The following is a 46,632-nucleotide window of genomic DNA, read 5'->3' as shown; positions in this document are numbered from 1 at the left end:
CGCCGCGGCGGAGGCCGCCCGATGAGGCCGCTCGCCTACGTGCGCCCCGGCGACGTCCCGGCCGCCCTGCGCGCCATCACCGCCGAGCCGGGCGCGAGGTTCCTCGGCGGCGGCACCAACCTGGTCGACCTGATGCGGCAGGACGTCGAACGCCCCGCCACGGTCGTCGACATCACCGGCCTCCCCCTGGACCGGGTGGAGCAGGCCCCGGACGGCGGGGTGCGCGTCGGCGCGCTTGTGCGCAACAGCCACCTGGCCGCCCACCCGGTCATCCGCGGCCGGTACCCGGTGCTGGCGCAGGCCGTCCTCAGCGGCGCCTCGGCGCAGCTGCGCAACATGGCGACGGTCGGCGGCAACCTGCTCCAGCGCACCCGCTGCCCCTACTTCTACGACGGCGCCGCCGCCTGCAACAAGCGCGAGCCCGGCAGCGGGTGCGACGCGATCGGCGGGCTCAACCGCGACCACGCCGTGCTCGGCGCCAGCGAGGCGTGCGTCGCCACCCATCCCTCCGACATGTGCGTCGCCCTGGCCGCGCTGGACGCCGTGGTCGTCGTCGAAAGCCTGCGCGGCGAACGGCGCGTCCCGATGGAGGACTTCCACCGGCTGCCCGGCGGCACCCCGCACATCGAGAGCGCGATCGAGGCCGACGAGCTGGTCACGGCGGTGGAGCTGCCCCCCTGCCCGGTCGCGGCGACCTCCCGCTATCGCAAGGTCCGCGACCGGGCGTCCTACGCCTTCGCGCTGGTCTCGGTCGCCGCGGCGATGGAGGTCCGCGACGGCGCGGTGGCGGAGGTGCGCCTGGCCCTCGGCGGCGTCGCGGCCAAGCCGTGGCGGGCCCGGGAGGCAGAGCGGGTCCTGCTCGGCGCGCCGGCCGTCGAGGAGTCCTTCCGTCGGGCCGCCGAGGCCGAGCTCGCCGCCGCCACGGCTCTGTCCCACAACACCTTCAAGATCGAGCTGGCCCGGCGCACCGTCACCGCGACGCTGCTGCGGCTGCTCACCGACGGGAGCGCGGCATGACCCGCACCGATGCGCACGGCACGACCGCGGCGGAGGGCTCGCCGGTGACGTCGCCGGCCGGGGAGCGCGGCCCGGCGCGCGTGGAGGGCTCCGGGCGTCTGGTCGGCAGGCCGATCGACCGGGTGGACGGGGTGCCGAAGACCACCGGCGCGGCCCGGTACTCGGCCGAGCACCCCTACCCCCGACTCGCCCACGCCGTTCTGGTGCACGCGACCATCACGCGCGGCCATCTCACCGCCATCGACACCGCCGAGGCGTCGGCCGTGCCGGGCGTGCTCACCGTCATCACCCACCACAACGCGCCCGCGCTGAAGCCCCCGCCGCCGGTCAGCGTCATGAACCTCAGCACGATGGCCTCCGGCACGTCGGTCGCCTACCTCAACACCGACGAGGTCCACTGGAACGGCCAGCCGGTCGCGGTCGTCGTCGCCGAGACCCTGCACGCCGCCCAGCACGCCGCCCGGCTGGTGAGGGTCGCCTACCGCGAGTCGCCCGCGGCCGTCGACTTCGCCGCCGAGGAGCCGAACGCCACGCCGCAGAAGAACGACATGGTCTCCGAGGGCTCGGCGAAGAAGGGCGACGCCGAGGCCGCGCTCGCGGCGGCGCCGGTGTCGGTGGACCTGCGGTACACCACGCCGGCGCACGCCCACAACGCGATCGAGCCGCACGCCACCACGGCCGTCTGGGACGGCGACCGGCTGACCGTCCACGACGGCGCGCAGAACGTGGCCTGGATGCGCGACCATCTCGCCCTGCGCTTCGGCGTGCCCGCCGCCGGGGTACGCGTCGTCGCGCCGTACGTCGGCGGCGCGTTCGGCGGCAAGACCGTGGTGTGGGCCGGGACGATCCTCACCGTGATGGCGGCACGGGTGACCGGCCGGCCGGTGCGGATGACGCTCACCCGCGAGGGCGTCTACCGCACGGTCGGCGGGCGCACCCCCTCGGCGCAGCGCGTCGCGCTCGGCGCCCGGCCCGACGGGCGGCTCACCGCGCTGGTCCACACCGGCGTCACCCAGATCGGCCGGGTCGGGGGCGGGCCCGAGCAGGTCACCTCCCAGTCGCGGCACCTCTACGACGCCGGGAACATCCTGCTCCAGCAGAGCCAGGTCGCGCTGGACACGGTCTCCAACACCTACATGCGCGCGCCCGGGGAGTCGATCGGCACCTTCGCGCTGGAGGCGGCGATCGACGAGCTGGCCTGCGAGCTCGGCATGGACCCGATCGAGCTGCGCATGCGCAACGAGCCCGAGCGCAATCCCATCGACGGCAAGCGCTTCTCCCACCGGATGCTGCGCGAGGCGTACGCGATAGGCGCGCGGCGGTTCGGCTGGGCGGAGCGCACGCCGGAGCCCGGCTCGATGCGCGACGGCAGGTGGCTGGTCGGCATGGGCGTCGCCTCGGCCTACCACCCGGCGTGGCAGTTCGCCGCCAACCTCACGGTGCGCCTGTCGGCCGACGGCACGGTGCTGGTGCGCTGCGGGTTCCACGAGATGGGCATGGGCGGGGCGACCGCCCAGGCGCAGATCGCCGCCGACGCCCTCGGCGTGCCGTTCGAGGCCGTGCGGGTGGAGTACGGCGACTCCGACCTGCCCACCGGCCCCGGGGCGGGAGGTTCGGGCCAGACCGCCAGCGTGGCGGCGAGCCTCGGCACCGCCTGCGCGAGGCTGCGCGGCACGATGCTGGCGCTGGCCCGGCGGTCGAAGGACTCGCCGCTCCGGGGAAGCCGCCGGGCCGAGGTCCGCGCCCGCGACGGCGGGCTGTGGACCTCCACCGCCGGGACCGTCGCGGGCGAGACGTACACGGCGATCCTCGCCCGGGCGGGCCGCCCGCACGTCGAGGTGGCCGTCGGATCCGACACGCGCGTCGGGACGGCGGTCGGACAGGCCCGGTTCATGGCCAAGTTCCTGCTCGACCGGCGGCGCTGGACCAAGGCGGCGTGCGGAGCGCAGTTCTGCGAGGTGCGCGTCGACCCCGACACCGGCGAGGTGCGGGTGTCGCGGTGGGTGGGGGCGTTCGACGTCGGGACGGTCATCAACGCCAAGACCGCCGCCGCACAACTGCGGGGCGGCATCGTCATGGGCATCGGCATGGCCCTGTCGGAGGAGACGCTGGCCGACCCGCGCACCGGGCGCATCATGAACCCCGGCCTCGGCGGGTACCACGTCCCGGTGCACGCCGACATCCCGCCGATCGACGTCTGCTACCTGGACGAGCCCGACCCGACCATGCCCCTCGGCCTGATCGGCGTCGGCGAGGTCGGCATCACCGGCGTCGCCGCCGCCGTCGCCAACGCCGTCCACCACGCCACCGGCCGCCGCGTCCGCGACCTGCCCATCACCCCCGACAAACTCCTCTGACCACCCCTCCGGCTCCCCGGCCGGCGCCTCACCCGCGGCCGGCGCGGAGGCGGGAGGGGGGTTCGGTAAGTTGTGTCGGGTGTCTGTCGTGCCCGGTACGCCGTCCGTGTCCGCGGTGAGCCCCTCCTCCCGCCTGGCGTGGCTGGACGCCTTGCGGGGCATCGGCGCCGTCGCGGTGGTGGCCGAGCACCTGCTGCCCTGGGTGGTCCCCTGGCTGCGCCCGTACTGGTTCAACATCGGCATCTACGGCATCCTGGTGTTCTTCCTGGTCAGCGGCTACATCATCCCCGCCTCACTGGAACGGCACGGGGACGTGCGGGCGTTCTGGATCAGCCGCGCCTTCCGGCTGTACCCGCTGTACCTGCTGGTCATCGGGCTGGTGCTGGCGATGGCGTGGCGCCTGCCGGTGCGCGAGGCGGTGCCACGCGACCCCGCCGCGGCGGTCGCGCACGCCACCATGCTGCTGGACGTGGTCGGCGTCGGCGGCGTCGCCGACACCATGTGGACCCTGTCCTACGAGATGGTCTTCTACCTGCTGGTCACCGCGCTGTTCGTCACCGGCGCGCACCGGCGCAGCGCCGTGCCCGCGGTGGTGCTCGGCCTGGCGGCGGTCGCCGTGGCCGCGCTCGTCCCGGCCGCCGCGCTGCGCGGCGCCTGGGTCGTATGGGCGTCCGGCGCGGTCCTCGCCATCGGGCTCGCGTGCGTGGTGTCGGGCCGCCTGCGCAGGACCGGCGCCTGCCTGCTCGGCGTGATGGCGCTGGTCCTGCTGTTCCTGGGCAGCCGGGTGCCCTGGCTGGGCGTGCTCATCCTGGCGGTGATGTTCGCCGGAACCGCCGTGTACCGCTGGGAGAGCGGCACCGGCCCGTTCTGGCCGGTCGCGCTGACCATGGCCCTGGTGGCCCTCACCCCGCTGCCCGCTCTCCAGTCCGGCTGGTGGTGGTCGGCGCCGGATGTGTGGATCACCACCGTCGCGCTGGCCAGCGCGACCTTCGCGGGCGCCTTCGCCCTGCGCCGCCGCCGCGTCCCGCGGGTGCTCACCTGGCTCGGGCTGGTCAGCTACTCGCTCTACCTGCTGCACCATCCGCTGCTGCGGCTGTACGTCTCGGTGACCGGCGACCTGCGCTGGTCGGCCTGGCACGTCCAGGTGCTGATGGCCGCGCTGTTCCTGACGCTGGTCCTGCCCGCGTCCTGGGTGACCTACCGCCTGGTCGAGCGCCCCGCCCAGCGCCTGGGCCACCACCTCGCCCGCCGGGCCCCGCACGGCGACCGGCGCCGCAGCGCCTCCCCCGCCGCGTAGGCGCCCGGCTTCGGCCATTCGATCCCGCGAGCTGTCCCGGGAGCGGTTCGGGAGACATCGGGGGTGCCTCGTCGTGAAAGTCATTAGTTGACATCAACTAGTCGATGATTGATAGTCAGTATCAACTAACAAGGTGGGAACTCGTGGAGAAGCGACGCAAGGTGTCCAATCCGCTGGCTCTGGCCGTGCTCGTCTATCTGATGGCCGAGCCGATGCACGCCTACGAGCTCGGACGACGACTCCAGGAGCACGGCAAGGACCGCAGCATCAAGTACAACCGCGGGTCGCTGTACATGGTCGTCGAGCAGCTGCGCAAGGCGGGGTTCGTCGCCGAACGGGAGACCGTGCGCGACACCCAGCGTCCAGAACGCACGATCTACGGCATCACCGAGGCGGGACGGGCCGAGCTCTACGACTGGATGCGCGAACTGGTCGCCGTTCCCCGCGAGGAGTACCCCTCCTTCGGGGTCGCCCTGTCACTGCTGGCCGTGCTCGCCCCTGCGGAGGGGGCCGGCCTGCTCGGCCACCGCCTCGCGGCCCTGACCGAGCAGGCCGAGGAGGTACGGGGGGTGCTGCGGCAGGCCGGCGAGGACCAGGTGCACTGGGTGTTCCTGGCCGAGGAGCGCTACCGGCTCGCCCTGGTGGAGGCCGAGATCCGCTTCGCCGCCGATCTCGCCGAGTCACTGAAGGACCCCGCCTACGAGCGGGCCTGGCAACGGATGCGGGAGGACATGACATGAGCAAGGTGAGGACGGCACTGGTCATCGGCGGCGGCGTCGCGGGCCCGGTGGCGGGAATGGCCCTGCGCAGGGCCGGGGTGGAGGTCACCCTCTACGAGGCCTACCCGACCACGGCCGACGGCGCCGGCGGCTCGCTCGGCCTGGCGCCCAACGGCCTGGCGGCGCTGGAGATCGTCGGCGCCGCCGACGCGGTGCGGGCGCTCGCCCGTCCGATGCCCCGCTCGGTCATGGCCGTCGGGCGCAGACGGCTCGACACCCTGCCCACGCTGCCCGGCCTCGCGCCGTTGCAGCTCATCTGGCGCGCCGACCTGCACCGCGCGCTGTACGACCGCGCGGTCGCGCTCGGCGTCCGGGTCGAGCACGGCAAGCGCCTGGTGGGAGCCGAGGAGACCGGCTCGGGGGTCACGGCGCGGTTCGCCGACGGGACCACGGCCACGGCCGACATCCTGGTCGGCGCCGACGGCATCCGCTCCACGGTCCGCACGCTGATCGACCCGGACGCGCCGGGCCCGACCCCCACCGGGCTGCTCGGCTTCGAGGCCATCGCCGACTTCGACCTGCGGCAGCACGAGGGGACGATCACCTATGCGTTCGGCAGGCGCGGCTTCTACCTGTTCCGCCCGCATCCCGGCGGCGGGGCCGAGTGGGGCGCCAACCTGCCCCACCCGCCCATGACCCTGGCCGAGGCCCGGCGGATCCCGAACGAGGAGTGGCTGCGCAGGCTGCTGGAGCACCACGCCGAGGACCACCCCGGCGCCGAGCTGATCCGCCACACCGACCCCGGCCGGCTCCAGGTGCTGGGGTCGATGTACATGATGCCGCGCGTGCCGCGCTGGCACAGCGACCGCATGGTCCTGGTCGGCGACGCCGTGCACGCCCCGTCCAACAGCTCCGGCCAGGGCGCGTCACTGGCCGTCGAGAGCGCCGTCGAGCTCGCCCGTTGCCTGCGCGACCTGCCCGACGCGCCCTCCGCCTTCGCCGCCTACGAGCGCCTGCGCCGGCCGAGGGTGGAGCGGGTCGCCGCGCGCGCGGCCAGGATCAACGGCGGCAAGGCGGCCGGGCCGCTGGCCAGGGCCCTGATGCCGCTGCTGATGCCGATCATGCTGAAGACGGTCATGCACCCCGAGCGGGCCTTCGGCGTCGAACAGCGCCACGTCATCGCCTGGGACGAACCGGCCGCCACCCTCGGCTAGACGGTTCACTCGTGCGCGCGTACCGCGCCAGGGGGCGCTTCTTGAGGAAATGTCGGTGAGGTCTGGTAGAGGTTGGTCATGGGCGTGAGCATTGAGGAGTTCCTGCTGATGCTGACCCGTCTGCCCGAGGTGAAGCAGGCGGACGGCGGCGACTGGACGGCGCTGAAGGTGCGCGGGCGGGGCTTCGGCTACCTGTGGGAACGCACCCGCACCGTCGGGCTGAAGGCGACGATCGAGGAGCAGATCGCCCTGGTGGCCGAGCGGCCCGAGGTGTTCGAGGTCCAGTTCACCGCCGGCCGGTTCGGCTGGGTCGTGGTGCACCTCGACAAGATCGACGCCGACGAGCTGTTCGAGCTGGTCACCGAAGCCTGGTGCCTGACCGCCCCCCAGCCCCTCCTTTCGGCCCACGCCGCCACAGGAGCCCTGCCCTTCACCCCCTGACCCCCGCCCGCCGCGGCCCGCCCCGGCCCGCCCCGGCCGGCGACGGCCTCCACCGGCGTCGTGGCACTCCGGCGGCCCGCCGCCGCCCTAGGGTCCTCGACCTCAACCTCCTCGATACCTGGCACGCCGAACACCCCGACACCGCCAAGAACGCGGACACTGGTGCGTAGCCGTACGGTCCGCACGGAGGGACGGCGCCGTCGGCGGGGCCGGGCGTAATGCCCCATATGCCGATTAACGGGCGAAGTACTAATAGGGTATCGATCTGATCGAACACCGCAAATGCCGCCAAAATCCCGGGTTCATATATCGATCAGATAACCGACCTTGGCGATCCAGCCCATGACCTAACCCGCTCGCGGGGTGGAAATCTAGACTCTGAGCACAGTGCATCGCGTCCTGGGGGCGTATGTGATGAGGCGTCGCGTTTTCTGGGGTACGGGTGTCGTGCTCGTTGTGCTGATCTTGGCGGCGGGAACGGCTTATTTTCTGGTGAGGCCCACCGACTCCGTCCGGCTGAATATCGTGGCCGACAGTGGGGTGGTGCCGCTCACGTTGCCTGGGGAAGCGTCGGAGTCGTGCGGTGAGCGGGTGTGCCGGTCCGTGCTGCGGGTCGACAAGAGTGACCAGGTCAGGTCGGTCAGCGCGACCCCGGACGACGCGCTGCCGCAGGGCGTGCGGCTCGCCTACTGGGGTTGCGGGGAGGGTCCGGGGTCCGCCACCTGTACGGTGCGCCCGGACCGGGACACCACGATCTGCGTGACGACCACCGGCCCGGCCGATGTCGAGCGGAACGCCTGCGGCACCAGGCCCGGCACGCCGGTCGCCGAGGCGCCGGGCACGTTGTCCGTCATTTTCAACACGAAATGGAAGATCAAGCTCTTCGGGAACTTCGACGGGTCCTGCGCGAGCGACGGCACCCTCGGAAAGAGGTGCGAGATCAGCATCAAACCCGGCAAGATCTATTACCTGCGTGCCCAGTTCGAGAAGGCGGCCGACCCCTATCCACGGTCCGGCCGTTCGTGGGATTTCCACTATGTGACCTATGAGGGCTGCAACAGCGGCATGGGGCACGCCGACGCGATCACCTGCGTCGTCTTCGGCGGGGCCAAGCCCGCCATGGTCTGCGTGGCCTCCGGCGATCCGGCGGAGCAGAAGCCGGCCCGCGAGTGCCTCGCCTATCGCAGGGCGGGGACGTCGTGATCGGCCAGGTGGCCGTCGCCGTGGGATGCCTCCTCGCCGTCACCGCCTGCGGTGCGAAGGCGGGGAACGACGGCGCCGCCGCCCCCTCACCATCGAAAGCCTCGCCCACGGGCGTGCCGTTGGTGGTGCTCATGCCGACCGCGTGGAGTTCCGGGATCGGCTCCGACATCCCGGGCCAGAAGTTCTGCCCCGACATCCGCAAGCGCGGCGGGACGATGCCGCAGAACACGGTGTCCTGCAGGTTCGTGGCCCCCCGCGGCATGGTCGTACACCTCACCGCCAAGGTGCGCAAGCAGCATCCCGTTCTGGTGGGTGAGAACGAGTCCATCCGGCTCAGCCTCTGCCGCAACGGGTCGTGGTCCGAGGCGACCCGCACGGTGACCTGCACGGTCACGGCCTCCACCGGCACCGTACTGTGCCTGGACGAGAACCAGTTCGGCTCCATGATCGAATGCCCGTGGGTCGAGCAGGGGTACGCGCGCCTACCGGCCACCGTGCCGCCCGGCTTCACTCCGGGGCCGCATGTGGCGGCGCGCCAGGACGAGCCGCTGAGCTGACCCGGTGAGCGAGGAGACAGAGCCGGAGCCCGCGGAGCCGAACCGCGACGAACAGTGGAACGGCGATAACGAGCAGGCCGACGGCGATGGCAAGGCAGTCGGCGCGCCGAGCGGCCGGTCCCGGTCGGCCGACGACGCACCCACGGGCGACAGCGGGCTGGCGGAGCGGAAACGGCGCATGGGGGCCGGCATGCGCAGCAGGCTGCGGCGTTGGGCGCGGGCGACCGGGGCCGGGGTGCGCCGGGCGACGCCGGTCACGATCATGGGGGTGCTGGCGGTCGGCTCGTTCGCCACGCTGCTCGGTCCACAGGTGGGCTGGGAGGTGCTGGCCGCGGTCGGCGGCAACGTGCTGACCGACGTGGTGAAGGGGGCCGTCGAACGCATCCGGCCCGGCGCCTCCCGCGAGCAGACGCTCGATGCGGTGCAGCAGCGGATCGTGGCGACGCTGGCCGAGGGCGGTGAGCGGGCCGCCGCGTTGCGCGCCGACATTGCGCGACTGCTGAAAGAGGTGGGCGGTATCGACGAGCTGCTCCGCGAGGTGCTGGCGGAGCAGGAGGACCTGCGCTGGGAGTTGATCGAGGGCCTGACCTCGCTGAGCGAGGAGTTCGACGAGTTCCGGTTCCTGCTGTGGGAGATCCTGCGGGCCGTCCAGGACAGCGACGACCGGGACACCGCGCGGCACGAGCAGCTCCTGGACCGGTTGCACCGGCTGGAGCTCCAGGGGTACCAGGTGCAGCTGGCGGTCGAGGCGGGGCCGCGGCGAGCACCGAGCGAGCGGCCGCCGTCTCCGTACCCGCCGTGGCGGGGCGAACGCCCGTACCGGGGGCTGGCGGCGTTCCAGCAGGGCGATGCCGGGCTGTTCCACGGGCGGGCCCAGGCCACGGCGGAGCTGCTCGGCATCGTGGCCAGGGCCGTCGAGCCCGGCGCGCTGGGCATGGTGATGGTGACGGGCGCGTCGGGGGTCGGGAAGTCCTCGCTGCTGCGGGCCGGGCTGTTACCGGCGCTGGCGGCGGGAACGCCCGTGGCGGCGGCGCGCTGGCCGCGGATCGTGCTGACCCCCAAGCAGTACGGTTCGCCGCTGCGCGGGCTCGCGGTGGAGCTGGCGGCGCTGGCCGAGAAGTCCAATCAGCGTGCGTTGCTGGAGCAGCTCACCGCCGAACCGGGCGGCGCCGGCTTCCTCGTCGCGGAGGCGGTGCTGGCCGAGGCGCGGCGGAGCCCGGCGGGCCACCTGGTGGGCGAGGATCGGCGGCTCGTCCTGGTGGTGGACCAGTTCGAGCAGCTGTTCGGCACGGACGGGCCGGGCGAGGCGGAGGCGTTCGTCGCGGCGCTGCACGCCGCCGCCGTGCCGCTGCCAGATGGCGGGGTCCCGCCGGCGCTGGTGGTGCTCGGGATGCGCGGCGATCAGCTCGACCACTGCGCCCAGTACGCCGTGCTCCGGCGGGTCCAGCAGGAGAACCAGTTCGTGCTCGGCCCGATGGAGGAGGCGGATCTGCGGCGGGCGATCGTGGGCCAGGCGACGGCCGCCGGGCTGCGGGTCGAGGACGGGCTCGTGCCGATGGTGCTGGACGAGCTGCGTTCGCGAGAGCTGGCCGACTTCGGCGCGGGGACGCTGCCGCTGGTGGCCCAGGCCATGCTGCTCACCTGGGAGAAGCGGGAGGAGGGCTGGCTGACCTGCCGGGGATACGAGCTGTCGGGGGGCGTGCGGCGGGCGGTCGAGAACAGCGCCGAGGAGGTCTTCGGAGAGCTGGAGCCCGAAGAGCGGGACGTCGCCACGCAGGCGCTGCGCCAGATGATGTTCGTGGGCGGGGACGGGCAGCCGGTCAGCCGCAGGGTCGCCCTGGAGAGCCTGCCCGCGTCGGCGCTGCCGATCCTGCGGCGGTTCGAGGAGAAGCGGCTGCTCGTGATCGGTGACGGCGCGGTGGAGCCCGCTCACCACGTGCTGCTGAAGGCGTGGTCCCGGCTGCGGCGCTGGTTCGAGGCCGACAGCGAGGAGTGGAAGCTGTACGGGCGGGTGGTCGACGACGCGGCCCGGTGGGCGCGGAGCACGGCGTCATCCGGCTCGGGTTTCCTGTACACCGGGCGGCGGCTGGAGACGGTCAGGTCGGCGGAGCGGCGGTGGGCGGCCAACCCCGGGCGGTTTCCCGTGCTGGAAGCGCAGCAGCGGGAGTTCCTGGAGGCCTCGGCCGCCGCCGACCGCCGGCGGCGCGTCGTCCTGTCGTCGATCGCGGCGCTGGTGGTGATGGCGCTGGTCGCCATCGTCGGGGCGGCGGTGGTGAGCGGCAGGTCGAGGGCCGAGCTCACCGGTGAGCTGTCCCGCAGGCTGGCGGCGAGCAGTGCGCGGGAGGAGGATCCGGTCGTCGCCGCGCTGCTGGCGGCCGCGGCCTGGCGGGTCTCCCCTACCGACGAGGCCCGCTACGGTCTGCGCGCCGTCCTGGCGGGCCGCCACCGCGGCACGCTGACGGTGCCCCTCGGATCCGTCGAGGCGGTCGCCGTCAGCCGGGACGGCCGGATGCTGGCGACCGCGAGCAGAGACAGCCTGATCAGGCTGTGGGACCTGTCCACGCATCGCCCGATCGGCCGGCCGCTCGCCCTGCACGCCGGCCCCGTGACGGCGGTGGCGTTCGGCGCGGACGGCCGTACCGTGGTCAGCGCGGGTGAGGACCGCACCGTTCAGGTCTGGGACCTCGAGAGAGGGCGGCGGGCCGCCCCGATCACCGTTCCTGGCACCGGGCCGATCGTGCTCGGCCCGGATGGGGCGAGGTTCTTCACCGGGACGCAGTTGTGGGACCTTGGCCTGCGGCGGCCGCTCGGCCCTCCGCTGGAGGTCGAGGCGAGCGGCGCGGTCTTCGGCCCCGACGGGCGGATGATGGCCACCTCCGATTCGGAGGGAGGCGTCCGGATCTGGGATACCTACCTCAACCACCAGTTCGGCCCCGTTCTCACCGGTGCGGTACGGCCGCTGGCCTTCAGTCGCGACGGAAAGCTCCTGCTCACCACGACCGGTACGGAGCGGCTGCGGTTGTGGGACGTGGCCAGCGGCGAGGCGCTGGGCGACCGGCGGGGCTGCGCGGCGGGCGGTGCGGCGCGGGTCGCGGCGTTCCGGGCGGACTACGTGATCGCCGTCGGCTGTGCGGGCGGAGCGGTGAAGTTGTGGACCGTGAGCGGCCGCGCCCTGTTCGAGGTGGACGGTCATGACGGGCCGGTCGCCGCGGTCGCGTTCAGTCCGGACGGAACGACGCTGGTCGGCGCCGCGGGCGGTCACGTCCGGCTGTGGGATGTGCGTGAACCGCTGCTGACCTTCGTCGGCGACCGGAACACCCCGGTCGCCGTCGACCGGAGCGGGAGACGGCTGGCGACCGCAGCGGGCCGCGACGGGAACGAGGGCGTGCTGCTCTGGGATCTGGTCACCGGGCGGACCGTCGCCCTCGGCGGGCATGGCGCCTGGCCGGGTGAACTGGTCTTCAGCCCCGACGGCCGCAGTCTGGCCGCCGGAGGTGACGGCAGGGTGCAGCTCTGGGACGTGGCGAGCGGCGAGGCGCGCGGCGTCCTCGGCGACGCCGGGCCGGTGCACTCGCTCGCCTACTCCGCCGACGGGCGGTCGCTGGTGACCGCGTCGGGCGGGGCGGGGTTCACGGTGCGCTGGTGGGAGATGCCCGGCGGACGCGTGCTGCGGACGCTCACTCCGAAGGTCCCGCCCAGCGAGAACCTGCCGGCGTTCGGCCATCTGACGCTCAGCCCCGACCTGCGCGTGCTCGCATCGGTCCAGGACGGGCAGTCCTTACGGCTGTGGGACCTCGCCGACGGGCGTCCCTTGGGCGAGCCGATGGGCGGGCACGCCGGCACCATCCGCGCCATCGCGTTCAGCCGCGATGGCCGGCTGGTGGCCACGGCCGATTCGGACGGCGTCCTGCGGCTGTGGGACACCAGGACCCGCAGGCCCGTCGGCGAGCCATGGACCGGGCACACCGCCGAAGTGGTGGCCGTCGCCTTCAGCGAGGATGGCCGTACCCTCGCCTCCGGCGGGCGGGACAGGACCGTCCGGCTGTGGGACGTCGCCACCCGCCGGCAGCTCGGTGCGCCGCTCACCGGGCCGTTCGAATACGCGGCGGGGCTGACGTTCCTGCCCGGACGGGGGACGCTGGCCGCCGCCGAGGACACCGGGACGCTCGACCTGTGGCAGGTCGGGGAACCGCCCGACCCGCTCGCCGCCGTCTGCGCGACCGCGGGGCGGGCCATGACCCGGGAGGAGTGGAAACGGTACGCGCCAGGCGCCGACTTCCAGACGGTATGCGGCGACCAGGCCCCCGCCGTGTTCCCCTCGGCGAAGGACGTGCACCGGCCGCTCCCCGTCATCACCCCGAAGCCGACCGGCTCCGCGACCGTCCCGGCGACGGCCGCCCGGTTCGCCGGGCGCTACACCCTGGTACTCGACAACGACGAGACCAGGGCCGCCTTCCGCCGGGAAGCTCCGGCGCAGACCTACCCCCTCCAGCAGGACCTCGAGAACACGGCCGCCCGCCACCGCGGCGACCATCCGATCGCACTCGAAGCGACCTGCCCCGAGCGGTCCTGCGCCCTACGCCTCACCGGCTTCGCGTACACCCCTTCCCTCACCCTCTCCCCCACCCGAAACGGAACCTTCCGCGCCTCAGTCGGCCCCCGCACCTGGACCCTGCACGCCACCACCCTCACCGCCGACCGAGTGACCACCTTCACCCTCACCTACAAGATCACCGACCCCACCCACACCTACACCGGCGCCCTGGGCTTCCGCGGCGCCCGCCCCTGACCGGCGTCGCGGACCTTCCGACCGTAGAGATCATGCTGTGCACGGCGAACGTTCCATGCGACCCAGGGCCGCCCGACGGCGGCTAGGGCGGCGGCGGGCCGCCACTCGCTTGCTCGCGGGCGCTGAGGTAGGCGTCCAGGGCGGCGGCGCCCCTGAGCATGGCCCGGCCCCGGGCGGACAGGCGGGCACGCCAGTCGCGCAGCGCCGACTCCAGCGGGGCGACCCCTCCTGCCGCACGCACCTGGCCGATCAGCGGGGCGATCTGCTCCAGCAGGTGGCCGCCCCGCCTGAGCTGGTGGGCCAGCCGCGCGTCCCGCACGTCGGCCGCACTGTAGACGCGGTAGCCCGTGCGCGGGTCGCGGCGCGGCCGCACCAGCCCGGCTTGCTCCCATTTGCGCAGCGTGGCGGGCCGGACGCCGAGCCTGCGGGCCAAGGGGCCGATGAAGGTGTCGCCGCGCTCCTGCGGCACGGGCGCCAGGTCGCCGAGCGCGGCCTCGACGGCCTGCAGGGTGCGGCGGTCGTCCAGGAGCAGGCGGTGGCCCTCGTCGACCAGCCGCAGCGCCTCCTCGGTGGCGCCCCGGCCGACCGCATGCATGATCGCGGTGGCCGCCTGGTGGCCGTGCCCCGGCACCAGGGCGAGGAACGCGCGCAGGGCGTGGGCGTGCAGCGCCGTGTAGGCGCGGTGGCCGTGGACGGTGCGCCCGGCGGCGGGCAGGATGCCGGCCTGCTCGTAGTTCCTGACCGCCTGAGTGGACAGGCCGTGCTCGCGTGCCAGGTCCACCGGCCTCATAGGTGCATCACCGTTTGAAGGTCCGTCGCGACAGTACAGGGCTTTCGACGGGAAAGTTTACACCGAGGGTTCAACGATACCGTTGAAGGAATGGACATCATGGACACGGCCCGGCCGCTCGACGGCGCGGCCGTCTCGGCGTTCCTGCGGTCGCTCCCGGCCGAGCCGCTGCTGCTCGGCCTGGGCGAGGCGAGGCACTTCGTGGAAGAGCTCGGCCGGTCGCGCAACGAGATCTTCCGGCACCTGGTCGAGCACGAGGGCTACCGGTCGTTCGCCATCGAGAGCGACTGCCTCAAAGGCCTGGTGGTGGACGACCACCTCGCGACGGGCGCGGGCGCGCTCGACGAGGTCATGGAACGCGGCTTCAGCCACGACTTCGGCGCCTCCCCCGCCAACCGCGAACTCGTGCGCTGGATGCGGGCCTACAACGAGGAGCATGACGAGAAGCTGCGGTTCTTCGGGATCGACGGCCCCCTTGAGTACTGGGCGGCCAGCCCGCGCGAGGCCCTCACCGCCCTCCACGCCCTCCTGGAGGGCCCGCTCCCCTGCACCAGGGAGACCCTCGACGCGCTGCTCGGCCCGGACGAGCCGTGGACCGACGAGGCCACGGTCATGGACCCGTCCCGGTCGATCGGCCGGTCCGCCGACGCGCAGCGGCTGCGGCTGCTCGCCGACGACCTGGTGACCCTGCTGGACACGCAGGCGCCGCGGCTGAGCCCGAAGGACAGGGAACGGGCGGAGCTGTACGGGCGCACCGCCGTCGGCCTGCTCCGCTACCACCACTGGATGGCCGACACCTCCCCGGCGCGGATATCGCGGCTGTCGGCCCTGCGGGACGCGATGATGGCCGACAACCTGCGCGCCGTCGCCGAGCAGGGACCGGCGCTGGTCTTCGCCCACAACCTCCACCTGCAGCGCGACGGCAGCGTCATGACCTTCGGCGACCGGCCGCTGGAGTGGTGGGGCGCCGGGGCGATCACCGCGACGCGCCTGGGCGACCGGTACGCCTTCCTGGCCTCGGCCCTCGGCACGGTCGGCGACGACGCCCCGCCCCCCGACACCGTCGAGGGGATGCTGTCCGCGCTTCCCTGGGACCGGGGTCTCATCGACGCCCGCCGCCTGGCCGGGGCCGTCGCCGACCCCGTCCCCCGTGTCTCTCACGATTTCGCTTATTTCCCGCTGGACCCCGCCCGGCTCGGCCGGATCGACGGCGTCGTCTTCGTCAAGCGGGCCGTCACGCCGGATCGGCCGGCCTGACGATCGCCTCCCGCGCCCGCCGCCGGCGCCGCGCGCCCATGGCGGCGCCGTGGGCCAGGCAGCACAGCAGGGCGGCCACGGCGTACCAGGCCAGGTCGGGAGGGTTGAAGGTCGTGCCGAGCACCAGACGGGCGACGGCGCTGTGGGCGGCCAGCTCGGCGGGGACGCCTGTGAGCTGGGCGAACTCCACCAGCCAGCTCACCCCGAGCGCCACGGCGGCCACCGTGAGCGGGCGCGGCCGCGGGGCCGCCGCGAGCACGAGGGTGTAGAGCAGCACCGTGTACAGCATGTCTCCGGCGTACTTGGCCGCGTCGCCCGCGAACACGCCCCGCACCGCCAGCCCCGCCGCCACCGTCACCGCGGCGGCGGCGCAGGCGACGACCCTCCGGCGAACCATGCCGCACACCCTATCGGCGGCCTCACCGGCGGCTGGTGCGGAACGGGCCCGCCATGACCGTGCTCGGGCCCGCCATGACCCGGACTCGAAGATCACGGCTTAAAGTGTCCTGGACGTCCCCGCCGGGGCCGCGTCGCCTCCGGGCGGCGCGACCTGGCGGGAGGCGGCCGTCGCTCCGTTCGCCCGTGGTTCGGCCGAGCGCGGGCGGCAGGGGCTTTTGGTCGTCTCCCACAACTGGAGCGGCACAGCCTTCGTCGTCAGCGACATGGCGCCGCGGGCCGCCAGGGGGAAGGGTGAAGACTACAGGGGGGCCGCCGTCGTGACGGCGCGCACATCGTTGTCTACAGGAGGGCTCGGTCGGGTGTTCAGACGTGTCGCCATCGTCAACCGTGGTGAGGCCGCCATGCGCCTCATCCACGCCGTACGGGAGATCGCCGCGGAGACCGGTGCACCGATCGAGACCGTCGCCCTGCACACCGACGTCGACCGCGACGCCACGTTCGTGCGCGAGGCCGACGTCGCCTACGATCTGGGCCCCGCGTCCGCGCGCCCGTACCTCGACCTGAAGGCGCTGGAGCGCGCCCTGGTGAAGACCGGAGCCGACGCCGCGTGGGTCGGCTGGGGCTTCGTCGCGGAGGACCCGGCGTTCGCGGAGCTGTGCGAGCAGATCGGGGTCACCTTCGTCGGGCCGGGCCCGGAGGCGATGCGCAGGCTCGGCGACAAGATCGGCGCGAAGCTGATCGCCGAGGAGGTCGGCGTGCCGGTCGCCCCGTGGAGCCGCGGCGCGGTCGAGAGCCTGGACGCCGCCCTGGCGGCGGCGGCCGAGATCGGCTACCCGCTGATGCTGAAGGCCACGGCGGGCGGCGGCGGGCGGGGCATCCGCGTGATCGCGAACGAGGCCGAGCTCGCCGACGCCTACGAGCGCACCAGCCAGGAGGCCGCGCGGGCGTTCGGCAGCGGCGTGGTGTTCCTGGAGCGCCTGGTGACCGGCGCCCGGCACGTCGAGGTGCAGGTGATCGCCGACGGCGAGGGCACCGCGTGGGCGCTCGGCGTCCGCGACTGCTCGGTGCAGCGCCGCAACCAGAAGATCATCGAGGAGTCCGCGTCGCCGGTGCTCGCCCCCGAGCAGGCCGCCGAGCTCAAGGCGTCGGCCGAGCGGCTGGCCCTCGCGGTCGGCTACCGGGGCGCGGCGACCGTCGAGTTCCTCTACCACCCCGGCGACCGGCGCTTCGCCTTCCTGGAGGTGAACACCCGCCTGCAGGTCGAGCACCCGATCACCGAGTCCACCACCGGGTTCGACCTGGTCAAGGCACAGCTCCACGTGGCGGCCGGCGGCCGGCTCGAAGGCGCGCCGCCGGCGGAGCGCGGGCACGCCGTCGAGGCCCGGCTGAACGCCGAGGACCCCGACCGCGACTTCGCGCCCTCCCCCGGCCGCATCGCGCGGCTGGACCTGCCCGCCGGGCCGGGCATCCGCGTGGACACCGGGGTGAGCGAGGGCGACACCATCCCGGCCGACTTCGACTCGATGATCGCCAAGATCATCGCCTACGGCCGCGACCGCGACGAGGCGCTCGGCCGGTTGCGCCGGGCGATGGCGCAGACCACGGTGATCATCGAGGGGGGCGCGACGAACAAGAGCTTCGTGCTCGACCTGCTCGACCGGCCCGAGGTGATCGAGGCCACCGCGGACACCGGCTGGATCGACCGCGTCCGCGCCGAGGGCGGGCTGGTCTCGCACCGGCACTCCGCCGTCGCTCTGGCCGCCGCCGCCATCGAGGCCTACGAGGAGGAGGAGCGCGCCGAGCGGCAACGGCTGCTGTCGACGGCCTTCGGCGGACGCCCGCAGGTGCAGCACATGAGCGGACGGCCACTGGACCTCAAGCTGCGCGGCGCGGGCTACCGCGTGCGCGTCGCGCGGGTCGGCCCGCATCGCTTCCGCGTCGGCGTGGAGGCCGGTGAGGACGTGCGCACCGCCGACGTCGAGCTCGACCGCTTCGACCGGCACACCGCGCAGATCATCGTCAACGGCGCCCGCTACCGCCTGCTCACCGGCACGCACGGGCCGATCCACCTGGTCGAGGTGGACGGGGTGGCACACCGCGTCAGCCGGGACGAGGGCGGCGTCGTCCGCTCGCCCGCGCCCGCTCTGGTCGTGGCCACGCCGCTCGCGGTCGGCGCCGAGGTCGAGGCGGGCGCGCCGGTGCTGGTGCTGGAGAGCATGAAGATGGAGACGGTGCTGCGGGCGCCGTTCAGGGCACGGCTGAAGGAATGCGCCGTCTCGGTGGGCAGCCAGGTGGAGACCGGGGCGCCGCTGCTGCGGCTGGAGCCGCTCGCCGACGGCGGCGCCGTGGCCGAGGCCGGCTCGGCCGCCGGGTCCGTCGAGCTGGACCTGCCCGCCGCTTCCGGGGAGATCCCGGCGCGCTCACGCGCCGGGCGGGGCCTTGAGGACCTGCGCAGCCTGCTGCTCGGCTTCGACGTCGACCCGCACGACGAGGGCCGGGTGCTGGAGGAGTACCTCGCCGCACGCCGCGCGGCCATCGATGACGACCACCGGCCGCTGGCCGGGGAGTTCGAACTGCTCGGGGTGTTCGCCGACCTGGCCGAGCTGAGCCGCAACCGGCCGGCGGGCGAGGACGTCGGCCGCGAGGGCCACGTGCACAGCGCCCGCGAGTACTTCCACACCTACCTGCAGAGCCTGGACGTCGAGCGCGCCGGGCTGCCGGAGGCCTTCCAGGCCAAGCTCGCCAAGGCTCTCGGGCACTACGGCGTCAGCGGGCTCGACCGCTCCCCCGAACTCGAGTCCGCGGTGTTCCGCATCTTCCTCGCCCAGCAGCGCGCCTCCGCCGACGTCGCGGCGGTGACGGCGTTGCTGCGCGCCTGGTTGCGCGAGCCGCCGCCGGACGAGACGCTGCGCGAGCCCGCCGGTCTGGCGCTGGAGCGGCTGGTGGCCGCGACGCAGGTCCGCTTCCCCGTGGTCAGCGATCTGGCGCGCGGCGTGGTGTTCGCCTGGTTCGGCCAGCCGCTGCTGCGCCGCAACCGCGCCCGCGTCTACGCCGACGTCCGCAGGCACCTGCGTCACCTGGACGAGCACCCGGACGCGCCCGACCGCGCCGAGCGCGTCGCCGAGATGGTGCGCAGCACCGAGCCGCTGGTGCGGCTGCTCGGCCGGCGACTGGTCCGCGACGACCTGGACAACGCGGTCATGCTGGAGGTGCTGACCCGGCGGTACTACGGCAACAAGGGGCTGACCGCCGTCCGCACCAGCGAGGTCGCCGGGTGCACGTTCGTGGTCGCCGAGCGCGCGGGCTCGTGCCTGGTCTCCTCCGGGGTGCGGTTCCAGGCGCTGGGCGACGCGCTGCGCGGGCTCGCCGAGCTGGCGAGCGGCGAGGACGCCGTCGACGCCGACATCTACCTGGCCTGGGAGATGCAGCCGGAGGACTCCGAGGCGATGGCCGCCGCGCTGCACGAGGTGATCAGCGCGCACCCGCTGCCGGGGCAGGTCCGCAGGATCACCGCCACCGTCGCCGGCAGCGGCGGCGCGGTGATGCACCACCACTTCACCTTCCGCCCGTCGGCCGCGGGGATGACCGAGGAGCGGCTGATCCGCGGCCTGCACCCCTACATCGCCCAGCGGATGCAGCTCGAGCGGCTGAGCGGGTTCGACCTCACGCGGCTGCCGTCGTCGGACGAGGAGGTCTACCTGTTCCGCTGCGTGGCGCGGGAGAACCCCGCGGACGACCGGCTCGTGGCCTTCGCGCAGGTGCGCGACCTGACCGAGCTGCGCGAGCACGAGGGCAGGCTGCTCGCGCTGCCGACGGCCGAGGACACCATCGCCACCTGCCTGGACTCCATCCGCCGCGCGCAGGCGCGGCGCCCGTCCAAGAAGCGCTTCACCACCAACCGCATCGTGGTCTACGTCTGGCCGCCGAGCGACCTCACCCGCGCCGAGCTGGAGATGCTCGCCGGACGCGTGCTGCCGACGACCGCCGGCGCCGGGCTGGAGGAGATCCTGATCATCGGCCGGCAGCGCGACCGCGAGACCGGCGAGCTGACGAAGATCGCCGTGCGGATCTCCTTCGACGCCGTCGGCGGCGCCGAGCTGACCATCGGCGAGCCGTCGGACGAGCCGGTCGAGCCGATCGACGACTACCGGCAGAAGGTGCTGGTCGCCAGCAGCCGCAACACGGTGTACCCGTACGAGCTGACCGGCCTGCTCGGCGACTTCGTCGAGCACGACCTGGACGAGGACCACGCGCTGGTGCCGGTCGAGCGGCCGAAGGGGCGCAACACCGCGGCGATCGTCGCGGGCGTGGTGACCACGCCGACCCCTCGGCACCCGCAGGGCGTCACCAGGGTCGTGCTGCTCGGCGACCCGACCAAGTCGCTCGGCGCGCTGTCGGAGCCCGAGTGCCGCAGGGTGATCGCCGCGCTGGACCTCGCCGAGCGCATGCGGGTGCCGCTGGAGTGGTACGCGCTGTCGTCGGGGGCTCGCATCTCCATGACCTCGGGCACGGAGAACATGGACTGGGTGGCCGCGGCGCTCAAGCGCATCGTCGAGTTCACCCAGGACGGCGGCGAGATCAACATCGTGGTCACGGGCATCAACGTCGGCGCGCAGCCGTACTGGAACGCCGAGGCGACGATGCTGATGCACACCAAGGGCATCCTGGTGATGACGCCGGACTCGGCGATGGTGCTCACCGGCAAGCAGGCGCTGGACTTCTCCGGCGGGGTGTCGGCCGAGGACAACTTCGGCATCGGCGGTTACGACCGGGTGATGGGCCCGAACGGGCAGGCGCAGTACTGGGCGCCTGACCTCGCCGGGGCGCGCGGGGTGCTGATGTCGCACTACGACCACACCTACGTCGCGCCCGGCGAGCGGGGGCCGCGGCGGGCGACGACCACCGACCCCGTCGACCGTGACGTCTCCGACTTCCCGCACGCCGTGGCGGGCAGCGACTTCACCACCGTCGGCGAGATCTTCTCCGCCGAGGTCAACCCCGACCGCAAGAAGCCGTTCGACATCCGGACGGTGATGCGGGCCCTGTCCGACCAGGACCACCCGGTGCTGGAGCGCTGGGCGGGCATGGCCGACGCGGAGACCGCGGTGGTGCAGGACGTGCATCTCGGCGGCATCCCGGTGTGCCTGCTCGGCATCGAGTCGCGGTCGGTGCAGCGGCGGGGCTTCCCGCCCACCAACGGCCCGGACGCCTACACCGCCGGCACGCTGTTCCCGCGCTCGTCGAAGAAGGCCGCGCGGGCGATCAACGCGGCCAGCGGCAACCGCCCGCTCGTGGTGCTGGCGAACCTGTCGGGCTTCGACGGCTCGCCGGAGTCGATGCGCAAGCTGCAGCTGGAGTACGGCGCGGAGATCGGCCGCGCGATCGTGAACTTCCGCGGGCCCATCGTGTTCTGCGTCATCTCGCGATACCACGGCGGCGCGTTCGTGGTGTTCTCCAAGGCCCTGAACCCGAACATGACGGTGCTCGCGCTGGAGGGCTCGTACGCCTCGGTGCTCGGCGGCGCCCCCGCCGCCGCGGTGGTGTTCGCCGGCGAGGTCAACGCCCGCGCCGCGGCCGATCCGCGCGTGCGCGATCTGGAGGCCCGCGCCGCGGCCGCCTCCGGCGCCGACCGCGCCGCGCTGACGGCGGAGCTCGACGAACTGCGCTCGTCGGTCCGGACGGAGAAGCTGGGCGAGGTGGCCGCGGAGTTCGACCGCGTGCACGACATCCGGCGCGCGGTCGAGGTCGGCTCGGTCGACGCCGTCATCCGCGCCGCCGAACTGCGCCCGCGCATCATCGAGGTCATCGAGTCCCGCCTGGGCTGACGCCCACGTGCCCCCTGGCGGCCGGCCGCCAGGGGGCACGAGCGGTTTCGCTCATGATCCCTTCCGCCCCGGCGGCCGTCGGCGCCGGCGATCGGACGCGGGCCCGGCCCTTCGCACCCGGCAGGCCTCGAAGGCGCCGCCGTCGGCCATGGACACCCGGAGGAAATCACGTAATGCTGTAATCATGATCACTCTCTTCGAGCATGCCGGCGGCCTGCAAGGGCTACGACGCTTCATCGACGTCTTCTACACCAGCGTCCTGGCCGACCCCCTGCTCCACCCCCTGTTCGGCCAAGGGCGGCCCGACCACGTCACCCACCTCACCGCCTTCACCGCCGAGACCTTCGGCGGACCGGCCGACTTCACCGCGGACATGGGCGGATTCCCGCACATCATCGCCGTCCACCGCGGCCTCAAGATCACCGAAGAGCAGCGCCGCCGCTTCGTCGAGCTGTACATGACCGCCGCGGACACCGCCGGCCTGCCCGCCGACGCCCCCTTCCGTGAGGCCCTCCGCTCGCACGTCGAGTTCGGATCCCGCGTCGCCCTCCAGAACTCCCACGCGGAGACCGACGAGGCGCTCCATCCGCTGCGTGAGGTACCGCACTGGACCTGGCCGGAATGACACGGGGGTCGGCGAGAGCGGCCGTCCCACGCGGGTGTTCACAGCCGCCCCGGCCCCGCCCGCCCCGCCCGAGCGGGCGGGACGCCGCGCGGTTCCATAGCTTTCGAGTGATCGAAAGTTGGTCGTAGACGGAGAATTATTACCTGTTATTCATGGGAGTTGTCAGGAAGTTTCCACCAGCCGTACCGCCTGACACGGGGGATCCGCATCCCAACCCCTAGGAGGACGCGCATGGCGCGCAGCCAGTCCGCCGACCCACCCCGTGACCTGCTCGGCCCCGTCCAGGGCGAGGTGTCCTGGTTCTGCTGCGGCTCGGCCTGGGGGCCGTGCAGCAGCGCCGGGCACGGCGCCTGTGGCACCTGCAACTCCGGCAGCATGCAACACGCCTGGCCCAACACCTCCGACGCCTGCCTGTCGATCACCCGGCCGGACAGCTGCGGCGTCAGCCTGTCCCGCCGGACCTGCGGCTTCACGCACCGGACGACGGCGCTGTGCACCGGCACCAGCGTCGTCACCTCGATCGCCGACTGCGGCCCGCAGACCGACCTGTTCTGCGGCGAGCGCAGCTGCTGCGGCGCGACCTGCGCCAGCAACCGGCTGCTCGACCTCACCCCCGCCGCCTTCAGCAAGATCGCCAGTCTGTCGGCGGGCCTGCGGCCGGCCGAGATCTCGGTTCCCTAGGAGTCCGCCGATGACCAGCAGAAGGCAACTGCTCAAGTCCGCCGTGCTCGGCGGCGGCGCCGGAGTGCTCGCCGCGACCGCGATGGGCTCGCTCGGCCCCGAGGCGGCCTTCGGCGCCGCCGCGCCCGACATCGTGCCCGGCGCGCCCGACCCGAACTTCGCCGAAGGCCGCATCCGCTCCGTCAAGGACAACACCCTGTTCGTGCTGGGCTCGAACATGGTGTTCCACCGCATCCGCGTCGTCGACGGAACCAGCCTGTGGAAGCTCGGGCCGGTCGCCTTCGACCAGGCCCGTCCCGGCGACGGCCTGTACGCGCGGGGCGTCCGCATGCCCGACGGCGTGCTCGCCGCGGAGTCGGTGTGGCTGAACATCGTCAACATCAAGGGCCACGTCCGCAACATCACCAGCGAGCGGCTGCACCTGGACCACAACGGGCAGGAGATCGTCTGCCACCAGGTGCCGGGCAAGTCGGTCGCCGTCTACTCCGACGCCCCGCCGTCGGCCGATCTCTCGCTGCTGCGTGTCGGCCAGCACGTCCAGGTGCTGGGCGCCTGGCGTCCCGACACCAACCAGGTCGACATCGCCACCGTCTTCTCCCCCCACTAGGAGCGCCTGTGAACGGGATCGCCGCGCTGCAGCCGTACGTGATCGGCCCGCTCCTCGTCTGGGCGGCCGTGCTGAAGCTCTTCGGCCGCCGGACGCGGGCGCAGGCCGGGCGCACCGCGCTGGCACGCCTGGTCGGCGCGGCGCGCGCGGTCCCGGCACTTCGCCTGGTCGGGGTGCTGGAACTGGCGGTGGCGGCGGCGCTGCTGCTCCCGCCGGCCGTGCCCGCGGAGGGCGCGGCCGCCGCGGCGCTGTCGGCCGGGTTCCTCGCCTATCTCGCCTACGCGCGCCGCGCCGCGCCGATGTCGTCCTGCGGGTGTCTCGGCGCGCACGCAAGGCCGGTCGACCTGCGCGGTTTCGCCCGCGCGGGCCTGCTGCTGGCCGCGAGCGTCGCGGCGGTCTGGGCCGGCCCGCACCCGGTCGACGCGCCTCTGGCCGCCCTCGGCGTCGCCGAGGCCGCCGCGCTGCTGGCGCTGTCGCCCGAACTGGACCACGCCTGGCTGATGCCGCTGCGCCGGCTGCTGGTGCGGCTGCGCAGGCCGCTCGCCGTCCCCTCACCTGAGGAGGTGCCGCTGGAGGTCACCCTGCGCCTGCTCTACCGCAGTCCCGCGTACTGCTCGGCCTCGGCGCGGCTGAGCTCGGACGTGCGGGAGACCTGGGATGAGGACGGCCTGCGCTTCGTGGTGTACGCCGCCCGCGGGCGCGCCGTGGTCTTCGCGGTCCCCCTGGGCGGCGAGGACCCGGCCGCCGTCCGCGTCGCCCTCATCGACGAGCCCGCGGTCGCCTGACGCGGGCCGCGCTCGGGTCCGCCTCTACGTCGCGCCTCGGCCGCGAACCCACCGCGTGACCCGGACACCGGGCCGATTATGGTGACAGGGAGCCGGGTGGAGGACGTGGAGGCGAGCCTGTGACGGAGCGCAAGCCGCGGGGAGTTCCGTTCGAGACGTGGGTCGACCGCCAGATCCGTGAGGCCTCCGAACGCGGCCTGTTCGACGACCTGCCGGGCGCGGGCAAGCCCCTGCCCGGCCAGGGCGAGCCGCAGGACGAGATGTGGTGGATCAAGCGCAAGCTGGAGGAGGAGAACCTCAGGTTCCCGCTGCCCGGTTCGCTCGCCCTGCGCAGGGAGGCAGAGGACGCCCTGGCCGCCGCCGCGCGGGCCCGCTCGGAGACCGAGGTGCGCGAGATCATCGCCGGCATCAACGCGAAGATCCTCGACGGCACGAGAAAGGCGCTGTCCGGCCCGCCCCTGAACCTGATGCCCTTCGACGTCGAGGAGGTCGTCGGTGACTGGCGCGAGCGCCGCCCTGCAGAGCCCGCCCCGGACACGCCGGCCGCCACCGAGCCCCTGGACGAACCACCCGCCGGGACACGGTCCGGGTGGCGCTCCTTGTTCCGCGGGCGCCGCTCCACGCCCTGACCCGGCCGTCCGAGGCTCCCATCGCCGCACCGCGGGCCATGCCGGCGGGGCGTCCGCCGGACCGGCCGCCCCGCCTGTGACGGGCGGCGGGGCGGCCGGCGGCGAGCCGCCCGCCGATCCGGGGGCGTGAGCCGGACCGGCGGGGGCTGGTCATCGGGAGGCGGGAGTCGGGCGGCGGGCCCTGACCTCCCCTGGACGGTGGCCGGCGGGCGGTCAGGGGTGGGTGGTGAAGCGGCCGAAGCGGCCCTGGTGGTAGAGCAGCGGGTGGCCGGGGTGGTAGACCCCTGCCTCGGCGACCAGCCCGACGACCAGCACGTGGTCGCCCACGGTGAAGGTGTCGTAGGGCAGGCACACCAGGTGCGCCGAGACGTCCTGCAGCAACGGCGCGCCCAGCGGCCCGGGCCGCCAGCGCGTCGGCTCGGCGAAGCGGTCGACGCCCTTGCGGGCGAACCGCGCCGCCAGCTCCGCCTGGTCGCCGGTCAGGATGTTGACGGCGAAGTGGTCGGCCGAGCGCAGCCACGGCCAGGTGGTGGACTCCTGAGCGACGTAGAAGGACACCAGCGGCGGGTCCAGGCTCACCGAGGAGAAGGAGGTGGCGGTCAGCCCGACCGGCACGCCTTCGCTCTGCGCGGTGATCACCACGACGCCCGCGGCGTGCACGGCGAGCGCCTGCCGGAACGTCTCCTCGTCCACCGACCCCGGCGCCGTGCCATCGGGGCGCGCGGACGCCGGGCCGGTGGGCGGCGTGCCGTCGTCCCGCCTGGGGAGGCGGAACGGCGGGCGCTGAGCGGGCACCGTCTCCGTCATATCTCCGCCCTCTCCCGCGACGTCGCGGCCACCTGGGGCGCGACCCGGTCGGCCCACCCGGCGAGCGCCGCCTCCAGATCGGGGATCTGCGACTCCAGCAGGGCCAGACCGGGGGTCGGCACCTGCGCGCCGAGCTCGGCCAGCACCGGGCGCAGGTGCAGCTCGACGGCCAGCGCGTGCCGGGGGTCGCCCATGACGAGCAGGGGCAGCGCCACCGTCCGGGACAGGGCGCCCGGGGGGAGGCGGTCGAGGAACACCTTCAGCAGGCCGGTGTAGGTGGCCTTGTAGGTGGGGCTGGCCACCACCAGCACCCCGGCCCCGGCCACCGTCTCCAGCGCCGCCTCCACCTGGGGCGAGGGGCCGGTGAGCAGCAGCGGCGCGAGCTCGGACAGGTCCACGACGCGCGGGGGGCCGTGGTGCCCGGTCCGCCGTCCGACCGCCTCGGCCGCCGCGACCGCCGCCGTGAGCGTCCTGGACCCGGGGCGGGGGTTGCCGACCAGCGCCACGGGGACGCTCATGACGCCACCGCCACGCCGAGGCGCTCGCCGGAGTCGCCGGCCGCGTGGCGGGAGGCGGGCCGTGCCAGGCCGTAGTTGCCGCGCAGGGTGCGGCCGTCGTAGGCGGTGCGGAACAGCCCTCTGGCCTGCAGTTCCGGCACGACGTGGTCGACGAAGCGCTCCAGGCCGTCCGGCAGGATCGGCGGCATGATGTTGAACCCGTCGGCCGCGCCGTTCTCGAACCATGTCTGGATCTGGTCGGCGATCTGCTCGGGGGTGCCGGTCACCACGCGGTGCCCGCGCCCGCCCGCGAGGCGGCCGAGGAGCTGCCGCACGGTCAGCTCGTCGCGCCGGGCGATGTCGATGACGAGCTTGCGGCGGCTCTGCGCCCCCTCGGTCTCGAGCGGGACCTCCGGCAGCGGCCGGTCCAGCGCCTCCTCGGGCAGGTCGATGCCGACCAGGTGCGCGAGCTGCGCCAGCCCGTAGGCGGGGATGATCAGCTCCTCCAGCTCGCGCTCCAGCCGCCGCGCCTCCTGCTCGGTGGAGCCGATGATCGGCGAGATGCCGGGAAGGACGAGCACGTCCTCGGGGCGCCTGCCGTGCCCGGCGACGCGCGCCTTGAGGTCGGCGTAGAACTCCTGGCCGTCGGCGAGGGTCTGCTGGGCGGTGAAGACGGCCTCGGCGAAGCGGGCGGCGAACTCCTTGCCGTCCTCGGAGGACCCGGCCTGGACCAGCAGGGGGTGGCCCTGCGGCGAGCGGGAGGTGTTCAGCGGGCCGCCGACCCGGAAGTGGACGCCCTGGTGGTCCAGCGCGTGGATCTTCCCGGTGTCGGCGTAGGTCCCGCTGTGCCGGTCGCCCACGACCGCGTCGTCCTCCCAGCTGTCCCACAGCTTGGTGACGACCTCCAGGAACTCGGTGGCCCTGGCGTAGCGGTCGGCGTGCGCGGGCCGTTCGATGCCGAAGTTGCGGGCCTCGGCCTCGCTCGCGGAGGTGACGATGTTCCATCCGGCCCGGCCGCCGCTGATGTGGTCCAGCGAGGCGAACTTGCGCGCGACGTGGAACGGCTCGTTGTAGGTGGTGGACACCGTCGCGATCAGCCCGATGTGGTCGGTCACCGCCGCCAGGGCCGCCAGCAGGGTGAGCGGCTCCAGGCCGCCGAGCGCGTTGTGCCGGACGTTCCCCTGCAGGGCCAGGCCGTCGGCGAGGAACACCGAGTCCAGCAGGCCGCGCTCGGCGATGCGGGCGAGCCGCTGGTAGTGGCGGACGTCGGTGAGGCGGGCGGGCTCGGTACGCGGGTGGCGCCAGGCCGCTTCGTGGTGGCCCACGCCCATGAGGAAGGCGTTGAGGTGGAGCGTGCGGGCGGTCATGCGGAGGTCCTCCAGGTCGAGAAGCGGCGCTCCACGGTCAGCAGGAGCAGGTTGAACAGCACGCCGAGCACCGAGATCGTGATGATCCCCGCGTACATGTCGGGGATGCGGAAGCTGAACTGGGCGTCCTGGACGAGGTAGCCGAGCCCGGCCTTGGCGCCGACCATCTCGGCGAACAGCAGCACGAGGATGGAGTAGGCCCCGGCCAGGCGGACGCCGGTGAAGACGGCCGGCACGGCGGCCGGCAGGATGACCTTGCGGAACAGGCGCAGCGGGCCGAGCCCCATGGAACGGGCCGACTTGATCAGCAGCGGTTCCACGGTGCGGACGCCGCCGATGGTGTTGAGCAGGATCGGCCAGGCGCAGGCGTACAGGATGAAGGTGATCTTGGAGGTCTCGCCCAGGCCCAGGATCAGGATGAACACCGGCAGCAGGGCCACCGGCGAGGTGTTGCGGAACAGCTCCAGCACCGGGGTGAGGAAGTCGGCGACCGGGCGGTACCAGCCGATGGCCAGCCCCAGCGGGATGGCCAGCACGATGGCCAGGCCGAACCCCGACACCGAGCGGATCAGCGACGCCTGGAAGTGCTCCAGCAGCTGCCCGCCGGCCAGCAGGTCGTACCAGGCGGCCAGGACCTCCGACAAGGGGGGCACGAAGACCCGGTCCACCACGCCCGTGCGGGGCAACAGCTCCCAGGTCGCGGCGAGCAGCACCAGCGCCAGCGACCGCCGGGCCAGCAGCGCCACCAGCCCGCCGCCGGCCCGCCGCTTCCGCGCAGGCGCGGCGGGGGCCGTGTTCTTGGGTGTCACCCGCGGGGTGGCGCCGGGGGCCGGGTTCTGGGACGCCGCCCGCGGAGTGGCGCCGCGGGCGGCGAGGGTGTCAGCCAATGGTCCGCTCCTGCTTCTGAGCCGCCGCGACCTCGTCGCGCAGCAGGGTCCAGATCTCGTGGCGGTACTCGCCGAACCGCGGGTCGGCGCGCAGGTCGCCCTCGCGCGAGCCGAACGCCACGTCGATGATCTTCTTGATCCGGCCGGGCCGGGAGGTCATCACCGCTACCCGCCGCCCCAGGTACACCGCCTCGTCGATGCCGTGGGTGATGAAGACGATGGTCTTCCCGGTCTTCTCCCAGATGTGCAGCAGCTCCTCCTGCAGCGACTCGCGGGTCTGGGCGTCCAGGGCGGCGAACGGCTCGTCCATCAGCAGCACGTCGGGGTCGAAGGCCAGGCTGCGCGCGATGGCGACGCGCTGGCGCATGCCGCCCGACAGCTCGTGCGGGTAGCGCTGCGCGAACCCGGCGAGCCCGACGAGGTCGAGATAGTGGCGGGCCCGTTCGCGCCGTTCCCTGCGCGGCACGTCCTTGGCCTCCAGCCCGAACTCGACGTTGGCGAGGGCCGTGCGCCAGGGGAACAGGGCGTACTGCTGGAAGACGATGCCGCGGTCCAGGCCCGGCCCGGTCACCGCGCGGCCGTCGATGACGACCTGTCCGGTGGTGGGCGCGGTGAGACCGGCGATCAGGTCGAGCAGCGTCGACTTGCCGCAGCCGCTCGGCCCGACCAGGGTGAGGAACTCGCCCTCGCGCACGTCCAGGTCGATGGCCTCGATCGCGGTGAACGGCTGGTCCGATCCTCTGACCTCGAAGGTCTTGCCGACACCCTGGATCTCGATCTTCGTCCGGGCGCGGTCCCCCGTGGCAAGGGCGGTCACGGCGTCCGTCACGGCGACGGAACGGCCGGCCGGGCTCATGAGGCGCTCCCGCTCGCGAACGGGTTGTACTGGTTGGTGTAGAGGTCGGCCGCCTTGACCTGGCCCGGCTTGATCTCGCCCTCGCGTTGCAGCCAGTCGATCCAGGTCTGGAACTCCTTGGCGTCGATGACGCCGCCCTTGTTGGCGACGCCGCTGCTCTTCCAGAACGCGACGCCGCCGGCGTCCTCGTTCCTGCCCCGGGCCGCGATGATCTTCTTGTACTCGGCGACCACCTCCTCGCGGGAGTGGGTCTGGGTCCACTCCACGGCCTTGGCGAAGGCGGCGACGAACTTGCGGGTGGTGTTCGGGTTGCGCTGGATGAACCGCTCGGTGAGCACGACGCTGCCCGCGGTGAACGGGCCGAACAGGTCGATGTCCTTGAACAGCGGGCGGATGCCGCCGCGTTCCAGGGCCTTGTCGCGCAGGATGCCCGACAGCGCGGCCACGTCGATCTGCCCTTGGCGCAGCGCCTGCTCGGTGTTGACCGGCGGGACGACCACCAGTTCGACCTTGGCGATCTCCTGCGGGGTGAGGCCGCCTCGCTTGAGGTACTCCTTGACCACGGCCTCCAGATGGGCGCCGAGGGTGTTGACGCCGATCTTCTTGCCGATCAGGTCACGGGGGCCCTTGATGGGCGAGCCGCCGGCGACGTAGTAGCCGACGTAGCTGTCCTTGTCGCTGCCGTAGTAGCCGACGACCGCCTTGATCGGGGCCTTGGCGGCGGCGAGCTTGACGATGGCGCCGTCGAACGCGCCGCCGAAGTCGGTCTGGCCGGTGGCCGCGGCCTGGATGTCCTGCGGGCCGGAGATGGTGTTGCCGATCCACTTGAGCTTGATGGGGGCGAGGTAGCCGAGCTCCTCGGCCAGCTCGGGGAAGCTGACGGCCCCGACGCTGCCCTGGTAGCGCAGTTCGGTGAGCTCCAGGCCGCCCGGCGTGGCGGCGCCGGAGGCCGAGCCGCACGCGGCCAGGGTCGTGGCGAGGAGAACGGGGAGAAGGGCGTGTCTGCGTCTGATCACGGAAGGCCTCATGGAGGAAGGGCATGCTCGCGCGAGGCCGCGCCGCGGGCGGGGCATGCCGGAAGGGACGGTCGTTCGGAGGTGACACGGGTGGTGGAAGGCGTGGACACCGTCGGCCACGCGGAGGCGCGAGGTGGGATCGCGGCGGCACCTTGGCCGCACGCGCCCCTCGCCGGTGTGGGCGGGTGTGAAGGATGCCCGCGATGCGCGATCAGCGACACTGCGCGCTGGCGAGGTGGCCGAAGTCGACGTGCGAGCGCCGTGTGAGGTAAAGCCCTTGGCCCATAGATCGAACCTACGACGGCGGGGCCGACCAAGTCAATATTTCCTACCGGATATACATAGAAATGTCCTGTCACCAGCACTGACGACACGCCGTCACCGGTAGATTACCTATTGACTCCATAGGCAATGCCGGAATCATGGGGGCATGGCACTCTGGACTCCTGACCCGACCTTCTACCCGTCGCCGAGAGACGCCGCGACCGCGCCGGCGGAACGGCTCGCCTACGTGGCCGCGTTCGACCGGCGGGCCGAAAGGCCCGATGCCATGGCCGTCGTGGACACCGACCCCGCGTCGCCCGGCTACGGCAAGGTCGTCGGCTGGACCGACCTGCCCAACACCGGCGACGAGCTGCACCACTTCGGGTGGAACGCCTGCAGCAGCGCGCTGTGCCCGTACGCGCCGCACCCGCACGTCGAGCGCCGCTACCTGGTCGTGCCGGGCCTGCGCTCCTCGCGCATCTACATCCTGGACACCAAGGACCGGATCAGCCCCGAGATCGTCAAGGTGATCGAGCCTGAGGAGCTGGCCAGGCGCGCCGGGTACTCGCGCCCGCACACCGTCCACTGCGGGCCGGAGGGGCTGTACGTCTCCGCGCTCGGCGGGGCGGACGGCCAGGAGGGCCCGGGCGGCATCGCGGTCCTGGACCACCTGTCGTTCGAGGTGCTCGGCCGGTGGGAGCGCGACCGCGGGCCGCAGTACCTGGCCTACGACTTCTGGTGGCACATCAACCACGACGTGCTGGTCACCTCCGAGTGGGGCACCCCGTCGATGATCGAGAACGGCGTCGTGGGCGAGCTGCTCCTCGGCCGCCAGTACGGCCACAAGCTGCACTTCTGGGACCTGCGCAAGCGCCGTCACGTGCAGGAGGTGGACCTCGGCGACCAGTACCAGATGGCGCTCGAACTGCGCCCCGCGCACGACCCCACGCGGACCTACGGGTTCGCCGGCGTCGTGATCAGCGTCGAGGACCTGTCGGCGTCGGTGTGGACGTGGTTCCAGGAGGACGGCCGCTGGCAGGCGCGCAAGGTCATCGACATCCCGGCCGAGCCCGCCGACCCCGAGGACCTGCCCGACCTGCTCAAGCCGTTCGGCGCCGTGCCTCCGCTGATCACCGACATCGACCTGTCGGTGGACGACCGGCGCCTGTACGTCTCCTGCTGGGGCACCGGGGAGATCAAGCAGTACGACGTGAGCGACCCCTTCACGCCGGTCGAGATCGGCTCCCTGCGCATCGGCGGCATCGCCCGCACCCAGGCGCACCCGGCCGCGCCGGACGTCCCTCTGCGGGGCGGCCCGCAGATGGTCGAGGTGAGCCGGGACGGCCGGCGCGTCTACCTCACCAACTCGCTGTACGGGGCGTGGGACGACCAGTTCTACCCTGAAGGGGTGGGCGCCTGGATGGCCAAGATCGATGCGGGGACGTTCGCCTTCGACGAGCGCTTCTTCCCGCACGGCGACGACTTCCGCGGCCTTCGTCCCCACCAGGTGCGGCTTCAGGGCGGCGACGCCTCCTCCGACTCCTACTGCTACCCGTGACCATCACCGCGGCGCTCCTGCTCGGCGCCTTCCACGGCCTGAACCCGGCGATGGGATGGCTGTTCGCGGTGGCCCGCGGCCTGCAGGAGCACAGCAGGGGCAGGCTCGCGTGGTCGCTGCCGGCGATCGCGGCCGGCCACCTCGCCTCGGTCGCGCTGGTCGCGCTCGCCGTCGCCGTCACCGGCTCGCTGGTGACGGCGACGGCGCTGTCGATCGCCGGGGGCGCCGCCCTCGTCGTCTTCGGCCTGTGGCGGCTGCTGTCCAACCGGCACTTCCGCTGGGTGGGCATGCGGCTGTCGCTGCCGCAGCTCGCCGCGTGGTCGTTCCTGATGTCCTCCGCGCACGGCGCGGGGCTGATGCTCGTCCCGCTGTTCACCCGCGTCCAGACCGGCCAGGACGCCCACAGCGGCATGCCCGGCATGTCCGGCATGAACGGCGTCCACGGCATGGACGGCATGACGGGCGGGTACGCCGGGCATCTGGCGCACGCGCTGGCCGGCGACCTCGGCGTGGCGGCGCTGCACACGCTGGCCATGTTCACGGTCGCCGGCGTGGTGGCGTTGGTGGTGTACGAGGTGGCCGGGCTGACGGTGCTGCGCCGCGCCTGGTTCAACGTCGACCGCATGTGGGCGGCGGCGCTCGTCGGCGCCGGGCTGCTGACGCTGGCCCAGGCCTGAGGAGCCGCTCACGCGGGCCCCGCCTCCGAGAGGGACCGCCGGCATATTCCATGTATTCCCTATTGACTTATAGGGGAAAATGACACAAGGTCGATGTACCGGCCCCGCACCTCACCGCGCCGGTCCGCGACCCCGGGCCCGCGCCACCAGAGCTCATGGAGGCCCAAGCTCATGCCATCGACCACCACCCTGGACGTCCGCCGCGTCGCCGGGCACATCGGCGCCGAGATCCGAGGCATCGACATCTCCCGACCGCTCGACCCCTCGACGGTGGCGGAGATCCGCCAGGCCCTCCTCGCGCACAAGGTCGTGTTCTTCCGCGGGCAGACCCTCGACCATGCGGCCCAGATCTCCTTCGCCCGGCGGTTCGGCGACCTCACCCACGCCCACCCGCACGAGGACGCGCCGCCGGAGGAGTTTCCGCAGATCCTCACCATCGACCCGCGCCGGTACGAGGAGCGGTACGGCAAGCAGTACCGCGAGCTGTACCGCACGCGGCAGTACTCCTACTACTCCGGCTGGCACACCGACGTCACCGCCGCCGTCAACCCGCCGGCCGCCTCGATCCTGCGGGCCGAGACCGTCCCGGCCTTCGGCGGCGACACCCAGTGGACCAACCTGGTCGCCGCCTACGAGGGCCTGTCGGACCCGCTGCGCCGGCTCGCCGACGGGCTGCGAGCCGAGCACCGCTTCCTGGCCGGTCAGCAGGCCGCCGCGGAGGACGGCAGGCTCCTCAAGCGGATCAACGACAACCTGCTGGTCTCCGTGCACCCCGTGGTCCGTGTCCACCCCGAGACCGGGGAACGGGCCCTGTTCGTCAACCCCGGCTTCACCGACCGCATCGTCGGCCTGTCCTCCCACGAGAGCCGCCGCGTACTGGAACTGCTGTACGAGCAGATCACCCGCCCGGAGTACACCGTCCGCTTCCGGTGGGAGCACGGCAGCGTCGCCTTCTGGGACAACCGCGCCACCGCCCACCTCGCCCCCTCCGACCTGGACCACCTCGACGTCGAGCGCACCCTGCACCGCGTCACCCTGATCGGCGACCGGCCGGTCGGGCCGGACGGGTTCGTCTCCGAGATCGTCGCCGGCCGCGAGTTCACCGCCGAGGCGCTCGTCGTCGCCTGACCGCCCTCCCCCACCGGGCGCCTGGGCGCCGTTCCCGCTCCGGACTCCTCGTCAGGAAGGCCCATGACCAAGCAGATCCACCTCGCCGCCCACTTCCCCGGTGTCAACAACACCACCGTGTGGTCCGACCCACGCTCCGGCAGCCAGATCGACTTCGACTCCTTCCGCCACCTCGCCCGGACGGCCGAGCGCGGCAAGTTCGACTTCTTCTTCCTCGCCGAAGGGCTGCGGCTGCGGGAGATGAAGGGCCGCATCCACGACCTGGACGTGGTGGGGCGGCCCGAGTCGCTGACCGTCCTCGCGGCGCTGTCGGCGGTCACGACCCACCTCGGGCTGGCCGCCACGGTCAACTCCACCTTCAACGAGCCGTACGAGGTGGCGCGGCGGCTGGCGTCGCTGGACCACCTGAGCGGCGGCCGGGCCGCGTGGAACGTCGTGACGAGCTGGGACGCCTTCACCGGCGAGAACTTCCGGCGCGGCGGCTTCCTGGCCGAGGGAGACCGGTACACCCGGGCCGCCGAGTTCCTGCGGACGGCGCGCGAGCTGTGGGACTCCTGGGCGCCGGACGCGGTGGTCGCCGACCCGGCCTCCGGACGGTTCCTGCGGCCGGGCGGCGTCACCCCGTTCCGGCACCGGGACCGCCACTTCGACATCACGGGCCTGTTCAACGTGCCCCGCCCCCCGCAGGGCCACCCAGTGATCATCCAGGCCGGCGACTCAGAGGAGGGTCGCGAGTTCGCCGCCTCCGACGCCGACGTGATCTTCAGCAGGCACTCCCGGCTGGAGGAGGGCCGCGCCTTCTACGCCGACGTCAAGCGCCGCCTCCCGGCGTACGGGCGGCGGCCGGAGGATCTGAAGATCCTCCCCGCGGTGACGTGCGTCCTCGGCGACACCGACCAGGAGGCGCGCGAGTACGCCGCCGAGATCCGGCGGGCGCAGGTCGGCCCGCAGACCGCGATCGCCTTCGTCGAGGCCGTCTGGGGCCGGGACCTGTCGGCGTACGACCCCGACGGCCCGCTGCCCGACCTCGAACCCGACCTCGGAGAGGAGGTGTCCAAGGGCCGCGCCCAGTTCCGCCGCGACCGGGGCGAGCTGGCCGCCAAGTGGCGGGCTCTCGCGCAGGAGAAGAACCTGTCGATCCGCGAGCTGGTCATCGAGGTGTCCGCGCGGCAGACCTTCATCGGCACGCCGCGGACCGTCGCCGACGCCATCGACACCTTCGTCCAGACCGACGCCGCCGACGGCTTCATCTTCGTGCCCCACCTGACCCCGGGCGGCCTGGACGACCTGGTGGACAAGGTCGTCCCGCTGCTGCAGGAGAAGGGCGTCTTCCGCGCCGACTACACAGGACCCACCCTGCGCGACCACCTCGGCCTGACGAAGGAGACCCGATGACGCTGCATCTCGCCGTGGCCCTGGACGGCGCCGGCTGGCATCCGGCCGCCTGGCGGGCCGAGGGCGTCCGCCCCGACCGGCTGTTCACCGCCGGCTACTGGGCCGAGCTGGTGCTGGAGGCCGAAAGCGGCCTGCTCGACTGGGTGACCTTCGAGGACTCCCTGGCGCTGCAGTCCTCCCGCTTCGACGGGCAGGACGAGCGCCTGGACCAGGTGCGCGGCCGGCTCGACGCGGTGCTGCTGGCCTCGAGCCTGGCGCCGCTGACCTCCCGTATCGGGCTGGTGCCGACGACGAGCACCACCCACACCGAGCCGTTCCACGTCGCGATCGGCATCGCCTCGCTGGACCACGTCAGCCGCGGGCGGGCCGGCTGGCGCCCGCGGGTGTCGGCCCGCCCGGACGAGGCCGCCCACTTCGGCCGCCGCGTCTTCCCCCCGCTGGACCTCGCCGACCCGGCGGTCACCGCGCACGTCGGGCGGCTGCTGGAGGAGGCCTCGGACGCGGTGGAGGTGGTCCGTCGCCTGTGGGACAGCTGGGAGGACGGCGCCGAGATCAGGGACGTGCCGACCGGCCGGTTCATCGACCGCGACCGGCTGCACTACATCGACTTCCAGGGCGAGTGGTTCAGCGTCCGCGGCCCGTCGATCACCCCGCGCTCGCCGCAGGGCCAGCCCCTGGTCACCGTGCTCGCCCACGACACGCTGCCCTACGAGTTCGCGGCCCGCGGCGCCGACGTCGTGTACGTCACTCCGCGCGACCGCGAGGACGCCGAGGCCGTCGTCGGCCGCGTGCGGGCCGCCGAGGCGGCCGTGGGCCGCACCGGGCCGGCGCTGCGCGTCCTCGCCGACATCGTGGTCTTCCTCGAGGGCCCCGGCGCCGGTCCGGGACGCAAGGAGCGGCTGGACGACCTCGACGGCGCCGAGCTGGAGTCCGACGCCTTCGTCTTCAGCGGCACCCCCGAGGCGCTGGCCGACCTGCTGCTGGCCTGGCGGGAGGCCGGCCTGGACGGCTACCGCCTGCGGCCGGGGGTGCTGCCCCACGACCTGACGGCGATCACGCGCGGCCTGGTGCCCGAGTTACGGGCCCGCGGCGCGTTCCGCGGCGCCTACGAGACGGCCGACCTGCGCGGGCGTCTCGGCCTGACCCGCCCGGCCGGCCGCTACGAGCGGGCGTCATAGCCCCGCGGCGCCCCTGTGCTCCCGGAGCCGTCGCGACACCCGCGTCCAGATCCGACGGAGACCGGTGGATCCGGGTGGTTTCCAAGGAAGCCGCGGATCCGGGCGGTTCCGGGGTGGCGAGGGATCCGCGGATCCGGGCGGTGCGGCAGAAGCCGGGCCGGCGTGCCGCCGTCGTACTTCGACGCCCGATCATGGATCACGTTCCCACCCTATAAGGTCGCCATGACCGGAAAAGGCGCGCCGCTGGAGCCCCCGGTGATCACCGCAGGGCGCCGGCGGCGACCCGCAGGTCCGCGACCAGCCCGGCGTACATCGCCTCGCGGTCCTGCGCGCGCAGGACGGCCGATGGATGGATGGTCGCCAGCAGCAGCGCCTCCTCCGGCGCGAACGCCCCCTCCCACGCCCCGGCGCCGTCGCCGGCCGGCGGGAAGGGCAGCAGCACGCCGCGCTCCTTGGTCACCCGGAAGGAGGGGCCGAGCAGCGCCTTGCCGGCGGTCGCGCCGAGGGCGACGACGACGTCGGGCCGCAGCACCCGCAGCTCGGCGGCCAGCCACGGCCGGCAGGCCGCCATCTCGCGCAGGGTCGGCGGCTTGTGAATGCGCTTCTTGCCGCGGTCCTGCGCCGTGAACTTGAAGTGCTTGACCGCGTTGGTGACGTAGGCGCGGGTCCTGTCGATGCCGGCCTCCTCAAGGGCCCGCGTCAGGACGCCGCCGGCCGGCCCCACGAAGGGGTGCCCGCGCCGGTCCTCCTGGTCGCCCGGCTGCTCCCCCACCAGGACGACGCGCGCGCCGGGGTCCCCCTCGCCGAAGACGGTCCGGGTGGCGTCCCGGTACAGCGGGCAGCCCCGGCAGCCGGCGGCGGCCTCGCTCAGGGCGCGCAGGTCGTCCTCGCCGGGCAGGTACGGCGAGGCGTCGTAGCCCTCTCCGTCCCGGGCGGCGCCCACTGCGCCTTTGGCGTCGGCACGGCCCGTCACGGTCTTCCCCCTTCCCGCGTCCGGAGAGCCCCCGCCCTCTCACTCCCTTCGCCTACCCGCCGCGGGCCGCGCCATTCAGGACGGCGTGCCGCACCGCCCGCCGCGGCGCCGGTTGTAGGTTGGATCACTATGGGGAAGGGCACGGGTGACGCGCGAGGTCCCGGCCGCGCCGGCCGGGTGGTGACGCTGGCCGCGGCCGCCGCGGTGGCGCTGGCCGCGACGACGGGATGCGGTCGGGCATCGACCGCTCCGGACGCCGCTTCCCCGCCTCCGTCCGCCGCCGGCGCCGCGACGCCGTCCCCGGACGCGACCACGGCGTCGAGCACGCCGTCCGGGCCGCCCCGACCGGACGCCGCGATCCCGCAGGACCCGCGCAAGCTGGCGCGCGCCCTGGACCGGACCACCCGGGCGATGCGCGCGGCCATCGGCTCCTGGACCAAGGACGGCGACCCCGGGCACGGCCGGCCGCCGGAGGACGTCGTCCTGCTCACCCTGTACCACCAGCGCCTGTGCCGGTACGCCGCCCGCCATCCCGCCACCGCCGAGCGCGCCTTCGCCGAGCTGACCCCCTCGGTCGCCGCCCAGGCCCGCGACGACGCCACGGCCGTGCGCGAGCTGCTGTCGCTGGCCCACCCGGTCACCGGCAAGGTGAGCTTCAAGCTGCGCGACCCCCTGCCGGCGGACGTCCTGCTCGGCCACTTCAAGAAGGCCGGGCGACGCTTCGGCGTGGAGTGGGAGGTGCTGGCGGCGGTCATGCTCGTGGAGACCAAGTTCGGCCGGGTGCGCTCGGCGAGCTCCGCGGGCGCGCAGGGCCCCATGCAGTTCATGCCGGCCACCTGGCGGGCGTACGGCATGGGCGGCGACATCCACGACACCGGCGACGCCGTCGCGGCCGCCGCGAACTACCTGCGGGCCTCCGGCGCGCCGGGCGACTACCGCAAGGCGCTGCACGCCTACAACCACTCCCAGGCGTACGTGGACGCCGTGCTGCTGCACGCCCGCGCGATGAAGCGCGACGTCCGCGCCTACTACGCCTACTACAACTGGCAGGTGTTCGTGCTGGTCCCCGGCGGCGAGCGCCGCCTCACCGGCCCCGGGCTCGCCTAGGCCGTGTCCTGAGGTCCGATATATCGGTTGCGGTGGAAAGTGTCGTCTCTTACGGTGCCAGCCATGTCGAGCGCCGCGGAGACCGTGTCGTCATATCCGCCGTTGAACGTGCGAGTGCGCATGCCCGGGCTGTCACTGCTCGGGGCGACGGACGCACTGCTGGAGCGCCTGGTGCCGACGGTGCGCAAGGGTGTCGCCACGCAGGCTCCGTGGCCGTTCGACGACCCGATGTCGCTGTACAAGGATGGGCCCGAGCGTGAGTGGTCCTGGCTGCGCAGGATCTGGACCGGCCGTGGAAGGGTCGATGACGGCTTCTGGCGGCTGTACTTCGTCGTGGTCGTCGACGACGAGCCGGTCGGCATGCAGGACCTGATCGGCGTCGACTTCTCCGTGCACGGCACGGTCACCACGTTCTCGTGGCTCAGCCCCGAGATGCGCGGGCGCGGCCTGGGCAGGCTGATGCGGCAGGCGGTCCTGCATCTGGCCTTCGAAGGGCTCGGCGCCCGCGAGGCCGAGAGCGAGGCCTTCGTCGACAACCACGCCTCGAACCGCGTTTCGGCGGCAGTGGGCTACCGCCCCAACGGAAGCGGCCGGGCCACCCGGCGCGGCGAGCCCGCCGAACTGAACAGGTGGCTGCTGACACGCGAGCGATGGCTCCCCGGCAGGCGCGATGACGTCGAACTCGCCGGCGTGGCCGCGTGTCTGCCGGTCCTCGGAATCAGGCGCGGTGATCGATCGGCGGGAGGCGGCACCCTGCCGATCTCGCCGGCTTCCTGAGCGGGCATGATGGTCTTCTCCCTCGCGACCAGGAAAGGGGAGGACCCGTGCCGGACGAGTTCGATGTGATCGTGATCGGCGCAGGGCCCGCCGGTGAGAACGCCGCCGGACGGGCCGGGCGCGGCGGCCTGAGCGTGGCCATCGTCGAGGGCGACCTCGCCGGGGGCGAGTGCGCCTACTGGGCCTGCGTGCCCAGCAAGGCACTGCTGCGCCCGGTGGAGCTCGCCGCCGAGGTGCGCCGCATGCCCGGGCTGGAGGTGGGCCCGATCGACGCCGGCGCCGTCCTGGCCCGCCGCGACGAGGCCGTCTCGCACTACGACGACGCCGGGCAGGTGCGCTGGATCGAGGGGGTGCCCGCCACGTTCGTGCGGGGGTGGGGCGGCCTGGACGGGCCCCTGCGCGTCCGGGTGGCCGAGCCCGGGGGCGGGTCGCGCCTCCTGACGGCCCGGCACGCGGTCGTGCTGGCCACCGGCAGCTATGCGGCCGTTCCGCCCGTCCCGGGCCTGGCCGAGGCCGAGCCGTGGACCAGCCATGAGGTCACCGCCGTCAAGGCCATCCCCGAACGGCTGGCCGTCATCGGCGGCGGCGTGGTCGCCTGCGAGATGGCCCAGGCCATGCACGGACTCGGCGCTGCCCGCACGACCATTCTGGTGCGCGGCGACCGCTTGCTGCCGCGCATGGAACCGTTCGCCTCCGACCTGGTCGCCGAGTCCTTCGCCGCCTCGGGCATCGAGGTGCGCACCGGCACCGGCGTCGTCCGGGTCGAGCGGCCGGTCCCCGGCGGGCCGGTCACCGTGCACCTGACCTCGGGCCCGCCGGTGGAGGCCGATGAGCTGCTGGTGGCCACCGGCCGCCGCCCCGCCACGGACGGCCTCGGCCTCGCGTCGGTCGGCCTGCCCGCCGACCGTGTGGTGGAGGTGGACGACAGCATGCGCGCCACCGGCGTCGAGGGCGGCTGGCTGTACGCCGTGGGCGACATCAACGGGCGCGCCCTGCTGACCCACATGGGCAAGTACCAGGCCCGCGTCTGCGGCGACGTCATCGCGGCCCGCGCCAGGGGCGAGCGCGACGACCTGCCCTCACTGCGCGACACCGCCGACGCCTACGGGGCGCCGCAGGTGGTCTTCACCGACCCGCAGGTGTGCGCGGTGGGCCGCACCGAGGCCCAGGCACGCGCCGAGGGCTTCCCCGTGCGCGCCGTCGAGTACGACCTGGGCGCGGTGACCGGCGCCTACCTGCTCGGCGACGGCTACCGCGGCCGGGCCGGCGCCGTGGTGGACACCGAGCGCCGCGTGCTGCTCGGGGTGACCTTCGTCGGGCCCGGCGCCGCCGATCTGCTGCACGCCGCGACCATCGCCGTCACCGCCGAGGTGCCGCTGGACCGGCTGTGGCACGCGGTCCCGACGTTCCCGACCGTCAGCGAGATCTGGCTGCGCCTGCTGGAGACCTACGGCCTGTGACCCGCTCGCGGCGGTGAGGCGCCCGCGACCGAGACGGTCGCACGGCACCTCACCGCGGCGAGGGACAGGGCCGGGTGATCGGCCGCGGGCGCGCTCGGCGCGTTACCGGGCCGCGGGCAGGTGATCGGCGATGGCCGGGGCCGCGAGGGTCCTGCGGGCGGCGGTGGCCGGACGGGTGTCCGGGCCGGGCAGGTCACTGCTGAAGGCGTAGACGACCGCGGCCGTGGCGATGGCGCCGGTGTTCAGGGTGAGGGCCTTGTCGTTGATGTTGGCGACGGTGTCGCAGGCCTGGTGGTAGCAGGAGTCGTAGGGCTGTCCCGCGGTGCCGCCGAACTTGGCCTGCTCGTCGGCCGTCTTGACGCCCTCGGCGCCGGTGAACAGCCCGCCGGCCGGGACGCCCGCCTCGATGAACGGGCCGTAGTCGGAGCGGCCGTCGAAGTCGGTGCCGACGTGCCCCTGGCGCAGGGTGTCGAAGTACTTCTCGAAGAGCTTCTCGATCTCCGCGGACCCCGCCGGGCCGGCGGGCGCGCCCGTGGCGTCGGAGTCGTCACCGTCGTAGATCTTCAGCGCGTAGTTCGGCGAGGCCACCATGTCGAAGTTGAGATACAGCTTGATCTTGGCCAGCTCCGCGGGGGCCAGCGAGGCGACGTAGTGCTCGGAGCCGAGCAGCCCGAGCTCCTCGGCGCTCCAGAACGAGAACCGCAGCTTGTTGCGCGTCGGGATCTTGCCGAGCACCGAGGCCACCTCGAGGATCGCGGCGCTGCCCGAGCCGTTGTCGTTGATGCCGGGCCCGGCCACGACGCTGTCGAGGTGGGCGCCGAACTGCACGACCTTGTTCGCGTCGCCGTACTTGGAGTCGGCGATGACGTTGTGCGTGGTGCGGTACTCGCTGGTGGTGTCGGTCTTCAGCCGGACGACCGTCCCGGCGGGCGAGGAGAGCTCCTGGCCCACCGCGAAGCTCACGCCGACCACCGGGATGGTGAGCGGGGTGCCGAGGGTGCCCTGCAGGGTGGCGGTGCGGCCCGGCTGGCCCTCGTTGAAGATGATCGCGGCGGTCGCGCCGGCGGCCTGGGCGTTCTGGGCCTTCACCCGGAAGTCGCAGGTGCCGCGCTGGAGCAGGGCGATGTTGCCGGGGGTGAACCCGGCGAAGTCGCTCGCCTCGCAGCCGGAGGTGGAACTCGGCGACGGCGCGGGCGGCAGGGTCAGGTCGACGTTCTGCAGGGTTCCGGTGACCGCGCCGGAGCCGGAGTAGGTCATCGTGGCGAACTCGCCGACCCCGCTGCCGTTGGGCGGGGTGGGGGCGTAGACCTTCGGCTCCGGGGAGATCTGCTCCAGCAGGGCCGTGGAGTTCTCCTTGAAGAACGGGAACTCGAACGGCTGGATCGTCACCTTGTAGCCGGCCTTCTTCAGCACGCCCGCCACGTAGTCGCGCGAGGCGGCGTGGCCGGGGGTGCCCGCGGCCCGGGTGCCGCCGTTGGCGTCGGCGATCTGCTGCAACTTCTGCAGGTGCCGCTTGACCGCCGGCCCGTTCGCGGTCTGGGCGAGCCGCGCGGGATCGGGATCGGCGGCGGCGGGCCCGGCCGCCGCCATGGGCAGGACGAGCGCGACGATCGCCATGGCGACGCCTGTTCCCCCGCGGAGGGTGATGCGCATTCAGCTTCTCCCTTGTGCCGTGACAGGACTTCCCGAGATGGTGCTCCCCGGCAAGCTAGCCGCAGTTCTCCCTTCCGTGAAGGGCCCCCGCCGGGATGCTCCGCGGTTCGCTTGTCAGCAGTCCCGCTGAGCCGATCGAGCCGGAATTCCGGACATCGCTCGAACCTTCGGCATAACCGACTGGTCATGGGCGCTCCACCACGGCGGTTGACCGCCGGGGCGGGCGGCCCGACGCTATACGGGCTCGGCGCGGTGGGCGGCGGCGCGCATGCCGACACCGAGCACGTGGTCGTCTCCGAAATGCCCGCCGCGAAACGCCCCGCCGGGGCGCCCTGCCGGGGCCCCCTGCCCGCCGGCCCGGTCCGGCGCGGTCGTCGCTCGCTTGAACCGCCGTCTCGGCCTCCTCCTGGACGGCCGCGCCGGGAAAGTTCGGTTCTGGTGGTGGTAATGGGCAGGCCTGTATTTGGTGTGGATATGGGGCCTTCATTGCTTGATCAGCAGTTCGACGGATACCGTCGAAGTTGACCTGACCTGGGCTTTTACATTACGTGAGGGAGGCCACCTCTTGGAAGCCAGGCGGCTGTCGCTTCTCCCGGCGTCGATGCGGGCGCGGTCCACGCTCATCATCGGCAGCGCGTGCCTGATCTTCCTCGCCATCATCGGCGCCGGCATCGACTTCCTGGTCACCGACAGGATAGAGGCCGGCGTCTTCCGGGACGCGCAACGCACCGCGACCAACTGGGTCGGCTCCATGGCGCCCGGCCAGATCCCCCGGCCGGCGCCCGAGGGACGCATCGACCTGCTGCAGCTCGTCGACGACCACGGGCGCGTGGTCATGGCCAGCCCCGCCGCGGCCGGTCGTCCTCCCCTCGGCACCATCCGCCCGCCGAAGGACAACCGCATCCAGGACGGAACCGTGTGCCGGCCGGAGGGCGGCTGCGTGATGTTCACCGTCATCCGCCTCCCCCCGCTCGACACCAGCGAGATCTTCGGCGGCGAGTCCCACTTCGTCTACAGCGGGACGACCCAGCCGAGCATCCTGGCCGGTCACCGCCTGGAGCTGGTCACCACCACCGGTGTGCTGCTGGCCAGCGCCCTGGTCGCCTGGGGCAACTGGTGGGTCGGCGGCCGCGCCCTGCGCCCGGTCGCGGCGATCCGCGCGACCATGGCCGACATCACGGTGAGCGACCTGAGCATGCGGGTGCCCGAACCGCCCGGCCGCACCGAGTACGCGCTGCTCGCCCGCACCGCCAACCAGACCCTGGCCCGGCTGGAGGAGGCGGTGAGGCAGCAGCGCCGGTTCGCCTCCACCACCTCCCACGAGCTCAGGACTCCCCTCGCCGGGCTGCGCGCCCGGCTGGAGGAGGCGGTGCTCTACCCCGGCGACGTCGACCCCCGGCAGACCATCCGCGACGCCCTCACGCTCACCCAGCGGCTGGAGACGATCGTCGAGGACCTGCTGGTGCTGGCCAGGCTCCGCTCGGGCACCCCGGCCCAGCACGAGCCGGTCGACCTGGCGATGCTCGTGCGGGAGGCCATCGCGACCCTTCCGGCCGACGGCGTGCCGATCCGCGTCCGCGCCCAGGGCGACATCACCGTCCACGGCAATCGCATCCAGCTCGTCCGCGTGCTGGACAACCTGCTGGCCAATGCCCGGCGCCACGCCCACGGCAAGGTCGAGGTCACCGTCGGCCGCCAGGGTGACCGGGCCGTGGTCGCCGTGACCGACGACGGCGACGGCATCGCGCACCAGGATCGCGAGCGGGTGTTCGAGCGCTTCGTGCGCCTGGAGGACGGGCGGCGCCTCGAACCCGGCGGCAGCGGGCTCGGCCTGGCCATCTCGCGCGACATCGCCCACGGCCACGACGGCACGCTGCGCGTCGAGGACTCCCCACGCGGCGCGCGTTTCGTCCTGGACCTGCCCCTGCTGGACATGGGCGACTCCTCTCCGCCCACCAGCGGGGACCCGCCCGGCGTGGCCGGGTTCGGCGCCCTGCCCCAGACCTCCGGCTGGCGCGCCTGAGCGTCGCGACGCCCCCGCGGCGGCCCGCACCACGGCCGCACGGCCACGTGCCGCCTCCCCACGACCGGCGCCCCCTGACGCCGGCGCATCACCCCACGCAAGGAGCCCGACGGTGTCCGACGACCGTGAACCCACCGACGAGCTGGTGACCGCGTTCAACGCCGCCGACTTCGCCTCGGCGACGCGGCTGTTCGACCGGCGCGCCACCTACGTCTGCCCTGGTGGCGTCGCCGAGGGCCACGAGGAGATCGCCTCCTACTTCGCCCTCTACCACGAGGCGTTCCCCGACATCAGGGTGACGCTCCACGACAAGGGCGCGTGCGGCGACATGGTGGTCACCGAGTGGACGCTCACCAGCACCCACACCGGCCCTCTTCTCCTGCCCACCGGCCACGTCGCCGAGCCGACCGGCCGGCGCGTCGCCGTCCGCGGCTGTGACGTCCGCACCATGGAGGACGGCCTGATCGCCAGTCAGCGGGTCTACTACGACCAGCTCGAGATGCTGACCCAGCTCGGCCTCCCCTGCCTCTGAACGCCTGCCGCCCGGGCGCTCGCGAGCGCCCGGGACCGGCGTCGCCGCGGCCGTGCCGGACCGGATGGGCGACGGCACTTCACCGACCGGCCGGCAGGCCCTATCGTGAGCCCTCGCACCCCGAATGCCGAGACGACCGAAGAGGTGGGCCGTGCGCGGGCGTGGCCTTGAACCGGGAGATCCCGAGCGCGTCGGCCGCTATCTGCTGAGCGCGGTGCTCGGAGAGGGCGGCCAGGGCACCGTCTACCTTGGACGGGCCGAGGAGGCCGGGCCCGTCCGCGCCGCCGGGCCCGAGGTGGCGGTCAAGGTGCTGCACACCAGGGCCGCGGGCGACGCCGAGAGCAGGCGGCGGTTCGTGCGGGAGGTCGAGACGGCGCGGCGGGTCGCGGCGTTCTGCACCGCGCGGGTGCTGGACGTCGGCACGGTCAACGGCCGCCCCTTCGTGGTCAGCGAGTACATCCCCGGGGTGTCCCTGGCGGAGGCGGTGGCGCGCGACGGGCCGCGCTCCGGCAGCGGGCTGCAGCGGCTGGCGGTCGCCACGCTCACCGCGCTGGCCGCGATCCACCGGGCCGGGGTGGTGCACCGCGACTTCAAGCCGGCCAACGTGATCCTCGGCCCCGAGGGACCGGTGGTGATCGACTTCGGCATCGCCCGCGCGCTGGACCACGCCACCACCGCCTCCGGGCTGATCGGCACGCCCGCCTACATCGCCCCGGAGCAGCTCGCCGGGCACCCGCCCGGCACCGCGTCCGACCTGTTCGGCTGGGCCTGCACGATGGTGTACGCCGCCACGGGGCACCTGCCCTTCTCGGCGGCGACGGTGCCCGCGCTGCTGGTCGCGGTCTCCACCCACGAGCCCGACATGTCGGGCGTGCCGGACGAGCTGCGCCCGGCGCTGCTGGCCTGCCTGGCCAAGGACCCCGCCGCCCGGCCCGCCGCCGAACAGGTGCTGCGCGCCCTCACCGGCCACGACATGGACGACACCCGGCCCAGCGGAGCCGGCTCCGCCCTCCCTGGTTCACCCGCGTCGCCGGCCCCGCCCACGTCGCCGGCCCGGTCCGCCTCGCCCGCCGGAACCCGCCCGCTCGACGGCCCCCGGACGACCCGCGAGGCCGGCCTCCTCGATGACGTGGAGACGACCCGTCCCGCTGACGGCTCGCAGCGGCCCCGTCCCGCCGGCTCCCCGGCGGCGACCCGGGCGTTCACCGGGCCGGCCAACCTGCGGGCGCGCCCCCAGGTGACCGTGACGGCGCGGTCAGGCTGGACCTGGGCCACCATCGAGGGC

Annotated in this window: 37 protein-coding genes; 27 read left to right on the top strand and 10 right to left on the bottom strand. The window is 73.4% G+C overall.

From position 1 onward, the window contains the following. Nucleotides 1-21: 21 nt before the first annotated feature. The 9 genes from ABZU32_RS36705 to ABZU32_RS36665 all read left to right on the top strand — a co-directional run bounded on the left by ABZU32_RS36705 (nt 22) and on the right by ABZU32_RS36665 (nt 13,594). Nucleotides 22-1,017: a xanthine dehydrogenase family protein subunit M gene (locus ABZU32_RS36705; RefSeq protein ID WP_354930260.1), complete on the top strand. Its 996-nt coding sequence runs from the start codon at nt 22-24 to the stop codon at nt 1,015-1,017. Beyond that, nucleotides 1,014-3,374: a xanthine dehydrogenase family protein molybdopterin-binding subunit gene (locus ABZU32_RS36700; RefSeq protein ID WP_354930257.1), complete on the top strand. Its 2,361-nt coding sequence runs from the start codon at nt 1,014-1,016 to the stop codon at nt 3,372-3,374. The genes ABZU32_RS36705 and ABZU32_RS36700 overlap by 4 nt, the downstream gene beginning before the upstream one ends. Nucleotides 3,375-3,453: 79 nt before the next feature. Then, nucleotides 3,454-4,671: an acyltransferase gene (locus ABZU32_RS36695; RefSeq protein WP_354930254.1), complete on the top strand. Its 1,218-nt coding sequence runs from the start codon at nt 3,454-3,456 to the stop codon at nt 4,669-4,671. A 143-nt stretch (nt 4,672-4,814) separates the two neighbouring features. Next, a complete protein-coding gene (locus ABZU32_RS36690; protein WP_354930251.1) occupies nt 4,815-5,411 on the top strand; it encodes a PadR family transcriptional regulator in 597 nt (198 codons plus the stop codon). Further along, nucleotides 5,408-6,604: an FAD-dependent monooxygenase gene (locus tag ABZU32_RS36685; protein ID WP_354930248.1), complete on the top strand. Its 1,197-nt coding sequence runs from the start codon at nt 5,408-5,410 to the stop codon at nt 6,602-6,604. Before ABZU32_RS36690 ends, ABZU32_RS36685 begins: the two co-directional genes overlap by 4 nt. A 78-nt stretch (nt 6,605-6,682) precedes the next feature. Further along, nucleotides 6,683-7,045 (top strand): MmcQ/YjbR family DNA-binding protein, encoded by a 363-nt coding sequence (locus tag ABZU32_RS36680; protein WP_354835695.1) that lies wholly within the window; start codon nt 6,683-6,685, stop codon nt 7,043-7,045. A 387-nt stretch (nt 7,046-7,432) separates the two neighbouring features. Continuing rightward, entirely contained in the window at nt 7,433-8,248 is an 816-nt protein-coding gene (locus ABZU32_RS36675) for a hypothetical protein (protein ID WP_354930245.1), read from the top strand. Next, a complete protein-coding gene (locus ABZU32_RS36670) occupies nt 8,245-8,805 on the top strand; it encodes a hypothetical protein (protein ID WP_354835699.1) in 561 nt (186 codons plus the stop codon). The genes ABZU32_RS36675 and ABZU32_RS36670 overlap by 4 nt, the downstream gene beginning before the upstream one ends. Before the next feature lie 4 nt (nt 8,806-8,809). Then, on the top strand, nt 8,810-13,594 hold the full coding sequence (locus ABZU32_RS36665) for an AAA family ATPase (RefSeq protein WP_354930242.1): 4,785 nt from the start codon (nt 8,810-8,812) through the stop codon (nt 13,592-13,594). A gap of 82 nt (nt 13,595-13,676) precedes the next feature. Here the strand turns inward: ABZU32_RS36665 and ABZU32_RS36660 are convergent, their stop codons facing one another. Continuing rightward, nucleotides 13,677-14,384, bottom strand: a complete 708-nt coding sequence (locus ABZU32_RS36660) for a TioE family transcriptional regulator (protein ID WP_354930239.1) — start codon at nt 14,382-14,384, stop codon at nt 13,677-13,679. Between the two features lie 90 nt (nt 14,385-14,474). Here ABZU32_RS36660 and ABZU32_RS36655 point away from each other — a divergent pair, with 90 nt between their 5' ends. Continuing rightward, entirely contained in the window at nt 14,475-15,641 is a 1,167-nt protein-coding gene (locus ABZU32_RS36655; RefSeq protein WP_354930236.1) for an erythromycin esterase family protein, read from the top strand. Here the strand turns inward: ABZU32_RS36655 and ABZU32_RS36650 are convergent. After that, entirely contained in the window at nt 15,619-16,038 is a 420-nt protein-coding gene (locus tag ABZU32_RS36650; protein WP_354835707.1) for a DUF2809 domain-containing protein, read from the bottom strand. The genes ABZU32_RS36655 and ABZU32_RS36650 overlap by 23 nt on opposite strands. Before the next feature lie 361 nt (nt 16,039-16,399). Here ABZU32_RS36650 and ABZU32_RS36645 point away from each other — a divergent pair, with 361 nt between their 5' ends. The 6 genes from ABZU32_RS36645 to ABZU32_RS36620 all read left to right on the top strand — a co-directional run bounded on the left by ABZU32_RS36645 (nt 16,400) and on the right by ABZU32_RS36620 (nt 25,192). After that, complete coding sequence (locus ABZU32_RS36645; RefSeq protein WP_354930233.1) at nt 16,400-21,865, top strand: carboxyl transferase domain-containing protein; 5,466 nt, start codon at nt 16,400-16,402, stop codon at nt 21,863-21,865. A 184-nt stretch (nt 21,866-22,049) separates the two neighbouring features. After that, the gene (locus ABZU32_RS36640) at nt 22,050-22,490 is read left to right on the top strand and encodes a group II truncated hemoglobin (protein WP_354930230.1); all 441 of its coding nucleotides are present in this window, start codon (nt 22,050-22,052) and stop codon (nt 22,488-22,490) included. Between the two features lie 231 nt (nt 22,491-22,721). Next, entirely contained in the window at nt 22,722-23,171 is a 450-nt protein-coding gene (locus tag ABZU32_RS36635; RefSeq protein WP_354835714.1) for a hypothetical protein, read from the top strand. A gap of 10 nt (nt 23,172-23,181) precedes the next feature. After that, nucleotides 23,182-23,778: a cell wall protein gene (locus tag ABZU32_RS36630; protein ID WP_354835717.1), complete on the top strand. Its 597-nt coding sequence runs from the start codon at nt 23,182-23,184 to the stop codon at nt 23,776-23,778. Between the two features lie 8 nt (nt 23,779-23,786). Beyond that, on the top strand, nt 23,787-24,563 hold the full coding sequence (locus tag ABZU32_RS36625) for a MauE/DoxX family redox-associated membrane protein (protein ID WP_354930227.1): 777 nt from the start codon (nt 23,787-23,789) through the stop codon (nt 24,561-24,563). Nucleotides 24,564-24,682: 119 nt separating this feature from the next. Then, entirely contained in the window at nt 24,683-25,192 is a 510-nt protein-coding gene (locus ABZU32_RS36620) for a DUF1992 domain-containing protein (RefSeq protein WP_354930224.1), read from the top strand. Between the two features lie 213 nt (nt 25,193-25,405). Here ABZU32_RS36620 and ABZU32_RS36615 read toward each other — a convergent pair whose 3' ends face one another. Genes ABZU32_RS36615 through ABZU32_RS36590 form a run of 6 tightly spaced genes read right to left on the bottom strand, consistent with a single transcriptional unit; the run spans nt 25,406 to nt 30,622 of the window. After that, on the bottom strand, nt 25,406-25,999 hold the full coding sequence (locus tag ABZU32_RS36615) for a flavin reductase family protein (protein WP_354835724.1): 594 nt from the start codon (nt 25,997-25,999) through the stop codon (nt 25,406-25,408). After that, entirely contained in the window at nt 25,996-26,517 is a 522-nt protein-coding gene (locus ABZU32_RS36610) for an NAD(P)H-dependent oxidoreductase (protein WP_354835726.1), read from the bottom strand. Before ABZU32_RS36610 ends, ABZU32_RS36615 begins: the two co-directional genes overlap by 4 nt. After that, nucleotides 26,514-27,863 carry an LLM class flavin-dependent oxidoreductase gene (locus ABZU32_RS36605; RefSeq protein ID WP_354835728.1) on the bottom strand — a complete coding sequence of 450 codons (1,350 nt, stop codon included), beginning with the start codon at nt 27,861-27,863 and terminating at the stop codon, nt 26,514-26,516. Before ABZU32_RS36605 ends, ABZU32_RS36610 begins: the two co-directional genes overlap by 4 nt. After that, the gene (locus ABZU32_RS36600) at nt 27,860-28,750 is read right to left on the bottom strand and encodes an ABC transporter permease (protein WP_354930221.1); all 891 of its coding nucleotides are present in this window, start codon (nt 28,748-28,750) and stop codon (nt 27,860-27,862) included. The genes ABZU32_RS36605 and ABZU32_RS36600 overlap by 4 nt, the downstream gene beginning before the upstream one ends. Then, nucleotides 28,743-29,606 (bottom strand): ABC transporter ATP-binding protein, encoded by an 864-nt coding sequence (locus ABZU32_RS36595; protein ID WP_354930218.1) that lies wholly within the window; start codon nt 29,604-29,606, stop codon nt 28,743-28,745. The genes ABZU32_RS36600 and ABZU32_RS36595 overlap by 8 nt, the downstream gene beginning before the upstream one ends. Next, complete coding sequence (locus tag ABZU32_RS36590) at nt 29,603-30,622, bottom strand: ABC transporter substrate-binding protein (RefSeq protein ID WP_354930216.1); 1,020 nt, start codon at nt 30,620-30,622, stop codon at nt 29,603-29,605. The genes ABZU32_RS36595 and ABZU32_RS36590 overlap by 4 nt, the downstream gene beginning before the upstream one ends. 430 nt (nt 30,623-31,052) lie before the next feature. Here ABZU32_RS36590 and ABZU32_RS36585 point away from each other — a divergent pair, with 430 nt between their 5' ends. The 5 genes from ABZU32_RS36585 to ABZU32_RS36565 all read left to right on the top strand — a co-directional run bounded on the left by ABZU32_RS36585 (nt 31,053) and on the right by ABZU32_RS36565 (nt 36,822). Continuing rightward, nucleotides 31,053-32,444 (top strand): selenium-binding protein SBP56-related protein, encoded by a 1,392-nt coding sequence (locus ABZU32_RS36585; RefSeq protein WP_354930213.1) that lies wholly within the window; start codon nt 31,053-31,055, stop codon nt 32,442-32,444. Next, nucleotides 32,441-33,121 (top strand): hypothetical protein, encoded by a 681-nt coding sequence (locus ABZU32_RS36580; protein WP_354930210.1) that lies wholly within the window; start codon nt 32,441-32,443, stop codon nt 33,119-33,121. Before ABZU32_RS36585 ends, ABZU32_RS36580 begins: the two co-directional genes overlap by 4 nt. Before the next feature lie 171 nt (nt 33,122-33,292). Further along, nucleotides 33,293-34,249: a TauD/TfdA family dioxygenase gene (locus ABZU32_RS36575; protein WP_354930207.1), complete on the top strand. Its 957-nt coding sequence runs from the start codon at nt 33,293-33,295 to the stop codon at nt 34,247-34,249. 63 nt (nt 34,250-34,312) lie between these two features. After that, nucleotides 34,313-35,644 carry an NtaA/DmoA family FMN-dependent monooxygenase gene (locus ABZU32_RS36570; RefSeq protein WP_354930204.1) on the top strand — a complete coding sequence of 444 codons (1,332 nt, stop codon included), beginning with the start codon at nt 34,313-34,315 and terminating at the stop codon, nt 35,642-35,644. After that, nucleotides 35,641-36,822, top strand: a complete 1,182-nt coding sequence (locus tag ABZU32_RS36565; RefSeq protein WP_354930201.1) for an LLM class flavin-dependent oxidoreductase — start codon at nt 35,641-35,643, stop codon at nt 36,820-36,822. Before ABZU32_RS36570 ends, ABZU32_RS36565 begins: the two co-directional genes overlap by 4 nt. Before the next feature lie 259 nt (nt 36,823-37,081). Here the strand turns inward: ABZU32_RS36565 and ABZU32_RS36560 are convergent, their stop codons facing one another. Continuing rightward, nucleotides 37,082-37,795 carry a UdgX family uracil-DNA binding protein gene (locus ABZU32_RS36560; RefSeq protein ID WP_354930198.1) on the bottom strand — a complete coding sequence of 238 codons (714 nt, stop codon included), beginning with the start codon at nt 37,793-37,795 and terminating at the stop codon, nt 37,082-37,084. 129 nt (nt 37,796-37,924) lie between these two features. On the opposite strand from ABZU32_RS36560, the gene ABZU32_RS36555 reads away from it, so the two are divergent. The 3 genes from ABZU32_RS36555 (at nt 37,925) to ABZU32_RS36545 (ending at nt 41,139) form a co-directional block, all read left to right on the top strand. Then, nucleotides 37,925-38,902: a lytic murein transglycosylase gene (locus tag ABZU32_RS36555; RefSeq protein ID WP_354930195.1), complete on the top strand. Its 978-nt coding sequence runs from the start codon at nt 37,925-37,927 to the stop codon at nt 38,900-38,902. Nucleotides 38,903-38,965: 63 nt separating this feature from the next. Further along, complete coding sequence (locus tag ABZU32_RS36550; RefSeq protein ID WP_354930192.1) at nt 38,966-39,679, top strand: GNAT family protein; 714 nt, start codon at nt 38,966-38,968, stop codon at nt 39,677-39,679. Between the two features lie 47 nt (nt 39,680-39,726). Beyond that, nucleotides 39,727-41,139, top strand: a complete 1,413-nt coding sequence (locus ABZU32_RS36545) for an NAD(P)/FAD-dependent oxidoreductase (protein WP_354930190.1) — start codon at nt 39,727-39,729, stop codon at nt 41,137-41,139. Nucleotides 41,140-41,241: 102 nt separating this feature from the next. On the opposite strand, the gene ABZU32_RS36540 is transcribed toward ABZU32_RS36545, so the two are convergent. After that, nucleotides 41,242-42,792, bottom strand: coding sequence for a M28 family metallopeptidase (locus ABZU32_RS36540; protein WP_354930187.1), 1,551 nt, complete (start codon nt 42,790-42,792; stop codon nt 41,242-41,244). 565 nt (nt 42,793-43,357) lie between these two features. Here ABZU32_RS36540 and ABZU32_RS36535 point away from each other — a divergent pair. The 3 genes from ABZU32_RS36535 to ABZU32_RS36525 form a co-directional block, all read left to right on the top strand. Further along, complete coding sequence (locus tag ABZU32_RS36535; protein WP_354930184.1) at nt 43,358-44,815, top strand: HAMP domain-containing sensor histidine kinase; 1,458 nt, start codon at nt 43,358-43,360, stop codon at nt 44,813-44,815. A gap of 112 nt (nt 44,816-44,927) precedes the next feature. After that, on the top strand, nt 44,928-45,347 hold the full coding sequence (locus tag ABZU32_RS36530) for a nuclear transport factor 2 family protein (protein WP_354930181.1): 420 nt from the start codon (nt 44,928-44,930) through the stop codon (nt 45,345-45,347). A 151-nt stretch (nt 45,348-45,498) separates the two neighbouring features. Beyond that, nucleotides 45,499-46,632, top strand: a 1,134-nt coding sequence (locus tag ABZU32_RS36525; RefSeq protein ID WP_354930178.1) for a serine/threonine-protein kinase, incomplete at its 3' end; no start/stop codon positions are given.

This window comes from Sphaerisporangium sp. NPDC005288 (assembly GCF_040607475.1).
Classification (GTDB): Bacteria; Actinomycetota; Actinomycetes; order Streptosporangiales; family Streptosporangiaceae; genus Sphaerisporangium; species Sphaerisporangium rhizosphaerae.
Note: the sequence above shows the minus strand (reverse complement) of the source record. Positions and strands in the feature narration are given on the sequence as shown.

Excerpts from the sequence above, each read along its gene's own strand:
- ABZU32_RS36700 (WP_354930257.1), top strand. The coding sequence starts at position 1,014 with ATGACCCGCACCGATGCGCACGGCACGACCGCGGCGGAGGGCTCGCCG.
- ABZU32_RS36585 (WP_354930213.1), top strand. The coding sequence starts at position 31,053 with ATGGCACTCTGGACTCCTGACCCGACCTTCTACCCGTCGCCGAGAGAC.
- ABZU32_RS36635 (WP_354835714.1), top strand. The coding sequence starts at position 22,722 with ATGGCGCGCAGCCAGTCCGCCGACCCACCCCGTGACCTGCTCGGCCCC.
- ABZU32_RS36615 (WP_354835724.1), bottom strand. The coding sequence starts at position 25,999 with ATGACGGAGACGGTGCCCGCTCAGCGCCCGCCGTTCCGCCTCCCCAGG.
- ABZU32_RS36660 (WP_354930239.1), bottom strand. The coding sequence starts at position 14,384 with ATGAGGCCGGTGGACCTGGCACGCGAGCACGGCCTGTCCACTCAGGCG.
- ABZU32_RS36595 (WP_354930218.1), bottom strand. The coding sequence starts at position 29,606 with ATGAGCCCGGCCGGCCGTTCCGTCGCCGTGACGGACGCCGTGACCGCC.
- ABZU32_RS36705 (WP_354930260.1), top strand. The coding sequence starts at position 22 with ATGAGGCCGCTCGCCTACGTGCGCCCCGGCGACGTCCCGGCCGCCCTG.
- ABZU32_RS36605 (WP_354835728.1), bottom strand. The coding sequence starts at position 27,863 with ATGACCGCCCGCACGCTCCACCTCAACGCCTTCCTCATGGGCGTGGGC.
- ABZU32_RS36610 (WP_354835726.1), bottom strand. The coding sequence starts at position 26,517 with ATGAGCGTCCCCGTGGCGCTGGTCGGCAACCCCCGCCCCGGGTCCAGG.
- ABZU32_RS36650 (WP_354835707.1), bottom strand. The coding sequence starts at position 16,038 with ATGGTTCGCCGGAGGGTCGTCGCCTGCGCCGCCGCCGCGGTGACGGTG.
- ABZU32_RS36540 (WP_354930187.1), bottom strand. The coding sequence starts at position 42,792 with ATGCGCATCACCCTCCGCGGGGGAACAGGCGTCGCCATGGCGATCGTC.
- ABZU32_RS36575 (WP_354930207.1), top strand. The coding sequence starts at position 33,293 with ATGCCATCGACCACCACCCTGGACGTCCGCCGCGTCGCCGGGCACATC.
- ABZU32_RS36550 (WP_354930192.1), top strand. The coding sequence starts at position 38,966 with ATGTCGAGCGCCGCGGAGACCGTGTCGTCATATCCGCCGTTGAACGTG.
- ABZU32_RS36555 (WP_354930195.1), top strand. The coding sequence starts at position 37,925 with ATGGGGAAGGGCACGGGTGACGCGCGAGGTCCCGGCCGCGCCGGCCGG.
- ABZU32_RS36570 (WP_354930204.1), top strand. The coding sequence starts at position 34,313 with ATGACCAAGCAGATCCACCTCGCCGCCCACTTCCCCGGTGTCAACAAC.
- ABZU32_RS36565 (WP_354930201.1), top strand. The coding sequence starts at position 35,641 with ATGACGCTGCATCTCGCCGTGGCCCTGGACGGCGCCGGCTGGCATCCG.
- ABZU32_RS36630 (WP_354835717.1), top strand. The coding sequence starts at position 23,182 with ATGACCAGCAGAAGGCAACTGCTCAAGTCCGCCGTGCTCGGCGGCGGC.
- ABZU32_RS36685 (WP_354930248.1), top strand. The coding sequence starts at position 5,408 with ATGAGCAAGGTGAGGACGGCACTGGTCATCGGCGGCGGCGTCGCGGGC.
- ABZU32_RS36680 (WP_354835695.1), top strand. The coding sequence starts at position 6,683 with ATGGGCGTGAGCATTGAGGAGTTCCTGCTGATGCTGACCCGTCTGCCC.
- ABZU32_RS36640 (WP_354930230.1), top strand. The coding sequence starts at position 22,050 with ATGATCACTCTCTTCGAGCATGCCGGCGGCCTGCAAGGGCTACGACGC.
- ABZU32_RS36655 (WP_354930236.1), top strand. The coding sequence starts at position 14,475 with ATGGACATCATGGACACGGCCCGGCCGCTCGACGGCGCGGCCGTCTCG.